Below are 57,671 nucleotides of genomic sequence, written 5' to 3'. Positions count from 1 at the left end.
GCCGCCGCTGTCGCCGATTCAGTCTTACGCCGACGCGGGCGGACTGCCCAAAAGCGAAGGCGTGCTTCCCGCCATCGAAAGCCTGCGTATTCCGGTGCAATACCTCGCCAATATGTTGAGTGCGGGCGATACCGGCCCTGTACTGCGGGCACTGAAACGGATGATGGCAATGCGCCACTATATGCGTTCGCAAACCGTAGAAGGCGTAACTGATACCCGCGCAATCGCCGAAGTCGGGCTGAGCGTCGCCCAGGTGGAAGATATGTATCGCTATCTCGCTATCGCCAACTATGAAGATCGGTTTGTCATTCCGACCAGTCATCGGGAAATGGCGGGCGACGCCTTCGGTGAACGCAACGGCTGCGGCTTTACTTTTGGCGACGGTTGCCACGGCTCTGATACTAAATTCAACCTGTTCAACAGTAGCCGGATCGATGCTATCGACATTACCGAAGTACGCAATAAAGCGGAGGGGGAATAATGCAAATCCTCAAAGTGATCGGCTTGTTGATGGAGTACCCGGACGAGCTGTTATGGGAGAACAAAGACGACGCGCTGGCGCTGATTCGCCACGACGCGCCGATGCTCACCGATTTCACCTGCGATCTGCTTAATGCGCCGCTGCTGGATAAACAGGCTGAATGGTGTGAAGTGTTTGACCGTGGACGTACCACCTCGCTGCTGCTATTTGAACATGTTCATGCCGAGTCACGCGATCGCGGTCAGGCAATGGTGGATCTGCTGGCGGAGTATGAAAAAGTCGGCCTGCAACTAAATTGTCGCGAGCTACCTGATTATCTGCCTTTGTATCTGGAGTATTTAAGTGTGCTACCCGACAACCAGGCTAAAGAAGGTTTGCTCAACGTTGCGCCAATCCTCGCCCTGCTTGGCGGGCGCTTAAAACAACGCGAGGCGCCGTGGTATCCGTTGTTTGACGCCCTGCTGCATCTGGCGGGAAGTACACTCTCAAGTGACAGTGTCACAAAACAGATACGCAGCGAGGAGCGCGACGACACCCGTCAGGCACTGGATGCGGTGTGGGAAGAGGAACAGGTGAAGTTTATTGAAGATAACGCCACGGCGTGTGACAGCTCGCCGCTTAATCAATATCAGCGACGCTTTAGTCAGGATGTCGCACCGCAGTATGTGGACATCAGTGCGGGAGGTGAGAAATGATTCAGTATCTGAACGTCTTTTTTTACGATATCTACCCGTACTTGTGTGGCACGGTTTTTATCCTTGGAAGCTGGCTGCGCTACGATTACGGGCAGTACACCTGGCGTGCCTCCTCCAGCCAGATGCTGGATAAACGCGGGATGGTGCTGTGGTCGAACTTGTTCCATATCGGCATTCTGGGGATCTTCTTCGGTCATCTGTTCGGCATGTTAACGCCGCACTGGATGTATGCGTGGTTTTTGCCGGTAGCGGTAAAACAGCAGATGGCGATGGTTCTCGGCGGTATTTGCGGTGTATTAACGTTGATTGGCGGTGCGGGGTTGCTGGTGCGCCGTTTAACGAATCCGCGTATCAGGGCGACGTCTTCTGGTGCGGATATCCTGATCCTCGCTATTTTGTTAATTCAGTGCATTCTTGGGTTAACCACCATTCCCTTTTCAGCACAACATCCGGACGGCAGTGAAATGATGAAGCTGGTGGGATGGGCGCAAAGCATCGTCACTTTCCAGGGCGGCGCATCGACGCATCTTGATGGCGTAGCTTACATCTTCCGCGTTCATCTGGTGTTGGGAATGACCATCTTCCTGCTCTTCCCGTTCACCCGACTGGTGCATGTATGGAGCGCACCATTTGAGTACTTTACCCGCAGGTATCAGATTGTACGTTCGCGGCGATAATTCTCATGCTGGCCGGATAGCCTTTCGCTCTCCGGCCGATTGCAGGCTATGATAGTTCTCCAGCCACAGGAGAACGTTAATGAAACCGCAGATTTACCACGTCGATGCTTTTACCTCTCAACCGTTTCGCGGCAATTCTGCCGGTGTTGTTTTCCCTGCCGATAATCTTAGCGAAGCGCAAATGCAACTTATCGCCCGCGAGTTAGGCCATTCGGAAACGGCTTTTCTGCTGCACAGTGACGACAGCGATGTACGTATTCGCTACTTTACGCCAACGGTTGAAGTGCCGATTTGCGGTCACGCGACGGTAGCAGCGCACTATGTACGTTCAAAGGTATTGGGTTTGGGAAATTGCACCGTCTGGCAAACATCGCTGGCGGGAAAGCACCGTGTCACTATCGAAAAACAAAACGGGGATTATCGTATTTCTCTGGAGCAAGGCACGCCGGGCTTTGAACCGCCGCTGGAAGGTGAAGCTCGCGCGGCAATTATCAACGCGCTTCATCTCACTGAAGACGATATTTTGCCAGGCTTGCCAATTCAGGTGGCAACCACAGGACACTCAAAAGTGATGATTCCGCTGAAACCGGAAGTGGATATCGACGCCCTTTCGCCTGACCTTGCTGCGCTGACCGCTATCAGTAAACAGATTGGCTGCAATGGTTTCTTCCCCTTCCAGATCCGCCCAGGCAAAAATGAAACCGATGGTCGCATGTTCTCGCCTGCGATTGGTATTGTGGAAGATCCGGTGACCGGCAATGCCAATGGCCCGATGGGCGCATGGTTGGTACATCACAACGTATTGCCTCACGATGGCAACGAGTTGCGTGTTAAAGGCCATCAGGGGCGCGCAATAGGTCGTGATGGCGTGATTGATGTGACGGTGACAATTCGCGATAACCAGCCGGAGAAAGTCACCATTTCTGGCACAGCGGTGATTTTGTTTCATGCCGAATGGGCCATTGATCTCTGAAACCGTTGCCGGTCCCAATTGCCTGATGCGCTTCGCTTATCAGGCCTACAAGGCGTATCGTAATTTATTGAATGTGTTGGCTAATTTAGGCCGGATAAGGCGTTTGCGCCGCATCCGGCACAAACTATTTCCCTGCCTCCGGATGCGTATCAAACGCCGCCATCACCAGTGCCAGTTCATCCACGGTAAACCCATGTTTCGCATCATCCACGCCCAGCCCAAATTGTTCCTGCATCACGGCATATAACGACGCCACATCTGGCAGATTCCGCTGATCCACCGCGTGCCCATTTTCATAATGGGTGAAATGGAAATTGGTCAGCGTCAGTTTGCCACCGTCCGGCAAATGGCGGCACATCAACAGATGATGGCGAAAATGCGACTGCGGCCAGTGCGCCGACCAGAAATTGCCCATCACATAATCACTTTGTTGCTGCTCGCAGAGATCAAAACGGTACATCGACTGCCAGTGCTGATGATGATTAACTGCAAAACCCAGTTATCACCCTCCTGCAACAACCGATACTCTCCGTGTGGCGTGGTTTGCGCGATATCCGGCACTAAACGGATTGGCGCGGTCAGCGTCTGACCACCAAAACCGACGTCGGCAATCCATTGTTCACCTTCCAGTTCTACTAACAACAGACGGTGCGTGCGCGGCGGTAACGATGCGGGGTTAGATAACACTACGCGACCTAACAAACTGCGAACGTTAAATCCCAGCTCGCGTAACACCCGCTCAAACACACCATTCTGCTCAAAACAGTAACCTCCGCGTCGCGCAGTCACCAGTTTCTCTTCCAGCGATTGATCATCAAGCTGGATTTCTCTCGGCAGCAAAACGTCGAGATTTTCAAATGGAATAGTGCAATTGTGTTTCAGGTGTAATGCTCTTAGCGTATCGATATTGACCGCAGCAGCACCCGTCCAGCGAATACGGGCAAAATAGTGATTCAGAATGGGCGTCATCAGGCGTTTCCCTTAGTGGTTTTCTCAACTTATAACCTGGAATAGATGCCACACTGGCTATTTTGTGCGATCGCGGACAAGCATCACGTTCGCAAATCGCTAATCCCGTTAATTTCGTTACTTATTGCGTTACGAGCTACGCTTTTAAAACAACCTTCTTAGCGAGGCGATACCGTGAGCCAATTTATTCCCGTTGAGTTGCATCATGCCAGCCGTCTGTTAAACCACGGACCTACCGTCTTGATCACCAGTTTCGATGAGCAATCCCAGCGACGTAACATTATGGCTGCGGCCTGGTCGATGCCCGTAGAGTTCGAACCACCACGCGTGGCCATTGTGGTTGATAAATCGACATGGTCACGGGAGTTGATTGAACGTAGTGGCATGTTTGGCATTGTGATCCCAGGAGTCGCAGCAACTAACTGGACGTGGGCAGTGGGCAGCATTTCTGGGCGTGATGAAGATAAGTTTAACTGTTATGGCATTCCGGTTGTGAAAGGTCCGGTGCTTAGCTTGCCGGTGGTCGAAGAGAAATGTCTGGCATGGATGGAGTGCCGCTTGCTTCCCGCGACTTCTGCGCAAGAAAAATACGACACGTTGTTTGGCGAAGTGATATCAGCAGCGGCAGACGCTCGTGTTTTTGTCGAAGGCCGCTGGCAATTTGATGACGATAAACTCAATACGCTACATCATTTAGGCGCTGGCACCTTTGTTACCAGCGGCAAGCGTGTTACGGCAGGTTAAGCATTACATGCTGTAACCGGGTTTCTTTATCAACGTCTCCATTTGAGGCGCGATTTCGGCGTCCCAGACCGCTTGCCATGATTCCGGTTGTATCTGTTGTAGTGCAATGCTTATCGAACTCTCTTTACTGTTCAGATGGCGAATAATGACGTCGGTAATCTCCGCCGCCAGTGCTGTTTTTTGTTGTTCATCCAGTTCACGGGGAAAACATTTAATGTCTATGTGTGGCATTGTTGTGCTCCTTTTGAAAGATGTCAGCAAAATTAGCACAAGCCGAAAACGTCATGTGTTATTTGATGCGAAATGATGTGCGATATATACGCCGTCACTTTAATAACGTACATATACTATTAGCTTCCGCGCCAATACGCACCCGTCCTGTAACATACAGAATCTATTCTTTATTTCTTATCATATTAAGAAAATTCACGACATCCAGCTTGCTGATTTATTAATGCCAATTATAGTTATTCTTGCCCTCAATCATAATTTTCACTCGTAATATCCTTTCTTTTATAAAGTCCTTCTGGAGACACTTGCGATGCAGCTTAACCATATTGCTAAAAGTCTGCTAGTCATGGGATTATTCACAACAAGTTCACTTCCTCTCATCGCAGCAGAAGCGCCCAAAGAGGCCTCCGCTGCCACCCAACAAGCGAATAACGCACTTTATAGTCAATTGCCGTTTTCCGATAACAGCGATTTTGCTGATGCTCATAAAGGTTTTATTGCTCCTTTACCTCAGGAAGTGATTAAGGGTGAACAAGGGAATGTTATCTGGAACCCACAGCAATATTCTTTTATCAAAGAAGGCGATAAAGCACCTGATACTGTCAATCCAAGTTTATGGCGTCAGGCGCAACTGATAAATATCAGCGGCTTATTTGAAGTGACTGAAGGCGTCTATCAGATTCGCAATCTCGATTTATCAAATATGACCATCATTGAAGGTAAAGAAGGTATTACCGTTGTTGATCCACTGGTTTCAGCAGAAACAGCTAAAGTTGGCATGGATCTTTATTATAAAAATCGCGGTCAAAAACCAGTGGTGGCGGTTATCTACACGCACAGTCATGTCGATCACTACGGCGGCGTTCGCGGTGTGGTTGATGAAGCTGACGTTAAATCAGGAAAAACAAAAATTTATGCGCCAGCCGGATTTTTAGAAGAGGCTGTTTCAGAAAATATTATGGCTGGCAATGTAATGAGCCGACGAGCCAGTTATATGTACGGTAACTTGTTGAAACCTGATGCTAAAGGTCAGGTCGGCGCTGGGCTGGGAACAACTACCTCAGCCGGAACGGTTACATTGGTTGCCCCCACCAACTACATCACCAAAACCGGACAAAAAGAGACTATCGACGGGCTGACCTATGATTTTCTGATGGCGCCCGGTTCCGAAGCACCTTCCGAAATGCTGTGGTTTATTGAAGAAAAGAAACTGATCGAAACCGCAGAAGATGTCACGCACACCCTCCACAACACCTATTCGCTGCGTGGTGCCAAAATTCGTCAACCTCTTCCGTGGTCTAAATACATCAACGAAGCACTCAATCTGTGGGGCGATAAAGCGGAGATTATTCTCGCCCAGCATCACTGGCCAACCTGGGGTAACGATAACGTTGTCAAACTGCTAAAAAGCCAACGCGATTTGTACCGTTATATCAACGATCAAACGCTACGCATGGCGAATCAGGGGCTGACTCGTGATGAAATTGCCGCAAACTTCAAATTGCCCTCTTCGCTTGCTAACACCTGGGCGAATCGCGGTTATTACGGTTCAGTGAGCCATGATGTGAAAGCAACTTATGTGCTTTATCTCGGCTGGTTTGATGGTAATCCTGCGACTCTCGATGAACTGCCACCAGAAGACGCCGCTAAAAAATTCGTGGAATATATGGGCGGTGCTGATGCCATTTTACAAAAAGCCAAACAGGATTATGACCAGGGAAATTTCCGCTGGGTTGCCCAGGTTGTCAGTAAGGTGGTGTTTGCCGATCCAAACAACCAGGCAGCAAGGAATCTGGAAGCCGATGCGCTTGAACAGTTAGGCTACCAGGCCGAATCCGGGCCGTGGCGTAATTTTTATCTCACTGGCGCACAGGAATTACGCAATGGTGTGCAAAAACTGCCTACGCCAAATACAGCCAGTCCTGACACCGTTCGTGCCATGACGCCGGAAATGTTCTTTGATTATCTTGCTGTGCATATAAATGGCGAGAAAGCGGCAGACGCTAAAGCAGTATTGAATTTTGATTTCGGTGAAGATGGCGGCACTTATAAAGTGGAACTGGAAAACGGTGTGCTCAATCACACGGCTGATACGCAAGCCTCTGACGCCGATGCGACTATCACCCTCTCCCGCGATGTCTTGAATAAAATCATCCTGAAGGAAGAGACATTAAAAGAAGCCACGGATAAAGGCGAAGTAAAAATCACTGGAAATGAGGAAAAACTCAACGAACTGTTAGGTTATATGGACAACTTTGAATTCTGGTTCAATATTGTAACGCCATAATTTTCGTGTAAGTCGGGCAGGTTCCCTGCCCTTTTTGGGTTATAAACAAACATGTATTCTGACAAAAGAAAACACCCTCATTATTCATGGAAAAACCGCCAGGATATGGTTATTCGCGGTATGGCGATTAGCCTGCCGTGGTTTGCGTTGATTAACATCAGTTTTTCATCGTTGGTTTTGCTTCGAGGGGTATTGTTTAATGAAGGCACGACTCCATGGTTTAATGAGAAAAATCTTGTACATACGATTGATATTTCATCATTAGGCATTTTGCTAATCAGTGGTCTTTTATTAGTTAGCCCACGCAACAAAGTACAGTATATTCAGCAGTTATTGGTTATTCTAAGCCTACTATGGTCATGGTGTTGTTTTTATTTTATTGCACACTGGACGCTGCCTTTTGCATATCCACTGTGCGTATTACTAATGCTTAGTGCCGTTGTTGCGCTATATTTCCACACCCCATCACTCCTCGCATTTGTCATTCCATTATGGTTTACCATCCCGTTAGCCAGTCTTGTGCTCAATCAGTATGTGAATATTCATTTCGCTGTTATCTGGAGCATTTTTTCACTGGCTCTCTATGGCGGACGTTTTATTTTGTTGCGTTGGTTTGAAGAAGCATGGCAACAAAATAAGTACAACAACCAGTTGATTCATCGCCTCGATGCATTAGCTCATCGCGATCCCTTAACTGGAGTGGCAAACCAACGAGCGTTGGATAGTATTTTACGCGATGCCGTCGAACAAAAGACGTCGTTCGTTTTAATTATGCTGGATGTCGATTTTTTTAAACGCTACAACGACACTTATGGGCACCCTGCTGGCGATCGTTGTCTAATACAAGTTGCCAACGCACTGCAACGTGCAATTCGCCAGCCCGAAGATGTAGTTACGCGCTATGGCGGTGAAGAGTTTGCCATTATTCTTTTCAATGCGGGCTTGCAGGAAGCCGAAGCGATAGCAGCCAGAGTTAAGCAAGAACTTAAACTGGCGGCTATCCCGCATCAGGCATCTGCTGTTAGTGCATTTGTTACGGTTAGTCAGGGGATTGCCTGTTCTGCTCCTGCAAAAACGGCTGAACAAATAGTTGCTGATGCCGATGCCGCGTTATATCGGGCGAAAGAAAATGGGCGAAATCGGTGGGCTAAATAACTCTATTCCGCTGACATCAACAAACTTATAGGGAATATCAGCCAAAGTCAGCATCAGTTCACTCATGGTGGAACCCCATCCTGGTACGCCATAAACCTTAATCATATCTCCTCCGCACAGCGTTAGAGCTTAAGTGTAGGTCAGTAAACAGGGCAACCCGGACTAAGATTTGTCATTTTTTCAGCAATCCTTTTAATCCCCACTCAACTTGTAAGGGGATATTTTGCATCGTTTATCGATAACAGGTAGGATGCTGCGCCGATAGTTTTATACCCATAAAGAATAATGGTGATAACTGTCATCGCCAGGATGAATAAACATTGTTCATGGCGACTTATAAGACTTTTTCAACGAAGCAATCAGGGAGAGCAATGAGTAAACACGACACCGACACTTCAGATCAACACGCCGCGAAACGCCGCTGGCTTAATGCCCACGAAGAGGGTTATCACAAAGCGATGGGCAATCGTCAGGTGCAGATGATCGCCATTGGCGGCGCGATTGGGACTGGTTTGTTTTTAGGCGCAGGTGCCCGACTGCAAATGGCCGGCCCGGCACTGGCACTGGTCTATTTAATCTGCGGCCTGTTTTCGTTTTTTATTTTGCGTGCGTTGGGTGAGTTGGTATTACATCGCCCTTCCAGTGGTAGTTTTGTCTCTTATGCCCGTGAGTTTTTGGGTGAGAAAGCCGCTTATGTTGCCGGCTGGATGTACTTCATCAACTGGGCGATGACGGGGATTGTCGATATCACCGCCGTCGCACTGTATATGCATTACTGGGGCGCGTTTGGCGGCGTGCCGCAATGGGTATTTGCGCTCGCTGCGCTGACCATCGTTGGCACCATGAATATGATTGGTGTGAAATGGTTCGCAGAGATGGAGTTCTGGTTTGCGCTGATTAAAGTGCTCGCCATTGTGACCTTTTTGGTCGTGGGTACAGTGTTCCTCGGTAGCGGTCAGCCGCTGGATGGCAACACCACTGGCTTTCATTTAATTACCGATAATGGTGGCTTTTTCCCGCACGGTTTGCTGCCTGCGCTGGTGTTAATTCAGGGCGTGGTATTTGCTTTTGCCTCCATCGAAATGGTCGGAACCGCCGCCGGAGAATGTAAAGATCCGCAGACTATGGTGCCAAAAGCAATTAACAGCGTGATTTGGCGTATTGGCCTGTTTTATGTCGGTTCTGTCGTGTTGCTGGTCATGTTACTGCCGTGGAGCGCCTATCAGGCCGGTCAAAGTCCTTTTGTGACCTTCTTCTCTAAACTCGGTGTGCCGTACATTGGCAGCATCATGAACATTGTGGTGCTGACCGCCGCGCTCTCCAGTCTGAACTCTGGCCTGTACTGCACCGGGCGTATTCTGCGTTCGATGGCGATGGGCGGATCTGCGCCGGGTTTTATGGCGAAGATGAGTCGCCAGCATGTGCCGTACGCCGGGATTCTGGCGACGCTGGTTGTGTATGTCGTTGGCGTATTCCTCAATTATCTGGTGCCGTCGCGCGTATTTGAGATTGTCCTGAACTTCGCGTCATTGGGAATTATCGCCTCCTGGGCGTTTATCATTGTTTGTCAGATGCGCCTGCGTAAAGCCATCAAAGAAGGTAAAGCAGCGGATGTCAGTTTTAAACTGCCTGGTGCGCCCTTCACGTCCTGGCTGACATTACTGTTTTTACTGAGTGTGCTGGTGCTGATGGCATTCGATTACCCGAACGGGACTTACACCATCGCGGCGCTGCCGATTATCGGTATTCTGCTGGTTGTGGGTTGGTTTGGTGTACGCAAACGCGTTGCCGAAATTCACAGCACTGCGCCGGTAGTCGAAGAAGAAAAACAGGAAATTGTGTTTAAACCTGAGACGGCGGGTTAATTGCAAAATGTGCCCGGCTACGAGCCGGGCATATTCATATTGCTGACGAGGTGCTCCGCTTGCCGAATGCAGCGCTTGCGCCGCATCCGGCCTACGAAAGACAAACTCCTCCATGTCTGTGTCTGTTACAGCGCAATACGAATCACATCGTCCGGCTGAGTGGCTTCTTGCTGTTTAGTCGATTTTTGCTTCACGCTGACATACAGCGTTTTGCCATCGGCAGAAAGCGCCAGGCTGTTAGGATGGGTCGGCGTGTCGAACGTTTTCACCACTTTATAGCTTTTCGCGTCAATCACACTGACTTTACCCGCCTGCCGATGCGTCACATAGGCTTCATTACGCGCCGGGTTAAACAATACAGCCAGTGATTCCGGTGCCGCTACCTTTGCCAGAATATTGCCGTTACGGGTATCGACCACTAACACTTCTGCCGCTTTGGAGTCAGTGATAAACGCTCGCTGGTTGGCAGTATCGAGACTGATGTTGATAAAGAAATGCTCTTTGCCATCATCCAGCAGCTTTTTACGGCTCAGGATTTTATTGTCGGCGGTGTCGATGGTAATCAATTCGCCGTCAGCGTTAGTGGTGTAAAGACGTTTGCCTTTGCTATCCAGCGCCAGACCGGTACTCATTTTACCGGTGTTCTGGATGGCAGTTTTCAGTTTGATATTCTCGCCATCAACCACCCAAATAACACTCTCTTTCCCAATACCGCTGATGTAAACAGTGTTCGTAGCATCATCAGCAACCAGCTCACGCGGCTGTAGCGGACGCACTTCTTCTGTACGTTTGCGATCGTCCAGTACCAGACGCCCTTTCACTTCGCCCGTTTTGGCATCAATTGCCGTGACCGCACTGTTTACTGTGTTACCAAACCACAACGTTTGAGTAGCGTTGTTGATAGTGGCGCCAAACGGCTTGAGATCGTTATGAATAGCCTGAGTGACTTCCAGAGTCACCGGATCGAGACGATAAACCACACCGCCTTTGTCCAGTTTGCGGCTTTGCGATGTGGCGAGCCACAGCGCGTTTTCCTGCTGGCTATAAGCCATTTCGTAGGCACCTTTACCTACCGCTTTACGCAGCATTTCTTCCGCTGCCTGCGTACTGAATGATGAAGCAACGAGCAATGAACCTAACAGTAGCGAACCACGCAGGCGCGATGAAAACAGATGACGTAAATGCATGACGACTCCCTTTGATGAACCGATTTATAGCTGCTTCACAATGCTTCGTTGAGCATAATCTTCGTTACGCCCTTGTTATAAATGGGAATGGTAATCATTATTTTCTCAAATGTGGAGCATTTCTTGTCGCTACGACTACAATTTTCCCAATTGATTAACGTATTGTGCCGTTTTGTTTTCTATAAATTTACAAATTCATTACCATGACGGTGTTTTCCCATTCTTAACCTGGCTTTTTTCATGAAGATCTTTTCCGTCCGACAGACCGTTTTGCCCGCACTGATTCTCCTTTCTCCTTCAACTTTTGCCGCTAATGAACAAACCATGATTGTTAGTGCCGCGCCGCAGGTAGTTTCTGAACTGGACACACCCGCTGCGGTAAGCGTGGTCGATGGCGAGGAGATGCGTCTGGCAACGCCGCGCATTAATTTGTCTGAATCACTGACCAGTGTGCCTGGTTTGCAGGTACAAAACCGGCAGAACTATGCGCAGGATCTCCAACTGTCTATTCGCGGATTTGGTTCCCGTTCCACTTACGGTATTCGCGGTATTCGCCTGTATGTTGATGGCATTCCCGCCACTATGCCTGACGGACAAGGGCAAACGTCTAATATCGATTTAAGCAGTGTGCAAAACGTGGAAGTGCTACGAGGCCCCTTCTCTGCCCTGTATGGCAATGCGTCTGGCGGCGTAATGAACGTCACCACACAAACCGGCGAACAGCCACCAACTATTGAAGCCAGCAGTTACTATGGCAGTTATGGTAGCTGGCGCTATGGGCTGAAAGCGACGGGCGCAATGGGCGACGGCACCCAACCTGGCGATGTTGATTACACCGTTTCGACCACGCGTTTTACAACTCACGGCTATCGTGACCATAGCGGCGCACAGAAAAATTTAGCCAATGCCAGACTGGGCGTACGCATTGATGACGCCAGTAAGTTAAACCTGATTTTCAACAGTGTGGACATCAAAGCCGATGACCCTGGTGGGTTGACCGAAGCAGAATGGAAAGCGAATCCGCAACAAGCTCCGCGTGCTGAACAGTACGACACGCGTAAAACCATCAAACAAACTCAGGCTGGATTACGCTACGAGCGCAGCCTTAGCGCGCAGGATGTGATGAGCGTGATGATGTACGCAGGCGAACGGGAAACGACCCAGTATCAGTCGATCCCGATGACCCCGCAGCTTAACCCGTCACACGCAGGCGGTGTAATTACCCTGCAACGTCATTACCAGGGTATAGACAGTCGCTGGACACATCGTGGCGAACTGGGTGTTCCGGTCACTTTCACTACTGGCCTGAACTATGAAAACATGAGTGAAAACCGAAAGGGTTACAATAACTTCCGCCTTAATAACGGCGTGCCGGAGTACGGGCAAAAAGGTGATTTGCGTCGCGACGAACGCAATCTGATGTGGAACGTCGATCCCTATTTACAAACCCAGTGGCAACTAACCGACAAACTGTCGCTGGATGCTGGCGTGCGCTACAGCTCCGTGTGGTTTGATTCTAACGATCATTACGTTACCCCCGGCAATGGTGATGACAGCGGTGATGCCAGTTATCACAAATGGCTTCCTGCGGGATCGTTGAAATACGCCATGACCGATGCCTGGAACGTCTATCTGGCAGCCGGGCGCGGTTTTGAAACACCAACCATTAACGAGCTTTCTTACCGTGCTGATGGGCAAGGCGGTATGAACTTTGGTTTAAAACCGTCCACCAACGACACAATCGAAATCGGCAGTAAAACGCGTATCGGCGATGGCTTGTTTACCGCTGCGTTATTCCAGACCGATACCGATGATGAAATCGTTGTTGATAGCAGTAGCGGCGGGCGTACCACTTATAAAAATGCCGGGAAGACGCGTCGTCAGGGGGCCGAGCTGGCGTGGGATCAGCGTTTTGCCGGAGATTTCCGTGTGAAAGCGTCGTGGACGTGGCTTGACGCAACTTATCGCAGCAATGTTTGTAACGCTCAGGACTGTAATGGTAACCGAATGCCCGGGATCGCCCGCAATATGGGCTTTGCGTCGTTAGGTTATGTGCCAGAAGAAGGCTGGTATGCAGGCACAGAAGCACGTTATATGGGCGATATCATGGCGGATGACGAAAATACAGCAAAAGCGCCCTCTTATACTCTTGTCGGTTTGTTCACCGGTTACAAATATAATTACCGTAATATGACAATAGATTTATTTGGTCGTGTCGATAATTTATTCGATAAAGAATATGTCGGCTCGGTGATTGTTAATGAATCCAATGGTCGATATTACGAGCCTGCGCCTGGGCGGAATTATGGTGTAGGCGTAAATCTCGCATGGCGATTTGAATAATATTCATTAGTGGCGGCAAGAATGCCGCCACCTGAAATGTTAATCATCATCCGCAACACGGATCACGACTTTGCCGAAGTTTTTACCATTCAGCAGACCGATGAATGTCTGCGGGGCGTTCTCTAAACCATCGGTAATTTGTTCACGATAGTGAATTTTCCCCTCCTTCACCCATTGCCCCATCTCTTGCTGGAACTCATGGATGCGATGACCATAATCCTGACTAATAATAAACCCTTGCAGGCGAATACGTTTTTTCAGCACCGTAGCCATAAGTAGCGGTAAACGATCCGGCCCGGAAGGCAGTTCGGTGGAGTTATAACCGCTCACTAAACCGCAAACGGGAATACGCGCGGATGTATTGAGTAAAGGCAGCACCGCATCAAACACCTTACCACCAACGTTTTCATAATAGATGTCCACGCCTTTCGGACACGCTTTCGCCAGTTGTTCGGCAAAATCATCTGCGTGATGATCAAGACAAACATCAAAACCCAGAACGTCTATGGCATGACGACATTTTTCCGCGCCACCGGCAACACCCACCACGAGGCAACCTTTTAGTTTGCCGATTTGCCCCACTGTCGCACCGACCGGCCCCGTTGCTGCAGCAACTACCAGCGTTTCTCCCTTTTTGGGTTGACCGATATCCAGCAGCCCCATATAAGCCGTAAAGCCAGGCATTCCCAGCACACCCAGTGACCACGAAGGATTTTCCGGATGATCGCCAAGTTTCACCAGATCATCGCCACTGGATATGTCGTAATCCTGCCAACCGCTGTAACCCAGCACCCAGTCGCCAGGCTGGTAATCCGGATGATTAGATTCCACCACCCGACTCACCGTGCCGCCGACCATCACGCCACCAATATCAACCGGTGGTGAATAAGATGGCTCATCGCTCATGCGCCCGCGCATATACGGATCCAACGACAGGTAGACCGTGCGTAATAACACCTGTCCTTCACCCGGTGTGGCGACATCATCTTCTTCAAGACGGAAATTCTCCGGAACCGGCGCGCCGTATGGACGCGACGCCAGAACCCAACGGCGATTACGCTGCTTTTGTTGCCCCATAATGCTCTCCTGTGCTTTTGGCATGAATCCATCAATAGTAGCAGGCTCACTGGATTGGTTTTGTTTTCAGCCGTCACATCCCCTCTGCAACACGCAATAATTTCATCGAGGAATCCGTTGCTTCGGGCTGTTTTCGATAGTATTGATAACGTCATCATCATTATTTTATCGAGGCTTAAGATGTCCATCCGTTCTGCCCGCAAAGCCGATTGTGCTGCAATTGCGGAAATTTATAACCATGCTGTACTGCATACGGCAGCTATCTGGAACGACCAGACTGTGGATACAGATAACCGCATTGCCTGGTTTGAAGCACGGACTTTATCAGGTTATCCGGTGCTGGTGAGCGAAGAAGATGGCGTAGTTACAGGATATGCCTCGTTTGGTGACTGGCGTAGTTTCGACGGTTTTCGCCATACCGTGGAACATTCGGTTTATGTCCATCCGGAGCATCAGGGTAAAGGTCTTGGGCGAAAATTGTTACGCGCGTTGATTGATGAAGCGCGGAACTGCGGTAAGCATGTGATGGTTGCCGGCATAGAATCACAAAATCAGGCGTCGTTGCATCTGCACCAGACGCTGGGATTTGTCGTCACAGCGCAAATGCCACAGGTAGGCACTAAATTTGGTCGCTGGTTGGATCTCACCTTTATGCAATTACAACTCGACGATCGTAGCGAACCGGATTCACTCGAATGAATCAGTCGCTTACCCTTGCCTTTTTGATCGCTGCCGGGATTGGTCTTGTGGTGCAAAACACATTGATGGTACGCATCACCCAGACATCCTCTACCATTCTCATCGCCATGCTGCTGAATTCACTGGTGGGGATTGTGCTGTTCGTGTCTATTTTGTGGTTTAGGCAAGGAACAGCAGGCTTTGGCGAACTGGTTTCCAGCGTGCGCTGGTGGACTCTAATCCCTGGTTTGTTGGGATCGTTTTTTGTTTTCGCCAGTATCAGCGGATATCAGAATGTTGGCGCGGCAACGACCATTGCTGTACTGGTCGCCAGTCAACTTATTGGTGGTCTGGTGCTGGATATTTTCCGCAGTCATGGCGTGCCACTTCGGGCGCTGATTAGCCCAATTTGCGGGGCAGTTTTATTGGTAGTTGGCGCCTGGCTGGTGGCCAGACGCACGTTTTAATCAGAGGATGGTGCCGCCTTTGGTTAACTGTTCGTGGCGCGCTTCCATATCTTCTTTATGCCTGCGACCGTGATGAGCAATTGCGGTGCGCAAACGCTGCTGCTGGGTGTAACGATCTTCCCGGCTTAACTCTGCGTCATCGCTCAGGGCGATTAACAACTCGTTCATATGGGCAATGACGCTCTCCTCAATCGCGGCATCCACGCGCGCGATGACTTCATCCAGATGCGACATACTTTCTCCTCAGCCACTTGTGAAATTTATCGATTCACCCAAATGATATAAGTCTGCGTTGTGCCGTCAAGCCGGCGAGTGAGATTTAAAATAGAGAAAACAGTAGCGCCACCGGAAAACTCATCGGCCATGTAATCCCCACCAGAAAGGCGCTCAGAAAGCGAATGCTCTTCTTATCGTGGGAAAGAAACCAGGTAATGAGAAAGGCGATTGCTGCCATGACAGCATAAAAAACAAGCCAACATTGAAAAAGAGACATGTACGGGCATCCAGCCAGATGAATAAAACGCGCGCAAATATGCGTCATTTCTTGATGTATATCAAGTTTTCAGTCCATTTGAGATAAATTCAATAACCTACGGCATGTTCTTGTCCATCTTCAGAATAAGTATGATTGCGGTTTTTCTTAACCCGTACTATACACATAAGGGCTATGACAAAAGGTGGCAAAAATGAACGTTTCCAGTAGAACTGTAGTGCTGATAAATCTCTTTGCTGCTGTTGGGTTGTTTACTCTTATCTCTATGAGATTTGGATGGTTTATCTGATGTAGCAAAATTGCACGCAGTACGCACTGTCAGAGAAAAATCAACTCTCTGACAGTGCGTTAGATCTTCTCACACTCTCCAGATTTACAACATTATCCTTAATGTTTAACCATTACGTGGCGTACTACGGTGTAATCTTCCAGCCCATAAAGTGACATATCTTTGCCATAGCCTGAGAGTTTCTGCCCGCCGTGCGGCATTTCACTTACCAGCATGAAATGGGTATTAACCCAGGTGCAGCCATATTGCAGACGCGCGCTGACGCGATGCGCCCGACCAACATCTTTCGTCCATACCGAAGAGGCCAACCCGTACTGGCTGTCATTCGCCCAGTTAACCACTTGTTCTTCGTTATCGAAGGCCGTCACGCTCACTACCGGCCCAAATACCTCTCTTTGGACGATGGCATCTTCTTGTAACGCACCCGCCAGCAGTGTCGGCGCATAATAATAACCATTACCCTGCCGTTTTTCACCGCCGGTGATCACCTTAATGTGTCCCGTCGCCTTCGCCTCTTCCACCGCCCGGCTGACGCGTTCGAGATGTGCCTGCGAACTTAAAGGACCAAGCTCTGTGGATTCATCATCCGGCGCGCCTGATTTTAACGTTGCCACTGCGGCACCAAGTTTTTCTACCAGCACGTCGTAAATGCCTTTTTGCGCGTAGATACGACAGGCAGCAGTACAATCTTGCCCGGCATTGTAATAGCCAAATGTACGCACACCTTCGACAACCGCTTCAATGTCAGCATCATTAAAGACAATCACTGGCGCTTTACCGCCAAGTTCCATATGAGTGCGCTTAATGGACGGTGCGGTATGACTGATGATGTGCTCCCCAGTGGCGATAGACCCCGTCAGCGACACCATCCGCACTTTGGGATGACCGGTCAGCGGATCGCCCACTGTTTTGCCTCTGCCAAACAGTACGTTGATCACGCCTGCCGGGAAGATATCTTTCGCCAGTTCTGCCAGCTTCAACGCTGTCAGCGGGGTAATTTCTGATGGTTTAAGCACTACGCAGTTCCCTGCCGCCAGCGCCGGAGCCAGTTTCCACGCAGCCATCATCAGCGGATAATTCCACGGTGCAATAGAGGCTACAACCCCCAACGGATCGCGGCGGATCATCGAGGTATGACCTTCAAGATATTCGCCTGCCGCCAGACCGTTCAGGCAGCGCGCCGCTCCGGCGAAAAAGCGAAAGACATCGACAATCGCCGGAATTTCATCATTGAACGCACTATGCAGCGGTTTGCCACAGTTACGGGACTCCAGTTCGGCAAAAAACTGACCGTTTTCTTCGATAACATCCGCCAGTTTCAGCAGGCATTCTGCACGCGCTTTCGGCGTGGTTTGCCCCCATTCAGCAAATGCTGCATCTGCCGCGCGAACAGCAGCATCCACCTGTTCTGCGGATGCCTCGGCAATCTCCAGTAATACTTCCCCCGTTGCCGGATTATAGACAGGCTGTTTTTCCCCTTCGCCGCTAACCAGTTCTCCGTTAATCAGTAACTTATGTTGCATAGCATATTCCTGTATCAGTGGTTATTGACCATTGTCGCCTTCGCGGGTTAGCCACCAGGCTCCCAGGATCGGCAAGGTTGTTACCAACATAACCAGCAGTGCCACCACGTTGGTTACCGGTACATCACGCGGTCGCCCAAGCTGATTGAGTAACCACAGTGGTAACGTTCGTTCATGACCTGCCGTAAAAGTCGTAACGATGATTTCATCGAACGACAAGGCAAACGCCAGCATTCCTCCTGCCAGTAGCGCCGAACTGAGATTCGGCAACACCACGTAGCGGAAGGTTTGCCAGCCATTGGCCCCAAGATCCATTGACGCCTCTACCTGACTCCACGAGGTACGGCGAAAACGGGCGATGACATTGTTAAACACCACCACTACGCAAAAAGTCGCATGACCGACTACGATGGTGAAAAATCCCGGCTCCAGATTGATAGTTTTAAACGCGGTTAATAACGCCAGGCCTGTGACAATGCCCGGCAACGCAATAGGCAGCAGCAGTAACAGCGAAATGGCGTTTTTGCCGAAAAAGTCTCGTCGCCAGAGCGCGGCGGCTGCCAGCGTTCCTAACACCAGCGCGATCAATGTCGCCAGCGTCGCCACTTTAAGTGACAGTGTCACGGCATCAAGAATATCACTGCGCTGTGCCGCCACGCTAAACCAGTGCAGCGTCAAACCTTGCGGTGGAAAACTAAACGCCGCATCTTCAGTGTTAAAAGCATAGGCCGCGATAATCAGGATGGGAAAATGGAGGAAAACCACGCCGCCCCAGGCCGCCAGTTTGAGGAAAAACGGTGCGCGTTCAGAGTGCATCGAACGCTCCCAGACGTTTCACGAACGCCAGGTACAGTGCGATCAAAACAATCGGCACCAGGGTGAACGCTGCTGCCATCGGCATATTGCCAATCGCGCCTTGCTGCGAGTAAACCATGTTGCCAATAAAATACCCTGGCGGACCAACCAGTTGCGGGACAATAAAATCACCCAGCGTTAGCGAGAAGGTAAAAATAGACCCGGCTGCAATGCCAGGGATCGCCAGCGGCAACACCACATAGCGAAAGGTTTGCCGTGGACGTGCGCCTAAATCCGCTGAGGCTTGCAAAAGTGACGAGGGCAAACGCTCCAGCGCCGCCTGTACTGGCAGGATCATGAACGGTAGCCAGATGTAGAGAAACACCAGAAAGCGCCCAAGCCCGGAAGTTGACAGCGTATTACCACCCACCGCCGGTAGCGTGAGGAACGCAGTTAATAACGGTTCCAACCCCAAATGCTGTAAAAACCACTGCGCCACACCATCTTTCGCCAGCAATAGCGTCCAGGCATAGGCTTTGACAATGTAGCTCGCCCACATCGGCAACATTACTGCGATGTAAAAAAACGCTTTCATCTTACCGCTGGTGTAGCGCGCCATATACCACGCCATTGGAAACGCCAGAAAAGCACTGGCGATGGTCACAGCAACTGCCATGGTTAACGTGCGCAGAATGATGTCATAATTGGCCGGATTAAACAGCGCGCGGATATTCGCCAGTGTCAGTTCCGGTGTTACCGACATGGTGAAATCATCAAAGGTATAAAAGCCCTGCCATAACAGCGTCAGCAGCGAACCGAAATAGACGATGCCAAACCACATCAACGGGCCAAGCAGCAGCAAAAACAGCCCCAGCCCCGGATTCCGCCAGAAGAAACCGGACACCTTGCCCAGACCTGGACGTGAAGGTGATTGCAATACGTTCATCGCCATTCACCTCTCCTCAACCAGCGGCACCATCACATCGCGCGCCCAGGAAACCATCACCTGTTGTCCTGGAGTAAGCGTAGCGGGGAGCTCTTCCCCCGTCATATTGGCCTGACTAACCAGCAGTTTTTCACCGCCGCTCAGTGTCAGTTCAAAACGGGTCGCCGCGCCCTGATACTGCACCGCCTGGATCGTGCCATTAGCCTGCACTTCGCCAGGTGTATTGAGGCGAATATGTTCCGGGCGCAATGCGAAGCTACCCATCATTCCGCAAAGTTTCTCTGCCATCAGCGCATCAAAAACATTTGATGTCCCAACGAATCCGGCAACAAACGGCGTGCGCGGGCGCATATAGAGATCACGTGGTGAATCGACCTGCTCAATGCGACCGTTGTTGAATACCGCAACACGATCGGACATTGATAATGCCTCGCCCTGATCGTGGGTAACGAAGATAAACGTAATGCCGAGAGACTGTTGCAGCTTTTTCAGCTCAAGTTGCATCTGCTCACGCAACTTGAGATCCAGCGCGCCGAGTGGTTCATCCAGCAATAATACGCGCGGTTCATTCACTAACGCTCTGGCGATAGCAACCCGCTGGCGCTGGCCTCCAGAAAGTTGTGATGGCTTACGTTGTTGAACAAAACCCAGCGCCACTTTTTCCAGCGCCTCTTGCGCCATGATGTAACGCTGTTTTTTCTCCACACCTTTGACCATCAGCCCGTAGGCCACATTATCGAGAATCGACATATGGGGAAACAGCGCATAGTCCTGGAAAACGGTATTAACATCCCGCTCCCACGGTGGCAGATTGCTGGCGGGTTTACCAAAGATAGCGATCGCCCCACCGGAAAGTTGTTCAAATCCGGCAATCAGGCGCAGGCAGGTCGTTTTGCCGGAGCCGGACGGCCCCAGCATTGAAAAGAACTCACCATCTTTTATCGCAATACTGACGCCATCTACCGCGCGCACGTCACCGTACAACCGCGAGACGTTGTCAAACTCCACTGCGTACGTCATAAAACACCTCAGCGAAGTTAGCGACCGCCCATAATGGCAATGTAATCCTGCGTCCAGCGACTGTAGGGAACAAACTTGCCCCCTTCTGCTATAGGCGTTTTCCAGAAGGCGATTTTATCGAAATAGTTAAAACCGTTGGTCTCACAGCCTTTTTCGCCTAATAACGGACTGGCTTTACATCCTTCCGGCACTACCGGCAACGAGCCAAACCAGGCCGCCACATCGCCCTGCACTTTTGGCGTTAATGACCAGTTCATCCATTTGTAGGCGCAAACCGGATGTTTCGCTTCGCTATGCAGCATGGTGGTATCAGCCCAACCGGTAACGCCCTCCTTCGGGAATACGGTAGCGATCGGTTGGCCTTCGGCTTTCAACGCGTTGGCCTGATAGGGCCAGGCACTGGAAGCCACGACACCCTCGTTTTTGAAATCGCTCATTTGTACGGTGGTGTCATGCCAGTAGCGATGGATTAACCCATGCTGATCGCGCAGCACTTTCAGCACCGCCTGATATTGTTCTTCGGTAAGTTGGTATGGATCGCTGATGCTCAACTGCGGCTGCGTGGCTTTGACAAACAACGCGGCATCAGCAATATAGATGGGGCCATCATAGGCTTGTACCCGGCCTTTGTTGCTCTTGCCGTCCGGCAGATTCTGCTCAACAAAAACCACTTGCCAGCTATCCGGTGGTGTCGGGAATGTTTTGGTGTTGTACATCAACAGGTTAGGCCCCCACTGATACGGCGTACCATAAACTTTACCGCCGACGTTAAACCAGTCGCCTTTTACTACACGAGGATCGAGTGTTTTCCAGTTAGGGATGAGCGCGGTATTAATCGGCTGCACGCGTTTACCCATAATCAAACGCAGCGAGGCATCGCCGGACGCCGTAACCAGATCGTAACCCCCTTTGGTCATCAGGCTGACCATTTCATCGGAAGTCGCGGCGGTTTTCACATTCACCGCGCAACCTGTCTCTTTTTCGAATTGCGTTACCCAGTCGTATTGTTTATCGGTTTGTCCGCGTTCGATATATCCCGGCCAGGCGATTATATCCAGGCGCCCTTCCGGTTTATCTAAATTGGCGGGAGGCTCGGCGGCGTGGGCAGTCATTATTGTCATGGTGAGCGCACACAGGCTGCTGCGGGCAAATGTCTTGCTCATAAGGTCTTACTCCTGTCGTAATTAATTGTTCAGCCGCCGTGCCGTAAAAATATCTCCTTGTTTAACCATAGACGGCGGCTTGCAGGCACACCTTCGCCCCTGAGAAAATTTAATCAGGTTGTGAGCTAACGCGCATTATGCCGTCCGTGAAGCTATCTTCTGGAGTATAGACAAGGGGTTACGAAATATGGCTTCTATTCGAAATTCATATTACCCAACCTGAGAGGAATTAAATTGAAAGCTACTTCAGATGTTCTTGAATAAGTTTGCCTAATTCTTTTACTGCCTGTTCTTCACGCTCTCCCCATTGCCACGCGGTATTAAAACGGAAAAAACGCGACCAGCGTTCGCCAGTAGAAAACATTTTACCCGGCGCAATACTGATGTGATGCGCCAGTGCCGCCAGGCTTAATTCACCCGCATCTAACGGTTCGGGAAGTTCCAGCCAGAGAAAATAACCACTGTCGTTATGGTGTATTTTCACTTCCGCAGGCAGGTAACGCAGCAGCGCCTGCCAGGCGCGTTGTTTGCGTTCCGCAAGCTGACGACGTAGACGACGCAGATGGGCGTCGTAACGGCGTGTAGAAAGGTAATCCACCAGGGCAAGCTGCATCGGTGAACTGGTGGAAAGTGTACTCATCAACTGCAAACGTTGGATTTTACGCGCATGTTTTCCTGCGGCGACCCAACCGATGCGAAAACCTGGCACCAGGCATTTGGAGAATGATGAACAATGCAGCACGCCATCGTGGCGATCCCACGCTTTTGCGGGCAGCGGTTTTTCCCGTCCGAAGTAAAGTTCGCTGTAGACGTCATCTTCAATCAGCATCACGTTGTACTGACTAAGGAGTTCTACCAGCTGTGCTTTTTTCTGTGGCGTTAAGGTAAAACCGAGCGGGTTCTGGCTGTTGGTCATTAACCAGCACGCTTTCACTGGATACTCTTGTAACGCCAGTTCAAGCGCCTGAAGGTCGATCCCTTCGTTAACATCCGTCGCCACCGATAACGCCTTCAGCCTTAGCCGCTCCAGCGCCTGTAACGCACCGTAGAAACAAGGATTCTCGACAATCACCCAGTCACCCGGTTCGGTTACCGCTTGTAAACTGAGATTTAGTGCTTCCAGCGCCCCGGCGGTGATGACGATCTCATCAGGCGAAATTGTGATGCCCTGTAGAGCATAGCGACGAGCAATAGCCTGCCGCAGTTCTGCGTTTCCTGGCGGTAAGTTTTCAATCACGCTCATCGCCGTTGCGGTTTTGCTTACCTGGGCCAGGGAGCGATTAAGTTGTTGAAGCGGAAACAAGCGCGGATCGGGAAAAGCGGATGCAAACGGCACCACTGAAGGATCGCGACTGGCCTGCAACATGTCAAAAATATAGGTATTGATATCGACCGTTTCATCACGTGTGACCGGAATGACTGGCGCTTTCGGCAGTTTTAATGCCTGTGGCGCAACGTAATAACCCGACTGCGGTCGCGCGATAATATGTCCCTGACTTTCGAGCAACTGATAGGCATGGCTGACGGTCATAAAACTCATGCCAGAAAGCGCCACCTGTTCACGCAACGAAGGCAAACGATCGCCGGGTTGCCAGATGCCCGACACAATTTGCTCGCGTAATTGTTCTGCCAGTTGCTGGTATTTTTTCATTATCGGATCGTTTTTATGTGCAGATGATCCGGCAGTCTATATCAGTTGTTAAAAATGACAACTTTTCGTTAACTGTAATTAAACCATCACCAGCGATAACTCTTTGCCCAGAGCTTTAGCCGCAAGCTGGACGGCGTCGATTTTTGTCGCGTGGTGCAAATCAAACAAGCGGGTGATCTCCTGCTTAGGTTTACCAATTCGCTTCGCCAGCTCTTGCTGGGTGATTTCTGACTGCAAAAAAGCATTTAGCAGCAATACCTTAGAGGCGACGCTTAAAGGTACTTCAATAAAGTGATCGTTATTATTTAATGGCGAAGGTAACGGGATAAGCTCGTTGTCTTCAAAATAAAAATCAAATGCGGTGATTAAGGCATATTTTGCTGCCTCCATCGCTTCAGCGACTGTTTCTCCCTGAGTCAACGCTTCAGGAATATCCACAAAAGAAACCACATAACCGCCTTCCGGCGCGGGTGTAAGAGTGACGGGATAACGCATAATTTCGACTGTCTCTCGCATGTCATTAACCTTTTAACTGGCGATTAACTCAAACCGAGTTGTTTCAGAATGGCGTTACGCAATGGTTCTTTGATCTCATCGCTTGGGTGACGCGGCATGACACTGCGCCTCCCGCGAAACCGGAGTTTCAAATGGTTGCTGCCATTCGCCACATCGACGCCCTGAGATTCGAGCCAACGTCTGAACTCGTTTTGTTTCACATCGCCTCCCTGCCGCTGAGTATATCAACAAAGTAAACATTATTGTTTACCTCCGTGTGTAATTTGCTCGAAAATAGCACTTAATCGCCGCAACGGCAGAATGCGATGCAAAATCAGGAAGGCTGATTCCAGAATTTCTTTGCGCTAATTTGCAAAACTGAATAATAACCTCAAGAAACTATCGGCATCATAGCGGCAAAAGGTAAGAAAAAGGTGTCGGGATGTTTACGAAGGCGTTATCGGTTGTCTTATTAACGTGTGCGCTGTTCTCTGGGCAGTTGATGGCAGGACACAAAGGACATGAATTTTTGTGGGTAAAAAATGTGGATCATCAACTGCGTCATGAAGCGGACAGTGATGAATTGCGCGCCGTTGCGGAAGAATCGGCAGAAGGTTTGCGCGAGCATTTTTACTGGCAAAAGTCACGCAAACCAGAAGCGGGACAGCGTTGAGTCGTTTGTTGCCGGATACGGTATGAACGCCTTACTCGGCCTGTAATATCTGTAAATTCAATAAGTTGTGAACAGGTCTGAAAACTTGCGTTGTTACCCTTTTCGCTTCGGCAATGTTTTCATCAGTTCATCCGGGCTTACGGAGGCGACAACACTCCCCGGTAACGGCATTTTCAGAATGTGATTTTTGATTTTGCCGATGACGTGCATCTCACACGGGCGGCAATCAAACTTCAGCGTTAACACTTCATCACCATTAACCAGCTGCATTGGCGTTGCTTTCCAGCTTTTAATATTACCTTTCGCCTGCTTCGGACACAGATTGAAGGCAAAGCGCAGACAGTGCTTGGTGATCATTACCGGCACTTCGCCCTTCTCTTCATGCGCTTCATAGGCAGCATCAATCAGTTGCACACCATAGCGATGATAAAATTCACGCGCTTTCTGGTTGTAAACGTTCGCGAGGAAACTCAAATGTGTTTGCGGATAAACTGGCGCAGGGTCAGCAACCGGTTTACGACTACCGCGCTGATAACTGGCAAGACGCGCAGCATCCAGCATTTCAGCAGCCTCACGGCGGAACTGATTTAACAGACTGTTTGGCACAAACAGCGCACCCGGCAAGTTAATTTGTACATTACGAGCGTAATAGATAGTCTGCCCCAGCTTCGACAATCCTTCGGTCAGATTGTTGAGTGCTTTTTCGGCATTATTCGCCTCGTCGAACTGCCCGTCCAGGGTATGCGTGATACTGACGCCCTCTTCGCTGGTCAGAGTCAGAATCAATTGTTCCTGCCAGCCGCCCAGTTCAATGTCTACCGCCACCCGACGTTCGCTGGAGGTTTTGGTCAGCGCCTGCTGCCAGTTATGGTCCAGGTTGCGATTAAGCGGATGGTGTGGGCGAATTTTGTGCAGCTCCGCTGGCATCTCATTTGGCCAGACGCGGTACTGATTTTCCCCGGTTTTTTCTACCGTATTGGCGCGAAAACCGACGACTTCACGTTTAATCATCACGTTCAGGCCATCACCGTTAGCCAGTGGTTCGGTCACCTCAACATCAAGATGATCTTTCGCTACTTTCACGACTTCACCCACCGGCAGGCCGATAAATTTCGGTGAATCGAACGCGCCAATATCGCCTTTACGCGCGTTAACAAAGTAGTCTGTGCTGCCACGATGGAAGGTTTTTTCCGTCGACGGTACGAAGAAGTGCTCAGTACGACCGGATGAAGCTCGCGCCAGATCGCCACGTTCTTCAATAATGGCATCCAGCATCTGGCGATAATGGGCGGTGATATTCTTCACGTAGCTCATATCTTTGTAACGCCCTTCAATCTTGAAGGAGCGTACGCCAGCATCAATCAGCGCGCCGAGGTTGGCAGTCTGATCGTTATCTTTCATCGACAGCAGATGTTTTTCATAGGAAACCACCCGCCCCTGATCGTCTTTCAATGTGTATGGCAAACGGCACGCCTGCGAGCAATCGCCACGGTTGGCGCTACGCCCTGTTTGCGCATGAGAAATGTAGCACTGACCCGAATAGGCCACGCACAGTGCGCCATGAATAAAGAATTCAATGGTCGCGTCCGTGGCCTGATGAATCGCGCGGATCTGCTCCAGATTAAGCTCACGCGCCAGCACAATCTGCGTAAAACCGACGTCCGAAAGAAACTTCGCTTTCTCTACAGTGCGAATATCACACTGCGTACTGGCGTGTAGTTCAATCGGCGGAATATCAAGTTCCAGAATCCCCATATCCTGAACGATCAGTGCATCAACGCCGGTCTGGTAAAGGTCGGTAATCAGTCGCTGCGCCGGTTCCAGTTCATCGTCATGCAAAATGGTGTTAAGCGTGACGAAAATTTTTGCACCATAACGATGGGCAAATGGCACCAGCCCGGCAATATCTTTCAGGCTATTACTGGCATTATGACGGGCACCAAAACCAGGGCCGCCGATATAAACAGCATCGGCACCGTGCAAAATAGCTTCGCGGGCAATGGCGGCATCGCGTGCCGGACTTAACAGTTCAAGGCGATGAGAAGATACGGTCACATTCTTATCCAGTAGCTGAAAAATGGCGGCTATTTTAGCCACAAGCGCGACGTTGCGAAATAGTTTTCCCGCTTAACTGCGTGGGTAATGAATAAGGGAATGAAAATGTACGGCTTGCTTGCCGCCATTACGATAGATATGCATGACGTCGGCAGCAAAACGAGCACCTTCTCCGCAATTAAGGCTACGCCATTCACCATCAACGCACAGATCTAGCTGCCCATCAATGACGACAACATGCTCAATTACCCCCTTTTCGTGCGGCGTCGATTCGCTTATTGCACCGGGTGCCATCTGAATCGAGAAGTGTTCAAAGCAGAGCTGCGGATCATAAGGAAACAGCGAAGTGATCACCATTGCCTGCTGTTGTGGATCATAAACTGATGGCGTGACGGTCTGTGGCGGCGAAATAAATGTCGAAAATGGCACGTTCATCCCGGTGGCAATTTTCCATAATGTCGCGACCGTCGGGCTGGATTCATTGCGCTCGATCTGCCCTAACATCGCTTTAGAAACGCCCGTGGCTTCTGCCAGTCGCGAAAGACTCCAGCCGCGCTGCTGACGAAGATGTTTTAGCGTGGCGGATAAATAGTGAGCGAGATTTTCCATGCGAGTCCTCCTGCAAAACAGGAGTTTATCACTTGTGCGTTATAACGGACAAATGATACGGTGCCTGTACGCTATAACGCACGAGGTGACTATGCGTCTGTTTTCTATTCCCCCACCCACGCTACTGGCGGGGTTTCTGGCGGTATTGATTGGCTACGCCAGTTCAGCAGCAATAATCTGGCAAGCGGCGATCGTCGCCGGAGCAACCACTACACAAATCTCCGGCTGGATGACGGCGCTGGGACTGGCAATGGGCGTCAGTACGCTGGCTCTGACATTATGGTATCGCGTGCCTGTTCTCACCGCCTGGTCAACGCCTGGCGCGGCGTTGTTAGTCACCGGTTTACAGGGATTAACGCTCGGCGAAGCCATCGGCGTTTTTATAGTCACTAATGCATTAATTGTCCTCTGCGGCATAACGGGACTCTTTGCTCGTCTGATGCGCATTATTCCGCACTCGCTTGCAGCAGCAATGCTTGCCGGGATTTTATTACGCTTTGGTTTACAAGCGTTTGCCAGTCTGGATGGTCAGTTTACGTTGTGTGGCAGTATGTTGCTGGTGTGGCTGGCGACGAAAGCCTTTGCGCCACGCTATGCGGTGATCGCCGCGATGATTGTTGGGATCGTGATAGTTATCGCAAAAGGTGACGTTGTCACAACTGACGTTATCTTTAAACCCGTTCTCCCTGCTTATATCGCCCCTGATTTTTCGTTTGCTCATAGCCTTAGCGTTGCCTTGCCTCTGTTTCTGGTGACGATGGCGTCGCAAAACGCACCGGGTATTGCGGCAATGAAAGCGGCCGGGTATTCGGCTCCAGTTTCGCCACTGATTGTATTCACTGGGTTGCTGGCGCTGGTTTTTTCCCCTTTTGGGGTTTATTCCGTCGGTATTGCGGCAATTACTGCCGCTATTTGCCAAAGCCCGGAAGCGCATCCGGACAAAGATCAGCGTTGGTTGGCTGCCGCCGTTGCGGGCGTCTTTTATTTGCTTGCGGGTCTGTTTGGTAGCGCCATTACCGGAATGATGGCAGCCCTACCGGTTAGCTGGATCCAGATGCTGGCTGGTCTGGCGCTGTTAAGCACCATTGGCGGTAGTTTGTATCAGGCGCTACATAATGAGCGTGAGCGCGACGCTGCTGTGGTGGCATTTCTGGTAACAGCGAGCGGGCTGACATTGGTTGGGATTGGTTCGGCGTTTTGGGGATTAATTGCCGGCGGCGTCTGTTACGTGGTGTTGAATTTAATTGCTGACAGAAACCGATAATAAGAAGCGCCATCTTACGATGGCGCGGCTGGCATTACTTTTTGTTAACGTCAAACATGGTGGCATCGGTCGCCATGTCATCAATAACTTGCTTAATGTTTTCAAAAGCCATTGGCGTACTTTCGTTATTCAGATCTTTACCTTCGCCCTGACGAACGACTTTGATAACAGGTTTATTGGTAGCCGCATCAATCAGTTCACCTTCAAAGTACAGGCGGGTATCCATGGTACGGTGACCGGTTGCCATTTGTGTTCCCGCTACCACTAATGCAACAGGAACCACTTCATAGAATTGCAGCCCTTCTTTGCTTGTATCAACACCGGTAATGGCACCACGGAAAATCAGACTACGCGGGCCAGCGGTAGTCACCAGTGGTTTACGCTGCGCAATCGCTTCTTTCATTTCGGTATTGGTATAACTCAAAATTCTATCCAGCACTTTCTGCCCTACCTGAGTAGAAGGTTTTGGCACCGGATAATAAGTGATTGGATTCCAGACAATACTGTCATATTTACTTTGGTCGAAATCAGGGGAAACCCAGCGTAAAACGGGTTTACCTGTTGCCGATGTTGTTTCTTGAAGATCAGAGTAATTCTTTAAAAAGCCAGAGTATTTATCCGGCTGGGTGATTTTAGAGGCACAGCCGGACAGAGCCAACAAGCCGCATAAAGCTGCAACTTTCGCAATTGATGTGGTACGCATGAATAGTTTCCTGAGATGATTATATTACTTTTTAAGTTATAGCAAAAAGCACCGCTTCGTGTTGTGGCAAAAAAAGTGTTGGCAGAAATAAATTTATCGGCCCCTTTTTCGACAATATAGTCAATGCTGAAAAAGGAGCTGAGTCAATCATCATTGATTTATTTTCAGAGACTTGAGGCGATAAAAAAGCACATCCGCTGTGACTTATTTCACATCATCCTGCTAAAAAATATGCTTACCGAATAGATCAACAGGCAAACTTCTTACGTTGATCCTTCTCAGGTCATTTTTTACGTGCCAGCATAGTCGCGAAACGCAGTTTAATACGATTACCGTTGGCATCGGTGCGGTGTAATTCACCGACATCTTCATTGTATTTCAAGAAATCCCAGCCTTCATAATAACGATGTAGCTCTCCTTCTTTGAAGGCAAACGGAAAGCCGACGGTACATGGAAAATCAGCGGTATCCATCGCCGCCACAATCAGATTGTAACCGCCAGGTTTAGTGCAACGTTGCATATTGCCAATCAGCCCTGGGATGGTTTTCGCCTCCAGGAACATCAGCACCACAGTAGAAAGAATAAAATCGTACTGTCCATCAAACGTGAGGCTATTCAGATCGACAACCTGAGTACGTAAATTTTCCAGATTTTCAATGGCTTTAATGCGCTCAACGTTGGCAATACTCATGGCATTTTTATCCCATGCGTCCACATCATAACCATTGGCTGCAAGGTAAAGACTGTTACGTCCATTGCCACAGCCCAAGTCCAGCGTTTTCCCCGGTTTAACGATTTTCACAGCTTCCAGAACTTCGGAGTGTGTGCGGGTGAGTTCGTATTTGTTAGTAAAGTAGTTTTCGTCACGAATGATCATTCTCTGTCCTCGGATTTCATTAAAACGGCGCGCTCAGTTCTGATTAACAATTTTCCCTGCATCAGAAGCGCGAAAGTACGGATGAGCAATAATGCAATAATAAAATTGGTAAAGATAAACAGCGGCACCGCCAGTGTATGGAAAAAGCCATTATCGCTGCCGCTTCCCAGATGCAAACCGGTGGTTGCCAGCGCAGAAACACCGAACGAAAAACTCCAGAATGAGGCATTAAACGGCTGTGAGAGATACCACGGCATCAGGCGCAGCATAAACAGCAATTGCAGCAGCCCATAGCCAAAGAGCATTTTCGCCAGCGTGTCACCCTCGCCGCCATTGACGCTCAACCAGGCGCTACAAGCCACCAGCGCAGGGGCAAGCTGAATGCCGAGCGATGTCCGCAGCGCCGTGGGTAATTCTCCCGAACTGCGCAGTCGTTGAAGGATCACCGGTTCAAGGCTTAACCAGGAGAAGACGCCAGCCCCTAAAAATACCAGTCCGGCATCGGTATAACCCAGCGCACCGCAGGCCATCGCGCTGATAAAGTTATTGGCAACCGTCGGCAAATAAAGCCCCGGTGTCGTCGCTTCTTCAGGGTGAGAACCGCGCCATAATCCGGCAGTTTGCCAGGCGGCGTAAACCAGTTGAATCACTACCCCAACGCTGAACAGACACACCGCCAGCGGGCGATACCACGGCACAAAACCAATTGCCACCAGCATCGTCGTCGCCGGAAACAAACTAACAAAACTGCTCATCACCGGATGGCGCACTTCCGCCAGCACGCTGTGCGGAAAGCGTATCAGTCGGGTAATGAATGCGGTGGTCAACAATCCCCAAATGATCATCGCCAGAATCACCAGCCCATCCCCCAACCAGTGACTGACCTGCCAAACCTGGCTGGCATAGCGCCAGGCAAATCCCATCCCTATCGTCCCCAACACAATGCCAAAATAACCTGCCGGCAAATTGAGCACTTTATCGCTCTGCATCTTCTTACTCATTTTGTTTAATTTATAAAGTATATTTGAAATGCATTTTATGGAAATTTCTCAAGCATAGCCAGAGTCGCAGAATTTGCTACGGTTATAGTAAGTCACCTGCGGGAAAACGCTATGCACAAATATCGTCTAAGTGAAGAGCAACGAGCCTTTAGTTATCAAGAAGATGGCCTCAAAAAAAGTGTGCTATTACGGCAGATTATTGCCATAGCCGATTTTAACGATGTGATAGCAGGAACGGCTGGTGGTTGGATCGATAGCGAAACTGTGCTGGCGCAGGAAGGAAATTGCTGGATTTACGACCAGAATGCCCTCGCGTTCGACGGAACGGTTGTTTCCGGTAATACGCGCATCACCGGGACCAGCGTGCTATGGGGAGAGGTTTGCGCGACGGATAACACCTGGATCGATAATAGTGAAATCAGCCAGGGCGTCCATATAAGTGACAGTGTCACCATTCGTGATTCATTAGTTTGCGGTCAGTGTAGGATTTTTGGTCAGGCCTGTATCGTTCAGCATTCAATGATCGTCGCCGCACAAGGGTTAACGCCCGACCACCATCTTCTGCTGCAAATTTATGACCGAGCCAGCGTCAGCGCCTCGCGCGTTGTCCATCAGGCGCAAATTTATGGCGATGCCGTCGTCCGCCATGCTTTTATTGAGCATCGTGCCGAAGTTTTTGATTTTGCGCGTATTGAAGGTAATGAAGAAAACAACGTCTGGCTGTGCGACTGTGCGAAAGTCTACGGTCACGCACGTGTGATTGCCGGAACTGAAGAAGATGCCATTCCGACAATTCATTACAGTTCTCAGGTGGCGGAATATGCCATTGTAGAAGGCAATTGCGTGTTAAAACATCATGTTCTGATTGGCGGAAATGCCGTTGTGCGTGGCGGCCCGGTTCTGCTCGACGAGCACGTTATAATACAAGGTGAGAGCCGTATTGCAGGTGCGGTAATGATTGAAAACCATGTCGAGTTAACCGACCACGCCGTCGTTGAAGCCTTTGATGGCGACACGATTCATGTCCGTGGTCCAAAAGTCATTAACGGTGAGGAACGTATTACGCGAACGCCTCTGGCAGGGTTATTATGATTCGATGATGCGCGCGTATAAGTTCACATCATCATAAGCATCATTCAGGAACTCAGCCTGTTTCAGGCAACCTTCGAGGATAAAACCATTGCGCAAGGCAACCTGATTGCTTTGCGGATTGTCCACCCGACATTTGATCACGAAGCGTCTAAGTTCACCAGACTGGGCGTAATGGTGAATCAATGCCTGTAGCGCCTGAGAAATGATCCCCCGCCCCTGATGGGATTCGTCCAGCCAGTAGCCGATTTCAGCGGTTTTATTCAGCGGTTCAATTCGATTAAACGATATAACGCCGACAAGTTCATTTTCTTTAAAAATCATAAACATTTTGGCATAGCCGCGTTGATGCAGCATCACATTCCCCTGCACCGTTTTTCGCGTGTCCTCTTCGCTGAGAACAAACTGCGGCCAGTTTAGCGACTGCTGTAACCAGTTTTTATTTTTACAGGTTAACTGATAAAGAGGTGTGATATGACTTTCTGCAACGGCATGTAATTCAAGTGAGTCGCTTACTTTTATCGTTTCAGTCATCTTATCTCCAGTCACTCTTTGCAGTCGTTAAAAAAGCCGCCTGGCAGGCGGCTCAGCAAAGTTTACACCTCTTTGACGCTCTCCTGTTGCAGGATTTTAAGCATCTCATCCTTCATTTGTAATTTCTGTTTTTTCATGCGGGCGACTTCCGCATTGTATCCTCGACCGTCAGAGCCTTCCTTTCTGGCAATTTCATGATCAAGTTTATTGTGTTTATCGAACAAGGACATAAAGCGAGGATTTTCGTTTTTCAGACGGGATATTAAATCTCGATATTCTGGAAACATACGCACTCCCTGTTAGTGGCTGACAACATGTATATGAAATATACAACATCAGATTACCCATTTAACTTGAGGAAAAATGCGAGCGGGATCGTGTTTAACCAGACGGCACCCTCCCGAAAGAAGGTGCCGAAAAAATGACGCTTAGTTCATCACGCGATCGTCAACATACTGGCGCTTATCCGGTGCTGGAGGAAAATACTGATACAACCATGTTTCACTGATAGCATCGCCCTGGCAGCGCAAATACATACGCATATCGACCGGATCAGTTGAATCCGAAGTCGGATACCAGTCAAACTGAATACGGTAACCATCAATCGGCTCAATGTAGAGAATTTCTATTTGTTTCGCTTCACCACTGGAAAGTGTGATAACAGGCTCAATCCCTTTCGGCGCAGCAGCTTTCAGATCACCACCGACAAAATCGACGGCAAAACGACGAGCCCATTTTTCCGGATAATGTTCACCTGGCGCCCAGCCTTCAGGGAATCCCCCCATGCCAGTACGCGTCGCCAGGACTCGTGCTAATGGACAATGAACGGGAGGTTGCGCACTCCAGTAAAGACGATACTGAAACGCCAGTTCGTCGCCCGCTTTGACTGCTTTTTCTGGTTGCCAGAAACAAACAATATTATCCAGCGTTTCGCCGGTCGTCGGGATCTCCATCAAACCGATAGTGCCCTTACCCCACTTGTTACGCGGTTCCACCCACAGACTTGGGCGTTTGTTATACCAGCCCATAATGTCCTGATAATGGGAGAAATCACGATCCAGCTGCAACAAGCCAAACCCTTTTGGATTGTTATCGGTATAGGCATTGAACTGCAATTTCTGCGGATTATTCAGCGGACGGCAGATCCACTCGCCATTGCCCCGCCACATGGAAAGACGGTCGGAATCATGGATTTGCGGATGAATAGTGTCGCACATACGACGTTCGTTAGTCCCGCAACTGAACATACTGGTCATCGGCGCGATGCCCAGTTGTTTAATGTCTTTACGCGCATACAGATGATTTTCGACATCCATAATCACCTGGTTCTTCTCACAGCGGATGGTGAACTTGTAAGCACCGGTAATGCTGGCGCTATCAAGCAACGCATAAACGGTAAAAGTGTTCGCGCCAGGTTTTACCGTATCGAACCAGAAGGCGGTAAAGTCGGGAAACTCTTCTTTGCTGTCGGTGTAAGTGTCGATCGCCAGACCACGCGCCGATAAACCGTATTGATAAGTGTCATCAACGGCACGGAAATAGCTGGCACCGAGGAAAGAAACCACGTCGCGGCGCGCCAGTTCCGGGGCTTTAAACACACGGAACCCCGCAAACCCGAGATCGCTTTGCCCTTCTAATTGTTTGGTATCAACACCCGCATCGTTGTATTTGAACAACTCCGGACGGAAGTGTATTTCGCGCGCCAGATGTGTTGCTGGATCAACAGAGAACATGCGAACACGGCGACGGAATCCCATCCCCATATGGAAGAACTGAGCGTCCAGCTGGCGATTCTCAACGTTATGCCAGAGTGATTTTTCGGCGTCATACTGAATGCTGTTATAAGCCTGCGGCGTCATCGTCGCCAACGTATCGGGTAACGGACGCGGCGCACCACGCCACGCCGTTTGCGCTAAGTCGTGCGCCATCGACTGTAAAACAGAGAAGTCAAAACGCTGGGTTTGCCCGTCGGCAATATCAGATTCTGCTGCGAACGCAGCCTGAGAAAAAAGAGAAGCAATGCCGCTAGTCCCGCACACGGCGGCCATAGCCATTGAACCTTTAATAAATCGTCTACGATCCATACCTGAAAGTGAGTCCTTCTGGTGTAGTGAATGGTCCCGCGCTGGTCGTATTCAGCGGCAAGAAAATGCTTATTAATGACCGCTCACTCTAGACAATATTTATTAATAATCCAATTGTTGAACTCAGAGAATATGCATAAATCGGCAATTTTTTTCTGTCGATGGGATGAGCCTGATTCGTTTGTAAAATCAGGCAAATTTTTGCAAAGTCGGATGGCCAGAATTTAAAGCAAACCACAGCGGCGTTTACTGCGTTCTTCCGCTTCCTGGTACAACTGAAATTCATCAAATACCGGACACCCCAGCGCCAGTTCAAAAGCCTCCCGGCTGGCATTACCGTGGCTGCGCATTTGCGTTTCATTACCCAGATTCGACTGGAAGATCCCCGCAGCACTAACCGGCAGGAAATCCTCATAGGTAATAGGTTGCGCCACTACCCAACCACGTTCGATCAAAGGTTGTGGATCGTCTCCGGGATGGATCGCCTGACGATGCGCCTCACCCGATGGCGTCAGGCGATAACGAAACCATGCCAATCCCTGCTGGCGCATCAGAAATTCACTGTCCGGGAAGGCGCTGAAAGTTTCCTGTAAATGCAGTTGGTGAGTGAGATTATCCTGTCCGATTCCGGCGTTACGCAGAAGATCATCATACAGTTGTCGTCCTTTCGGCGTTAACGCCACACCACGTTGCTCTATCTCACCAAAGCGTGCGGTATGCGTTCCCTGCTTTTGCCCAGCAAACAACACGGTCTCTTCCAGCGCCTTAAAACTGGTCTGGCGCAGTAAAATCGGCACCTCGCGGCGCGGCGGCCCTTCGATCAGAATTTTGGGTTCAATACCGCATTCGGGCATCATCGACTGCACCCGGTCAATGTCGAGCGTGCGTGGCGTCAGGTGGTTAATATGACAGCCAGGAAAACAGACCACATCAGCAATCAGTCGATGTTCGTTGTGCAACGCGCGATAGGTTTCTTCATCTACTGTTGCTGACTGATGCCAGCGAAACGTCTCCAGGGCTTCCTGCACAAACTCCCGCGCCTGAGCTTTGCTAAAGCCGCCCTCCTGATCATATACATCTAACAGTTGTCGACAACGCGGGGTAAAGATATCGCGCTGATGTAAAATCTCCGCCGCCTTCTGGCGCAAGGTTTCGTTTTCGATGAGTTCAAGGCGAAGCAATGAGGTAAAAACCCGGAAAGGATTACGCGCCAGCGAGGCATCATCGATTGGACGAAATGCTGTGGAATGTACCGGCACGCCAGCCTGCGAGAGATCGTAATAACTGACCGGATACATCCCCATAATGGCAAATATCCGCCGTAGAGTGGCAAGCTCTTGCGCGGTGCCGACGCGAATCGCCCCATGACGTTCAACGTTAAGTCGCGCCAGTTCGTCCGCATTTACCATTTTTTCATGCAATTGGGGATTGTTTTCCAGCACAGACAGATTGACGTCAGCCACCAGTTCCAGCAGCGTACCGTACTGTGGAACTTCTTGCTGATACATGGCTGACATAGCCTGCGAAAACTGTTCCCGAATCTCATCCGCCGTGATGCTGTTCGCCATAATCTCTGCCTCCAGTGGTCAGTAATCTGGAGTGTAGGTAACCACATTTACTCTGGTGGGAAGAATTTACAAACTGTGATCTCCCCACGAAATCAGTAAAACCATGCCTGTAAACGTAACAAAACTGCTTTATATGTTAATAATATTTTGCAATCAAGTTATCATAATCAAACAACTTCACTTGTCAGCGGCACCGCTTCGTTTTTAACATCGCTTATGGAAAAAAATAGTCTGTTTAGTCAGCGCATCCGTTTGCGCCACCTTCATACTTTCGTAGCTGTCGCACAACAAGGAACTTTGGGGCGCGCGGCTGAAACCCTTAATTTGAGTCAACCTGCGCTCTCTAAAACATTGAATGAACTTGAACAATTGACAGGCACCCGCTTATTTGACCGTGGGCGTCAGGGCGCACAGCTTACCTTACCTGGCGAGCAATTTTTAACCCATGCAGTCAGAGTGCTTGACGCCATCAACACCGCAGGTCAGGCGCTTAATCGTAAAGAAGGGCTTAACAATGATGTTGTAAGGGTTGGTGCATTACCCACTGCTGCACTGGGGATCTTGCCTTCCGTTATTGGTCAGTTTCATCAGCAACAAAAAGAGACCACTCTGCAAGTTGCCACTATGAGTAACACCATGATTCTGGCAGGCTTAAAAACGGGGGAAATTGATATCGGTGTTGGTCGGATGTCAGATCCTGAACTGATGACCGGGCTTAATTACGAATTGCTGTTTCTCGAATCGCTGAAACTGGTTGTCCGGCCTAACCACCCGCTTCTTCAGGAAAACGTGACGTTAAGTCGGGTACTGGAATGGCCGGTTGTCGTATCGCCAGAAGGCACTGCGCCCCGCCAACATTCAGATGCTTTAGTGCAAAGCCAGGGCTGCAAAATTCCTTCGGGTTGTATTGAAACACTTTCAGCATCGCTTTCGCGTCAGCTTACGGTTGAATATGACTATGTGTGGTTTGTCCCTTCTGGCGCTGTAAAAGACGACCTTCGTCATGCCACGCTGGTGGCGCTACCTGTTCCGGGACATGGCGCAGGCGAACCTATTGGAATACTGACCCGCGTAGATGCAACGCTCTCTTCCGGCTGTCAGCTAATGATTAACGCAATTCGGAAATCAATGCCGTTCTGAAAAGTGAAGGGATCTTGCGATCCCTTCTTTGACATTATCACGCCGTTGCCAAACTAACCGAGCGCCCTGCCCCTCGTTGATTCGCAGGTAACGATTGTTTCTTCAGGCGGAATACATCCACAGCCTCAGTTAATCGTGCCGCCTGCTCTTCAAGAGACACTGCCGCTGCAGACGCCTCTTCCACCAGAGAGGCATTCTGTTGCGTTACTTTATCCATTTCAGAAATCGCCTGGCTGACCTGCGTTATTCCCCTGCTTTGCTCATCCGAGGCAGCGGCAATTTCCTGCATGATATGTGTGACGCTCGCCACGGCATCCACAATGGCACTCATCGTTTTCCCGGCGGTTGTAACCTCATCTGACCCTTGCCCAATTAATCTGACTGATTCGCTAATCAAGCTTTCAATTTCTTTCGCCGCCTGGGCGCTGCGACTGGCAAGTGTACGCACTTCGCTGGCGACAACCGCAAATCCGCGACCTTGCTCACCAGCTCGCGCAGCTTCAACGGCGGCATTGAGCGCCAGAATATTTGTCTGGAAAGCAATACTGTTGATCACGGCGGTAATTTCGGAAATTTTTTTCGAGCTACTGGAGATATCGCCCATCGTTTTCACCACGCCGGAGACTGTCTTCCCGCCATCGCTGGCTTTAACGGAAGCCTCTTGTGCCAGACGGCTCGCGTGGTGTGCATTGTCCGCATTCTGTTTCACCGTCGCGGTGAGTTGCTCCATGCTGGCAGCGGTTTGTTCAATCGCCGCCGCCTGTTCTTCCGTGCGCGAAGAAAGGTCAGCATTGCCAGCGGAGATTTCGCTGGTGCCGCGATAAATCTCCTCCGCCCCCTGGCGTACCGTCCCGACGGTCATCACCAGAGAATGCTGCATTTTCTGTAGATGACGACTTAATCGTCCTATTTCGCTGCGCCCCGTCGGTTCGTCGTTCATTGTCAGATCGCCACCGGCGATTTGTTCAATACGTTGCGCGGCATGTTGCAGAGGTCGAATCACAATCCGACGCAAAACGATGAAGGTCATCAGCGTCATGACCAGGGCAAGGATAAACGCACCAATCATAAACATCACACCCAGTCGAGTGCGCTGATGCGCCTGCTCCGCCAGGTGGTTCGCTCTGGCGCTACGTATTTCAACGGCTTTGTTTAATATATGGGTATAACTATTATCCAGCGTTCGGATTTGCTCACTTTCATGATTAATAATCGCTTCAAACATGCCGTTTTTGGCATATTTCAGCATAGGCAGGAGGCCAGTTATATAAGCCTGAAAACGTTGATTTAATTCAGCATCCAGAGCTTCATCTGCAGCCGTTTTCACCTGGCGATTCTGGTAAGTACGATAACCTTGCTGCGATTGTTTAATCTGCAATTCCGCTTGTGCAATATTTCGCTTCATCTCTTCCATTTCTGCGATACGGCTCGCCGCCCCGGCCTGAATCATATTGATGCGGGCTGAACGCAGATAATCAGAGCTATTTGCCAAACCGGTGCGAGTCTGGATCTCCGCAGTAGCGTCACGCTGATCGCGGTCAGCCTGCCAGAGAAAAAACCCAGCCAGAGCTGAACTCAGGGCAAATAGAAGTAATATGCCGCCCAGAATACAGGCAAATAGCGGAACCAGCCTGATGTGATATAAAAAACCTAAGCGGTGTGAGGGTGTTGTATGCATGGCCGTTGTCTCTCTTCCAGATTTACTCCCGAGAGAGAATCATCGGCAATCGGTGGTAATTGCTTACTGCCAAAAACGTTTTCACTTCACATTTTTACAACATTTTATGCGTTAACAGATCATCGGGCGCCGCAATGAATAGGCTGGCGAATAAGGATGCTTTGTGAGGTGTATTGCGTGAAATTCTGGAAAGCGTTACGCACTTTCGTAAAGTGATTATTTTCCTGCTAAGAGAAACTGCATAGGATGATCGCGGGTGCCTGAGACTTTCTGTTTTCAGGCTAACCGGGAATCAGAAAGACGAAGGCCCCGACCGATATTTCTATCAACCGAGGCCGACGAATGAACCCAACAATTCAGATGTTAGCCTCTTACCCGCCATCCGGCAAGGAGAAAGGCTATGAAGCGCAACCCTCTGGTGGTGTGTCTGCTCATTATTTGTTTCACAATACTGGCATTCACACTTCTGACCCGACAAACGCTCTACGAACTGCGGTTCCGGGACGGTAATAAGGAGGTGGCGGCTCTCATGGCCTGTAAGTCCAGGTAAGGGCCAGCGCGGGGAGTTTTCCCCGCGCATCTGGATGGCGGGTTCATTTTCTCATGACACCCCTTTTCATACTGCAACTGCAACCGGAACCTGGCTCGCATTTAATCCTGTCGTTTATGTTATCTGTTTAAAATTTGCCGGAAGCCGTCACGCAATTTCGCAAAGTGATTATTTCCCTGCTAAGAGAAGCTACATAGGATGATCGCGGGAGCCTGAGACTTTCTGTTTTCAGGCTAACCGGGAATCAGAAAGACGAAGACCCCGACCGATATTTCTATCAATCGAGGCCAACGAATGAACCACACAATTCAGATGTTAGTCTCTTACCTGCCATCCGGCAAGGAGAAAGGCTATGAAGCGCAACCCCCTGGTGGTGTGTCTGCTCATTATTTGTTTCACAATACTGGCATTCACACTTCTGACCCGACAAACGCTCTACGAACTGCGGTTCCGGGACGGTAATAAGGAGGTGGCGGCTCTCATGGCCTGTAAGTCCAGGTAAGGGTCTGCGCGGGGAGTTTTCCCCGCGCATCTGGCGGCAGGTTCATTTTCTCATGGCACCCCTTTTTTCCTTTCAGTTAGTACATGTCTTTTTCGATGCGCTGATAGATCCATCGTTACAAACAAATTTGCCACCAGCAGTACAGTGGGATATTCCACCTTTTGCACCAGAACACGGCTTGCGCCCGGCATCGGCATAAAACGAAACAAGCATTCCCATAAACAAGATAAGTGCAAATTTTTTCATATAACCTCCATTGTTTACCAAATCTTATGTTCGGTATAAAAGTTATACGCTGGGTGGACTTGATTTCACTTAGCGAGATCAAAGATTGAGGAAAATGGATTTCAATCTTAACTGAAAGATAAATTGGTTAAATATGAACCAGATAAACACATAAAGGCTAATTATGGTTTTATTTGTCATACAAATAAATATAATAGATGCTTCCGATGTAGACCCGTATTCTTCGCCTGTACCACGGGTCTGGTTTAGTACAGGCGCTTTCTTTTATTGTCGTCAGGAACGCTTACGCGGCATCATGCGCAGAAGCGTGTTGTCCTTCCAGAAATAGTGGTGTGCCAATGCAGCAGCAGCATGTAGCCCGATAACGAAATATCCCAAATTTGCCAGCGTTTCATGCCATGACTTTAAAATATCCACCAGATCGAAATTTGGCTCTGACGTGTAAGGCATCGTCACACCGAACGCAAACCAGGGATTGCCACGGTTATACATCATCACGATACCAATCAGCGGCAGCGCGATAAACAGCAGGTAAATGACCAGATGCCCGAGATGCGCGAGCCCCGTTATCATCGGTTTCGGTTTAGGCACAATTGGCGGGGTTGGGTATTTCAGCCTTAGCACAAGACGAAGTACCATTAGTACGAGAATTGAAATGCCGCAGGAAACATGGATCATGTTGATGAGCGGCCGATCGCTACGTGGGAAAAAGCCACGAAACTCCATTGCACAATAGGCTGCAATAACCAGCAAAAAGACCAGCCAGTGAATGCCAATTTGTAACCTTGTGTATTTATTTTCCATAACATTTCCTGCTTTAAAACAATTTTCCGTTAACATAACCAGCTTTTCTTAAAATTTCATTAAATATTGTTCGCCCTTTTTCAGTACGTTACGTTTCGCTGTACGAATGTAGATTGCTCATCCCGCCATCCTGGTCTAAGCCTGGAAAGGATCAATTTTCACCCAAGAGTTCCTTACAGGAGAAAACCATGAGTAAAGTTGGCATTAACGGTTTTGGTCGTATCGGTCGACTGGTGTTGCGTCGATTACTTGAGGTCAAAAGCAACATAGACGTTGTCGCTATTAATGATCTCACATCCCCGAAAATTCTCGCCTATCTGCTGAAACATGATTCAAACTACGGCCCGTTCCCCTGGAGCGTTGATTTCACTGAAGATTCACTTATCGTCGATGGGAAAAGCATTGCGGTTTACGCCGAAAAAGAGGCGAAAAATATTCCGTGGAAAGCGAAAGGTGCAGAAATCATTGTCGAATGTACAGGCTTTTATACCTCTGCTGAAAAATCGCAGGCGCATCTGGATGCTGGCGCCAGGAAAGTACTGATTTCCGCTCCTGCCGGTGAGATGAAAACTATCGTTTATAACGTCAATGACGACACTCTGGATGGTAACGACACTATTGTTTCTGTAGCGTCATGTACCACAAACTGTCTTGCGCCGATGGCCAAAGCCTTGCACGACAGTTTTGGAATAGAAGTCGGCACGATGACGACCATTCATGCCTATACCGGCACCCAGTCACTGGTGGATGGTCCGCGTGGTAAAGATCTACGCGCTTCACGTGCGGCGGCAGAAAATATCATTCCCCACACCACTGGCGCGGCAAAAGCCATTGGCCTGGTGATCCCGGAACTGAGCGGCAAACTGAAAGGCCATGCGCAACGCGTACCCGTGAAAACAGGTTCGGTCACCGAACTGGTGTCTATTCTCGGGAAAAAAGTCACTGCCGAAGAGGTGAACAACGCGCTTAAAAAAGCGACAAACAATAACGAGTCATTTGGTTATACCGATGAAGAAATAGTCTCTTCCGATATCATTGGCAGCCATTTCGGTTCGGTGTTTGATGCCACGCAAACGGAAATTACCGCCGTGGGCGATTTACAACTGGTGAAAACAGTCGCCTGGTACGATAACGAATATGGGTTTGTTACCCAGCTTATTCGCACTCTCGAAAAATTCGCCAAACTCTGACAGATACAGGCGGAGAAAAATGCCTCCGCCTGTTTTACACATTATGACTGTAAATAGACTACCTGGGTTTGAAGGTACTCATGCAAGCCATGTTTACCGTCCGCACCACCAATACCCGACTTACGCCATCCGGCATGGAAGCCTTGCATAGCTTCGAAGTTTTCACGGTTGATGTAAGTTTCACCAAACTTCAGCCCTTTAATGGCTTTCATCGCAACGTTCAGATTTTGGGTATAAATTGATGAGGTCAGGCCATAATCGCTGTCATTAGCCATTGAGATAGCGTCTTCCAGTGTGTCGAAAGCGACAACCGGCAGCACCGGACCAAAGGTTTCCTCGTGCATAATCGACATTTCCTGGCGAACATCCAGCAGCAATGTCGGCGGATAATAATACCCTTTCCCCGCTACCGCTTTGCCACCAAGCGCCACTCTCGCCCCCTCTTCTACGGCACGTGCAACTTTTTGTTCAACCCTTGCCAGAGCCGCCGCATTTATCAACGGTCCCATCGTAATATAGTTGCGTTCAGCAGGATTACCAAACTGCACTGCCTGCATCGCTTCACCCAGTCGGTTAACGAACTGATCATAAATGCCTTTCTGTACATAAACACGTTCAGCACAGTTACACACTTGCCCGCTATTGATGACGCGTGAATCAACGATAGCTTTCACGGCCAGTTCAAGATCGGCGTCATCCATCACAATAGCAGGCGCTTTACCGCCCAGCTCCAGACAAACTTTGGTAATGTTTTTCGCTGCGGTCGCCATGATCTTCTCACCCGCAGAGACGCTGCCCGTCATACTGACCATTGCGACCTTCGGGTTCCCCGCTAGTTCCTGACCGACTGTTTCTCCACGCCCCAATACAAGGTTAAACACGCCGCGCGGCAGGCCAATTTCATCAACAATTTTGGCAAACGCGATTGCATTGTTTGGCGTAAATTCACTGGGTTTAATAACAATAGTATTGCCGGTCACAAGTGCAGGCGCCATTTTGCGGGCAATAAGGAAGAACGGGAAGTTCCACGGCAGAATACCGGTGGTCACGCCAAGAGCACGCTTAAACAGAAGAATATTTTCCCCAGGGCGATCGCTTTGAATAATCTCGCCCTCATAACGCCGCGCCCACTCCGCCATGTAATCGATATAGTCCGCCGTGAAAGCCACTTCGACTTCAGCCAGCTGCTGGATCTTGCCCCCTTCCTCGACAATCAGCGCACTGATTTCACTGGCGCGTTCGCGGATTCCGGCGGAGATTTTGCGTAGCCAACTGGCGCGTTCAATGGCAGGCAACGCTTCCCATTCTGGTTGCGCTCGTTCTGCAGCATCTATTGCCTTACGGGCATCCTCGGCCTGTCCATCAGGAATGCGGGATATTACCGTTTCTGTGGCGGGGTTTACGACATCAATCCATGTGTCTCCACGCCAAGTAACAAACTGTCCATCGATGTACATAGGATGTTGAATGGGTACTGACATGGGTGGCTCCTGTGATTGATATGTTTGATTTTGGTGAATTCATTGTTAATTAACATCAATCATTGCGGAAACGGCATCGTGGAAAGACGATTCTGTGAAGGGCTTCATAAAAACAAATGTGAAAGGAATAAAAGGCAGAAGTAAAAGTAAAAGTAAAGAATCATGCCCGTTTGCCAACGGTATTTCACAAACGGGCAATTTTTAACGTAGTGAACGACTTTCCATCGCTTCAATAAGCACAGCGTCGTCTTTCAGCGTCTGCCAGGCCTGGGTGACTTCAGCGGGAAAGTCAACATGAACGATAAAATCGCGCCCGCGTGGCCCATAGCCATCGCTATCATCACGCAAACGAGGTAGCTCGCCAGTAAGAAGCGATAAATAACGCTCAATTGACCATAATCCTTCCAGTGAATTAGCAAATGCGACACTGTCTGTGTTATTCACTAATTGTGGTACAAATCCTGGATAACTTAACCAACGAGGCGCATCGGGATTATCACCTGTAATACGGTGGAATGTCGCCATCGTGCGCCGCTGCATGGTGGGGTCCTGCACAACGATAACCGTGTGAACCCGTTCTTTGGCCTGATTCAGTAACGCGATACTGAAGCGGGCATTTTCTCCGCAGTTTGTTGACTGGTCTTCAATCAAGATTTTTTCATGTGGAATATGCCAGAACTGATGGGCAATATCTGCGAGGATGGTAGCTTCTGACCTGCCTGTTGTACGAATGGTGTTGTAATGCGGATGCTGGGCGATGGCACTGTATAAAAATGTTGTCGAGTGACCGATACCACCGCTAATCAGTAACGGAATTTGCTGATCTCGGGCAATCTTGCAAGCGCGGTCGATAGTAGGGATAACCGCATTACCTGCAAGGATCACGCAATCAGCCTGATACGGAGCTGCACCGGAGAAATCATCCTGCGCCAGCCATCGACCGATAACGTTTATGGCATCGATGGTTGCCGCCGAAAGCGTCGGAAACGGGGTAATATTCATGGTTCCTCCTTCTCGTTCCCTTAAGAATACTGCGTGAGATAATAATGAGAAGCGGAGCACTCTGAAAGGAGGAGGTCGTATTTCGTTAATCGCCTCTCCGCAAACCTGGCATATGTTTTACAGAAAAGCTGTAGATAAACATTATTCATCTTGCAGCAGAGAATTGTATTCTCCTGAATCCCTGAACTTTTGCCCTTATCGTTTTCAGATTTAATAAAAAACCCGGCAGCATATGCTTACCGGGTTTTAGATTTATCAGGCAAATAGCAGCGTTATCCGCTAATTTGCTCCATCGCTTGCAGAATACGCTTATCTGAAATCGGATACGGCGTACCGAGTTGTTGGGCGAAGTAACTGACGCGCAGCTCTTCAATCATCCAGCGAATCTCTTTTACGTCTTCATCTTCACGACGTGCTGGCGGCAATTTGTTGATCCACTGCTGCCACGCCTGCTGGACGTTTTCGACTTTCAGCATCTGGGCGCGGTCGCGGTGTGGATCAACCGCCAGTTTCTCCAGGCGTTTTTCAATCGCCTGCAAATAACGCAGCGTATCACCCAGACGTTTGAAGCCGTTACCGGTGACAAAACCGCGATATACCAGCCCGCCCATCTGCGCTTTGATATCTGAAAGTCCCAGCGCCATCGTCATATCAACGCGCCCTTTCAGGCGTTTATTGATATTGAACACCGCTGTGAGGATTTGTTCGACCTGCTTCGCAATATCCACCACCGTGTCGTTCAGTTCGGCGCGCACTTTTTCATGCAGCGCAACAAAGCCTTCTTCCGCCCAGACTGGGCCACCGTTGGCATCGATCAATTTATCCACACCGCAGGAGATACAGTCGTCGATCAGCTCCAGTACTTTGCCATATGGGTTAAAGTACAGCCCTAACTTGGCTTTGTTTGGCAACTTCTCATGTAAATATTTGATCGGCGATGGAATATTCAGCAGCAGCAAACGGCGAAGACCGTTCCACATCGCTTGCTTTTGTTCCAGCGGATTATCAAACAGTTTGATCGCTACGCTGTCGCGTTCATCCACCAGCGCCGGCCACGCTTTCACTTTGTAGTTGCCACGTTTCTGTTCATAGCTTTCCGGCAGTTGACCAAAACTCCAGATATGTAAGCCGCTCTGCTCAATACCGTCATCCGCCACTGCAGATAGCGTTTCCTGCACTTTGCCTTTCAGCGCGTCTTTCAAATCTTGTAATGAGCGCCCTTCTTTTAGCTTCTTGTTTTTGTCATCCACCACGCGGAAGGTGATTTTCAGGTGATCGGGCACCTGATCCCAGTGCCAGTCCTCGCGGTCAACGGTAACGCCGGTCATCCGCCGCAGCTCGCGCTCAAGGCTGTCGAGCAACGGCAGCTCCAGTGGCGTGACGCGGCCTAAGAACGCTTCGGCGTAGTTTGGCGCGGGTACAAAATTACGCCGTACCGGTTTCGGCAACGATTTAATCAGAGCAATCACCAGTTCGCGGCGCAGACCGGGGATCTGCCACTCAAACCCGCTCTCTTCCACCTGGTTAAGTAACGGCAGCGGGATATGTACCGTCACGCCGTCCGCATCCGCCCCTGGCTCAAACTGATAACTTAAACGCAGCTTGAGATTGCCCTGATGCCAGAAGTTCGGGTAATCCAGCTTGCTGATTTTTTCCGCACCTTCTTTGATCAACATGCTCTTTTCAAAGTTGAGCAAATCAGGCGTTTCGCGGCTGACCTTTTTCCACCAGCTGTCGAAGTGGCGCGAGGAGATGACATCGTGACTGATGCGCTGGTCGTAAAACTCAAACAGCGTTTCGTCATCCACCAGAATATCGCGGCGACGTGATTTGTGTTCCAGCTCTTCCACTTCCGCCCGCAGTTTCAGGTTCTCGCGAAAGAATGCGTGGCGCGTCTGCCAGTCACCTTCCACCAGCGCATGACGGATAAAGAGTTCTCGACATAACGCTGGATCGATCTGGCTGTAGTTGACCTTACGCGCGGCAACAATAGGCAGGCCATATACGGTAACTTTTTCCGTCGCCATCACCGCGCCCTGCGCTCGTTCCCAGTGCGGTTCGCTGTAGGTGCGTTTAATCAAATGCTGAGCAACGGGTTCAACCCATTCCGGATCGATGCGCGCCGCAATACGCCCCCACAGGCGGCTGGTTTCTACCAGTTCCGCCACCATTACCCATTTCGGTGGCTTTTTGAATAAACCAGAACCGGGGAAGATGGAAAAACGCGCGTTACGTGCGCCGGTATATTCCTGTTTATCGGCATCTTTCATGCCGATATGCGAAAGCAAACCGGTCAGTAAGGCGATGTGAATTTCGCGATACTCCGCCGGTTCGCTGTTCACCGGAATGCCGAGTTCTTTCACTACCTGGCGCAACTGGGTGTAGATGTCCTGCCATTCGCGCACGCGCAGATAGTTGAGGTAATCGGTGCGGCACAGGCGACGGAAGGCGTTTGAAGAAAGTGCCTTTTGCTGTTCGCCGAGATAATTCCACAGATTAACAAATGCCAGGAAGTCAGACTCTTTATCGTGGAAACGACGATGTTTCTCGTCCGATGCCTGCTGTTTGTCCATTGGACGCTCACGCGGATCCTGAATGGAGAGCGCGGAAGTGATAATCATCGCTTCACGCACGCAGCCATGTTTTTGCGCTTCCAGCACCATTCGCGCCAGACGAGGATCGACAGGCAGTTGCGAGAGTTGGCGACCGAGCGGCGTCAGTTTATAGGCGCTGGCCTGTTCATCAGTGGTGATCGCGCCCAGCTCTTCGAGCAGACGCACGCCATCCTGGATATTGCGTTTATCCGGCGCTTCGACAAACGGGAACGCGGCAATATCGCCCAGCCCCAGCGCAGTCATCTGCAAAATAACCGAGGCCAGGTTGGTACGCAGAATCTCCGGGTCGGTAAACTCCGGGCGCGAGAGGAAATCGTCTTCGGAATAGAGACGAATACAGATCCCTTCTGACACACGACCACAGCGGCCTTTACGCTGATTAGCAGAAGCCTGCGAAATCGGCTCAATCGGCAAACGCTGTACTTTAGTGCGATAGCTGTAGCGGCTGATACGCGCCGTACCGGGGTCGATCACGTATTTAATACCCGGTACGGTCAGCGACGTTTCCGCGACGTTGGTCGCCAGCACAATGCGCCGCCCGCTGTGCGACTGGAACACCCTATTTTGTTCGCTGTTCGACAGTCGTGCGTAAAGCGGCAATATTTCGGTATGACGTAAGTTCAGCTTGTTCAGCGCATCGGCGGTATCGCGAATTTCCCGCTCGCCGCTCATAAAGATCAGGATATCACCAGGAGTTTCCTGGCTTAGCTCTTCTACGGCATCGAAAATGGCCTGCAACTGGTCGCGTTCGGTGTCATCCGCTTCTTCAACAATCGGGCGATAGCGCACTTCCACCGGATAAGTGCGACCGGAGACTTCGATAATCGGCGCATTATTAAAGTGACGTGAGAAACGTTCAGGATCGATGGTCGCCGAGGTGATGATCACTTTCAGATCTGGACGACGCGGCAGCAACTCTTTCAGATAACCGAGCAGAAAATCAATGTTCAGGCTACGCTCGTGCGCTTCATCGATGATGATGGTGTCGTACTGCATCAGCAGGCGGTCTTGCTGGATCTCCGCCAGCAAGATACCGTCAGTCATCAGTTTGACCATCGTGTTATCACTAACGTGATCGCTAAAACGAACCTTATAACCGATGCAACCACCCGGCTCGGTCTGCAACTCTTCGGCAATACGATTCGCGACGGTTCTTGCTGCCAGACGGCGCGGTTGGGTATGACCGATCAGCCCTTTAATTCCGCGCCCCAGTTCCATACAGATTTTCGGTAACTGAGTGGTTTTACCTGACCCCGTTTCCCCGGCAACGATGACGACCTGGTGGTCACGAATCGCTTCGAGAATGTCCTGTTTTTTCTGACTAACCGGCAAATTGTCCGGATAAGTAATCTCCGGACGCGCCGCTTCACGCAGCAGGACTTTCCCTGCCGCCTGGTCAATCTCTTTTGCCATTTCCTGGAAAATGGCCTGTTGTGCATCAGGATTTTTAACCTTTTTCACACCATGCAGACGGCGGGAAAAGCGCAGCCTGTCACGCAGCATTAGCGAATCCAGCCGCTGTTGCAAGACATTAAAGGTCAATTTTTGTTGTTCTGTCATAACGTTAGAGGGCAGTAGTCTGCCTGATTAATTTTCTTTTAAATGATAGATATAGAGTACCACATCGCGGCTTTCTATGCGTTGTTCAATAAATTCGAACATAGGCTTCGATTTATTGCGCTATCTCTGTGGCAGGATTGTGAATAAAGTGTCAACAAGCAACGGGGCATCGCCCATTCAAACATCTATAAGGAAACACCATGAGCAAGGTATTAGTTCTTAAATCCAGCATCCTGGCAGGGTACTCTCAGTCTAATTTGTTGTCCGATTATTTTGTTGAACAATGGCGCGAAAAGCACACTGCTGATGAAATCACCGTTCGTGACCTGGCAGCAAATCCGATTCCGGTGCTGGATGGCGAACTGGTTGGCGCTCTGCGTCCGAGCGATGCGCCGCTGACCCCACGTCAACAGGAAGCTCTGGCGCTTTCCGATGAGCTGATTGCCGAGCTGAAAGCCCATGACGTTATCGTGATTGCGGCACCAATGTATAACTTCAACATCTCGACTCAGCTGAAAAACTATTTTGACCTGGTTGCGCGTGCAGGCGTTACTTTCCGCTACACCGAAAACGGTCCGGAAGGTCTGGTAACAGGTAAAAAAGCCATCGTGATTACCAGCCGTGGCGGTATCCATAAAGATGGGCCGACGGATCTGGTGACGCCGTATCTGTCCACGTTCCTGGGCTTTATCGGCATTACCAATGTGAAATTCGTCTTTGCGGAAGGTATTGCCTACGGTCCGGAAATGGCTGCGAAAGCGCAGGCAGACGCCAAAGCAGCAATTGACGCAGTTGTTGCAGCATAAGTTTTAAGAGGCCTCCTGCAAGTGCGGGAGGCTTTTTACTTAACCCGCCTTTTTCGCAATGCTGTCCAGTGTTGCCAACACATCATCAGATAACACTAATTTCCCTGCAGCCATATTCTCCCGCAAGTGCGCAATGGAAGATGTCCCGGGGATCAGCAAAATATTCGCTGAACGTTGCAACAGCCACGCCAGCGCCACCTGCATTGGTGTCACGCCCAGGCTTGCAGCAACATCCGAAAGTGTGGAGGATTGCAGCGGCGTAAAACCGCCGAGCGGGAAGAACGGCACGTACGCAATACCATCGCGAGCCAAAGTATCAATTAATGCGTCATCGGCACGGTGTGCAATGTTGTATTCGTTTTGCACACAAACGATTTCAGCGATTTTGCACGCTTCAGCGACTTGTGTCGGCGTGACATTGCTCAAACCGATATGTTTTACCAGTCCCTGCTGCTGCATCTCTGCCAGCACGGTCAAGCTGGCTTCAATCGATCCTTCCGTCGGACCGTGACCATCCCCCAGCATTACGCGCAGGTTAACCACATCCAGCACATCAAGCCCCAGATTTCGCAGGTTGTCATGCACCGCCTTTTTCAGTTCTGCGGGAGAGAATGCGGGCAGCCAGGAGGCATCCTCACCACGGCGAGCGCCAATTTTGGTGACAATCGTCAGGTCGTCAGAATAGGGATGCAGTGCTTCACGGATGATCTGGTTGGTGATGTGCGGGCCATAAAAGTCGCTGGTATCAATGTGATTAACGCCCAAAGCAAGTGCCTCACGCAGCACGGTAATAGCAACATGGCGATCTTTCGGCGGACCGAAAACACCAGGACCTGCCAGCTGCATCGCACCATAACCAAGACGGTTAACGGATTTTGTCCCGAGAGTAAATGTGTCGCTGCTCATAACATCCTGCCCTTTAATAAAACGGATAAAGAAAAATCAGTATAGAAATGAAAAGAGATAAATGATGTGAAGGCATAAATAAGATTACCGGATGCGCAGCACTTATTTGACCTGAAAGACAGCCAAAACTCAGACTCTATAAGATCGTATTCGGCAATAAAAAACCGCAACCAGTATCAGCGTTGCGGTTTTTGTGTCACATGCGAAAAATTAGAACGTTTTCTTAAAGTTCAGCATCACGCCTTTGTCGCTGATGCCGTCCTCTTTCCAGTGGTAAGCATCCAGATGCAGCGAACTTTCTTTGCTACTGTACTTCACGCCGACGCTTGCCAGGCTGTTAATACCGCCGCCCTTCTGCCCGTCGTCAACGTTAAACTGCTGACCACCTGTCCCGGCAAGGCTCGCCGTGCGCTGGCTCTTCGCATAACTCAGGTTCGGCCCGCCCTCCAGCGTGGCGTTCGCGCTCCAGCCGTCTTTCCCTGCGTAGTTCAGTTTCAGCCCGACGATGCTGTCCACCGCCGTTTCGCTGCCACTGTTCATATTCAGGTTAAAGTCACCGGCATTACGTTCCTGATAACCGCCTTCCAGCGTGTGGCGCAGTTTCACTCCGGCATACGGCGTGATTTTCAGCCCTTCGCGCGGTTCAAAGGTTTTCGCCCCTTCGCTGCGGAATTCCAGGTACTGCTGCTTCACGTCGGTATCGGCGGTTTTACTTACGTCGCCGTAAGCTACGGCACGGCTGCTGTCGAGGTTATGAACGTCATAACGCAGGGCGTTATTCCAGTTCACGCCATTCTCAAAGGTCATCTGATGTTGCAGGCCAAAGAACTGGCTGTAACCACCGGTCACGCCGTTGTCCCCGGCCTTGTCAGAACCGTTGCCATCCAGACGGGCGATGCCGTACTCCAGGCTCAGGCTCTGGCTGTCACTCAGGTCAAGCGTTTTACGCAGCGCCAGCATGTCGTATTGCGTGTCGTTGCCCAGTTCCGCGCGCGGATCGCCTTTTGCCACCACGTTGAACGCCAGACCATTGCCCACCTTCGGCGCGGCATCCGCCAGCATACTGAAGCGGTTGCTTAACACGCGGGCTTCGCGGAACACGGTGGTCGCCTGGCTGCCGCTGATTTGCTTCAGCGCGCTGTTCAGTTCCGCCGTGGTACCTACGTTCAGACTGGTGTACAGCTCGTTGTTGGTGTAGCCCGCGTCCAGCGCCTTCGCCACATCATTCACACTGCCATCTGTCGCGACATCGGTGTAGGTGTTTTTGGTCATTGTCACGTCTACGTTACCGCTCGCATCCGTACTTCCTTGCGCATTCCACATCACAGTAGTGGACGTGATGGCGTTCGCGTCAGTGAGGTTGCTGCCCTGTACTACGTTATCAAAGTTAACGGTGGTCTCTGCTGTACCCGCAGCGAAGCCAGTGTTGATCTCCACGCCGTTCATGCTGGCGTTATTGACCATCAATCGACCCGCGCTGCCGTCGGCGTTAGTGCCCACAACATAGCCGTTGAGATTATTGGTAGCGCCAGCGTCGCCACTTGAGTTATCAGCAAAAGATGTCACCGTGGTGTTCGGCACGTCCGGCAATGTGTAATCACCGTAATGGACTTCGGTAGTATTACCGTTGTTACCATTAATCCCTTCCACGTTCACACTGTCGCCCTGTTTAACCAGGCCAGACCCGGTTACGCCTTCGGCGATCACTACCGTACCGTTGTTAACAACGTGGCCCTGTGCGCCCAGCATACTGAAAGCAAAAGAGTTATTGGCATAGATATTAATAGTACCGTTGTTCTCAATGACCGCGTCCGCCGTTGCATTGGCATCCAGTTGCATTGCAATCAGGCCAGTATCGGTCGTGCCTTCCGTTCCCAGGTTAATGATGCCTTCGTTGACCAGTTGCGCATTATTATTCCCTTCCATCGCCACGGCATTGTTGCCGCTGATGTTCATGGTGCCGTCATTCTGCGCGACATAGTTGTTATGGGTGAATTTCACCGCGCTGGCGTTATCACGGTCGAAATTAATCTCACCTTCGCTCATGTTCCAGAAGAACGCGTCGGTCGCCGCCGCGTTACTGGCGCTGACAACAACAGATTTGGCGGTTGAATCCACTTTACCGTTGTTGATAAAGCGCCCGTTATTCCCCCAAATATTCACGGCTCCATTATTTGAGGAATCGATCAACGACATATGCCCGGTGTTGTACAGCGTACCAGACTGATTCAGGTGAATAGCATTTTTAGCATTATTAAGAATAAACTCACCGCTGTTATTAAATACGGCGTTATTGTTTATTTCTAACATGCCGGCATTGGTGCCACCACTGCTCTCGCCAAGAATCCATTCACCTTCGTTATTCACCACGGCTTTATTGGTTAACATAGCACCGTTTTTAACCGTGCCGCCCTGCTGGTTGTTGAAGGTGCCGTTTTGTTGAGTGATACGGCCGGTAATTACACCGCTGTTATTAACAGTACCGTCTTTCTGTACCAGTTTATTGATGGTCCCTGTATTGCTCACCAATGCATTACTGGCGCCAGCATATATCGTTACCTGGCCTGACACCGTACCGTCGTTATTCAGCGTGCCACCGTTAACATCAATGTTGTTAATTTTACCTGCGTTATCAACTACGCCGCCGTCATTCAGTTTAATCATGTTACTGATATTTCCGGTTGCGGTATTATCCAGTTCACCGCTCAGAACTGTCAGCATCTGACTGGTAACAGTTCCGGCGTTGGTAACGCTACCCGGCGTGGTATTGGTTATTACAACGGATTGAGTAAAGTTGGTTGACTGCCCTTCGGCGGTGATCGTATCTCCCCCGGTGTAGACAAGGCTAACTGCCGGATCGGTTGGGTTATATACACCGGCGGTTTGGCAATTGCCAAACGTACAGATAGTGCCGTAATTGATAATGGTGCCCAAACCGTCAGTATAAAAAGCCTGGCCGACATCGGTATCAATATTGATCACACCGGTTTTGTCATTAATCGCCACGCCGGTGCCAACAGCGCCCATGGCGAACAGTTGGTTATTCTGTTGCTTCGTGACATTTTCATCCGTCGTCAGATTGATAGTGCCCTGGTTTACCGCTGTACCGCCGTTCAGCGCCAGCATACCAAAACCTTCATTGTTGACGTTGATTGTGCCTGTATTCAACCCGGTGGCATCTGCCCAGCCAGTCTCGGTCGATCCCACCAACATACCACCGCCCATTAGATACGGAGTATTCGTCTGCCAATAGGCTTCGCTGGTGATATTGCCATTATCATCCAGCGTCGGGATAAAACTATCGACGTTAATTTCTCCGGCATTAATGGCAGTACCTTTTGCTGAAGAAACGCCATAGGTTCCTGCGCCATGCAGATTAATCAGCGCATTAGCTTCGTTAGTGGCTTGCCCATAATTATCCGCCATTAAGGCGAAGAACACTCTGTTATACCAGGGAAGGGGGTAAGCCGCTTCGCCATCACCTCCTTGTGGCGTGGTGGCGGAAACTACGTTAATTGTACCGCCAGTCGCATTTGTCGCATTTGATCCCTCTCCGCTGGCGTGAACCATCGCAACCTTTGAGTCACTGGCCTGATTTTCTCCCGGCAACGCCGTTATGGTGCCGAAATTAGTGACGGTTCCGCCTGCGCGAGCCACCATCAACTCCTGTGAGGTGGCTGCATTAATGGTTCCATAGTTATCAATATGCGTTCCGGAGTCATTTGCCATAAGAACGGCGTAAGGATAAATATATTGGGTATTGATTAAATTGCCGGTAATGTCAATAACGGAGTCTCTGTTGAGAGTGACCGTTGCACCATCCGAAGCTGCAACAAGCGTCACCTGGCCCCGCAGCGTGCTGGCATCCACGCTGGAGTGACCACTGACGTTAACCGTATTCACGCCAGAAACGTTAACACCGGTTACAACCTCCTCAGCGCCTGTTCCTGAAACGTTAATACCGCCCTGCAGATTAACGGTATTACCTTTACCAGTAACGTTGATCCCCCGCATATTGGCTTCCACCGTAGCCATCCCCTCATTGAATGAGAAGTTTATGCTGCCGTTTAAATCAATGGTGTTATTATCACCGCTAATATTTATCCCATCCAGCGGTGACGGTACGCGGGTACTTTCGGCCCCCATACTCGATATCAGGTTGATATTTCCGTCCAGGGTGATATCGCTACCATTACCCGTCATATTGATGCCCGTTGCACCCTGGAACAATCCGCTATCGTCTTTTTCCTGGATAACGTTGATATCTCCCCGCAACTCGACCTGCTCGCGATCGCCCGTAATAGCGACACCCGTACCATTTTTTGAGATGTCGATTTCGCCAACATTGGTAAACTGTACGTCATCGCCGTCGATCATGACGCCGTTCGAATTCTTATCCACAACGGTAATTTTGCCCGTGTTGCCGATGGTCGCGCGATCGCCGCTGACATCAATGCCGTGCGCTGCACCGCTAACAAACAGGTCGCCATTCTGGAGGACACGGGTATCATCGCCAGTTAACCGTGTACCCACCGCGTTCACCCCATCAACGGTCATATCCCCTGAAATTTCGAGGTTGTTTCCGTTGCCAGATAAACTTACGCCCGTTGCATTTTCACCTTCAATACTCAGCTCATAAGTTGTCAGCGTGATGCTGTTGCCGCTGCCGCTTACCTCCAGCCCGGTTGTGGCGTCGTTGACGGACATCTTGCCTGAAAGTGAAATACTGCCCTCATCACCGGCAACGTTAACGCCCGTACCACTATTTTTGGTGGTGATATCCCCCACGTTGACGAAGGTGGCGTTGTCGCCGTCGATCAGCACACCGAATGGATTGCCATCGTGCCCTGTCTCGCCAACCGTAATATCACCGATATTCATAAACGTGACATCACTGCCATCCAGCAATACGCCAATGGATTTATCATCCACTACGGTAATATTGCCTTTGTTACTGACAATGGTGCCGTTACCCTCGACGTCAATACCGTGTGCAGCGCCGCTGACGTAAAGATCGCCTTCCTGCTTAATAAGCGCGTCATCACCGATAATTTTGGTCGCCGCCGAGTTTTCACCATCGACGGTCATATTCCCTTTATTATCAATAACAGCATCGTCACCGTTAATCAGGCTACCTGTACCGCCGTTAGTAAATGTGGCGTCACCCTGGGTATTAATCGTCGCGTTGTCACCGTTGACAATAACGGCCGTACCGCCATCCACTTCGGTTTCACCATTGTTATTGATGGTGATGTTATCGCCCGTCAGGATACCGACAATGGAACCTTCGCCAATCGCAGTGGTTTTACCGTCATTGTTCAGAACAATATTATCGCCTTCCACGGTCATTACCGTACCGCCATTCAGCGCGGTGTTGCCGCCCTGGTCGGTAATAATGGCGTCACTGACTTTGATATCGTTGCCCGTGGTTCCATCAACTACCACACCAGCTTCTTTGGTGATGTGGATTTTGCCCTCGTCGTCGTAGCTCCAGGTGATTCCACCCGCTTTGTTAACACCTTCGAAGACTGCCGTGTTGCTGTCTTCATTTACCTTCCACTGTTTGACAATTGTCTGGCGACCGTCTTTTGCCGTCAGGGTATAGCTGCCATCCGCATTCTCAGTGTAGGTAAACGTTGCGTTACGGATTTGCAGCGTTTTTTCAGCTTGATCCCAGGTCACGTTGTTGTTGTATTTGATCGGGTCCGGTTTATCATCCGGTGGTATTGGCGTGTCTCCGCCATCGTCCGGCGGTACTGGCGTGTCACCACCATCATCCGGCGGTACTGGCGTGTCTCCGCCATCGTCCGGCGGTACTGGTGTATCACCGCCATCATCCGGTGGTACTGGCGTATCACCGCCATCGTCCGGCGGTACTGGTGTGTCACCACCATCATCTGGCGGTACTGGTGTATCACCGCCATCATCCGGTGGTACTGGCGTGTCTCCGCCATCGTCCGGCGGTACTGGTGTATCACCGCCATCATCTGGCGGTACTGGTGTATCACCGCCATCGTCCGGCGGTACTGGCGTATTACCGCCATCATCCGGCGGTACTGGCGTATTACCGCCATCATCCGGCACCGGAGACCGATCGTCGTGATGGTGATTATTATCATCGTGTAGGGCATAGACCGCGACACCTGTTACTACCGCCGCCAGACCAGCGGCAGCCCAGGGTAAAACGGCACTGTCTTTAAGATCTCTACATTCTGCCGGTAAATTCTCAAGCTGTTCTTTATTTAATATATGAATATTTGCCGGACAGGATATTTTGCTGGATTTTCGTGTTTCGTCGGCTGACTCGGTTGTAGTGGTATCCGCAGCCCATGTCTGGCTACTTAACGCCATCGCAACACAGACAGACAACAATTTTTTCCTTTGCATATATAACTCCTTAAAAATAGTTCTTGCATAACAAACTACACAAGACTTAAAGACAGAAAGCACTAAATGCTTGCAACGAAGCATTTAATAAACAAAATTTATTTTATTCATGCGGCGAATACTAAGGTAGATCAGTTCAGAAA

General features: G+C 50.1%; 50 protein-coding genes and 2 pseudogenes (1 of these 52 running past the window's edge). 20 read left to right on the top strand and 32 right to left on the bottom strand.

Going from position 1 to position 57,671, the window contains the following annotated elements; genetic code table 11:
- From narH to C3D30_RS09465, 4 genes are all read left to right on the top strand, one after another.
- Positions 1–481: the end of a nitrate reductase subunit beta gene (gene narH, locus C3D30_RS09480; RefSeq protein ID WP_105286801.1), read on the top strand. The gene continues 1,064 nt to the left of window position 1, outside the view; the window shows 481 of its 1,545 coding nt (coding positions 1,065–1,545); its start codon lies off the left edge, out of view; the stop codon is at positions 479–481.
- Entirely contained in the window at positions 481–1,176 is a 696-nt protein-coding gene (gene narW / locus C3D30_RS09475; RefSeq protein ID WP_001166379.1) for a nitrate reductase molybdenum cofactor assembly chaperone, read from the top strand. The genes narH and narW overlap by 1 nt, the downstream gene beginning before the upstream one ends.
- Complete coding sequence (gene narI / locus C3D30_RS09470) at positions 1,173–1,853, top strand: respiratory nitrate reductase subunit gamma (protein WP_000617142.1); 681 nt, start codon at positions 1,173–1,175, stop codon at positions 1,851–1,853. The genes narW and narI overlap by 4 nt, the downstream gene beginning before the upstream one ends.
- A 79-nt stretch (positions 1,854–1,932) precedes the next feature.
- Positions 1,933–2,826, top strand: coding sequence for a PhzF family isomerase (locus C3D30_RS09465; protein WP_000804305.1), 894 nt, complete (start codon positions 1,933–1,935; stop codon positions 2,824–2,826).
- Positions 2,827–2,950: 124 nt separating this feature from the next.
- Here the strand turns inward: C3D30_RS09465 and nhoA are convergent.
- Positions 2,951–3,795: pseudogene (gene nhoA, locus C3D30_RS09460) on the bottom strand (N-hydroxyarylamine O-acetyltransferase).
- 174 nt (positions 3,796–3,969) lie between these two features.
- On the opposite strand from nhoA, the gene C3D30_RS09455 reads away from it, so the two are divergent.
- On the top strand, positions 3,970–4,539 hold the full coding sequence (locus C3D30_RS09455; protein WP_000077278.1) for a flavin reductase family protein: 570 nt from the start codon (positions 3,970–3,972) through the stop codon (positions 4,537–4,539).
- 3 nt (positions 4,540–4,542) lie between these two features.
- Here C3D30_RS09455 and pptA read toward each other — a convergent pair whose 3' ends face one another.
- Positions 4,543–4,770, bottom strand: coding sequence for a tautomerase PptA (gene pptA / locus C3D30_RS09450; protein WP_001120153.1), 228 nt, complete (start codon positions 4,768–4,770; stop codon positions 4,543–4,545).
- Positions 4,771–5,080: 310 nt separating this feature from the next.
- On the opposite strand from pptA, the gene C3D30_RS09445 reads away from it, so the two are divergent.
- Together C3D30_RS09445 and C3D30_RS09440 are read left to right on the top strand one after the other, a co-directional pair.
- Positions 5,081–7,057, top strand: coding sequence for an alkyl/aryl-sulfatase (locus C3D30_RS09445; RefSeq protein ID WP_105286800.1), 1,977 nt, complete (start codon positions 5,081–5,083; stop codon positions 7,055–7,057).
- 105 nt (positions 7,058–7,162) lie between these two features.
- Positions 7,163–8,212: a GGDEF domain-containing protein gene (locus tag C3D30_RS09440; RefSeq protein WP_105286799.1), complete on the top strand. Its 1,050-nt coding sequence runs from the start codon at positions 7,163–7,165 to the stop codon at positions 8,210–8,212.
- On the opposite strand, the pseudogene C3D30_RS20335 reads toward C3D30_RS09440, so the two are convergent.
- Positions 8,213–8,317, bottom strand: a pseudogene (locus C3D30_RS20335) (thioredoxin domain-containing protein); the annotation flags it as partial.
- A gap of 266 nt (positions 8,318–8,583) precedes the next feature.
- Between C3D30_RS20335 and ansP the strand changes: the two are divergent.
- The gene (gene ansP / locus C3D30_RS09435) at positions 8,584–10,077 is read left to right on the top strand and encodes an L-asparagine permease (protein WP_000033724.1); all 1,494 of its coding nucleotides are present in this window, start codon (positions 8,584–8,586) and stop codon (positions 10,075–10,077) included.
- 125 nt (positions 10,078–10,202) lie between these two features.
- On the opposite strand, the gene yncE is transcribed toward ansP, so the two are convergent.
- Positions 10,203–11,264 carry a 7-bladed beta-propeller protein YncE gene (yncE, locus tag C3D30_RS09430; RefSeq protein ID WP_000550659.1) on the bottom strand — a complete coding sequence of 354 codons (1,062 nt, stop codon included), beginning with the start codon at positions 11,262–11,264 and terminating at the stop codon, positions 10,203–10,205.
- A gap of 240 nt (positions 11,265–11,504) precedes the next feature.
- Here yncE and pqqU point away from each other — a divergent pair, with 240 nt between their 5' ends.
- A complete protein-coding gene (pqqU, locus tag C3D30_RS09420) occupies positions 11,505–13,607 on the top strand; it encodes a TonB-dependent receptor PqqU (RefSeq protein WP_016231706.1) in 2,103 nt (700 codons plus the stop codon).
- A gap of 39 nt (positions 13,608–13,646) precedes the next feature.
- Here pqqU and curA read toward each other — a convergent pair whose 3' ends face one another.
- Positions 13,647–14,684: an NADPH-dependent curcumin/dihydrocurcumin reductase gene (gene curA, locus C3D30_RS09415; RefSeq protein WP_000531465.1), complete on the bottom strand. Its 1,038-nt coding sequence runs from the start codon at positions 14,682–14,684 to the stop codon at positions 13,647–13,649.
- A 180-nt stretch (positions 14,685–14,864) separates the two neighbouring features.
- On the opposite strand from curA, the gene C3D30_RS09405 reads away from it, so the two are divergent.
- Positions 14,865–15,383 (top strand): GNAT family N-acetyltransferase, encoded by a 519-nt coding sequence (locus C3D30_RS09405; RefSeq protein ID WP_000027831.1) that lies wholly within the window; start codon positions 14,865–14,867, stop codon positions 15,381–15,383.
- On the top strand, positions 15,380–15,829 hold the full coding sequence (locus C3D30_RS09400; protein WP_001076555.1) for a DMT family transporter: 450 nt from the start codon (positions 15,380–15,382) through the stop codon (positions 15,827–15,829). Before C3D30_RS09405 ends, C3D30_RS09400 begins: the two co-directional genes overlap by 4 nt.
- Here C3D30_RS09400 and ydcY read toward each other — a convergent pair whose 3' ends face one another.
- The gene (gene ydcY / locus C3D30_RS09395; RefSeq protein ID WP_000018636.1) at positions 15,830–16,063 is read right to left on the bottom strand and encodes a DUF2526 family protein YdcY; all 234 of its coding nucleotides are present in this window, start codon (positions 16,061–16,063) and stop codon (positions 15,830–15,832) included.
- A gap of 85 nt (positions 16,064–16,148) precedes the next feature.
- The gene (locus tag C3D30_RS09390; protein ID WP_123058521.1) at positions 16,149–16,322 is read right to left on the bottom strand and encodes a GhoT/OrtT family toxin; all 174 of its coding nucleotides are present in this window, start codon (positions 16,320–16,322) and stop codon (positions 16,149–16,151) included.
- A 193-nt stretch (positions 16,323–16,515) separates the two neighbouring features.
- Between C3D30_RS09390 and yncL the strand changes: the two genes are divergently transcribed.
- Positions 16,516–16,611 (top strand): stress response membrane protein YncL, encoded by a 96-nt coding sequence (gene yncL, locus C3D30_RS09385; RefSeq protein ID WP_071598995.1) that lies wholly within the window; start codon positions 16,516–16,518, stop codon positions 16,609–16,611.
- A gap of 98 nt (positions 16,612–16,709) precedes the next feature.
- On the opposite strand, the gene patD is transcribed toward yncL, so the two are convergent.
- The 8 genes from patD to C3D30_RS09345 all read right to left on the bottom strand — a co-directional run bounded on the left by patD (position 16,710) and on the right by C3D30_RS09345 (position 24,425).
- On the bottom strand, positions 16,710–18,134 hold the full coding sequence (gene patD / locus C3D30_RS09380) for an aminobutyraldehyde dehydrogenase (protein WP_105286797.1): 1,425 nt from the start codon (positions 18,132–18,134) through the stop codon (positions 16,710–16,712).
- 21 nt (positions 18,135–18,155) lie between these two features.
- Positions 18,156–18,950: an ABC transporter permease gene (locus tag C3D30_RS09375; RefSeq protein ID WP_016158294.1), complete on the bottom strand. Its 795-nt coding sequence runs from the start codon at positions 18,948–18,950 to the stop codon at positions 18,156–18,158.
- On the bottom strand, positions 18,940–19,881 hold the full coding sequence (locus C3D30_RS09370) for an ABC transporter permease (RefSeq protein WP_001251309.1): 942 nt from the start codon (positions 19,879–19,881) through the stop codon (positions 18,940–18,942). Before C3D30_RS09370 ends, C3D30_RS09375 begins: the two co-directional genes overlap by 11 nt.
- Entirely contained in the window at positions 19,882–20,895 is a 1,014-nt protein-coding gene (locus C3D30_RS09365) for an ABC transporter ATP-binding protein (protein WP_000220386.1), read from the bottom strand.
- A gap of 17 nt (positions 20,896–20,912) precedes the next feature.
- Positions 20,913–22,058, bottom strand: a complete 1,146-nt coding sequence (gene ydcS / locus C3D30_RS09360; RefSeq protein WP_000047446.1) for a putative ABC transporter substrate-binding protein YdcS — start codon at positions 22,056–22,058, stop codon at positions 20,913–20,915.
- Positions 22,059–22,299: 241 nt separating this feature from the next.
- Complete coding sequence (locus tag C3D30_RS09355) at positions 22,300–23,709, bottom strand: aminotransferase-like domain-containing protein (protein ID WP_000760664.1); 1,410 nt, start codon at positions 23,707–23,709, stop codon at positions 22,300–22,302.
- A 78-nt stretch (positions 23,710–23,787) separates the two neighbouring features.
- Positions 23,788–24,204, bottom strand: coding sequence for a type II toxin-antitoxin system antitoxin HicB (hicB, locus tag C3D30_RS09350; protein ID WP_077629270.1), 417 nt, complete (start codon positions 24,202–24,204; stop codon positions 23,788–23,790).
- Positions 24,205–24,248: 44 nt separating this feature from the next.
- A complete protein-coding gene (locus C3D30_RS09345) occupies positions 24,249–24,425 on the bottom strand; it encodes a type II toxin-antitoxin system HicA family toxin (RefSeq protein WP_105286796.1) in 177 nt (58 codons plus the stop codon).
- A 221-nt stretch (positions 24,426–24,646) separates the two neighbouring features.
- Between C3D30_RS09345 and C3D30_RS09340 the strand changes: the two genes are divergently transcribed.
- Complete coding sequence (locus tag C3D30_RS09340) at positions 24,647–24,877, top strand: YncJ family protein (protein ID WP_000494239.1); 231 nt, start codon at positions 24,647–24,649, stop codon at positions 24,875–24,877.
- Positions 24,878–24,970: 93 nt separating this feature from the next.
- Here C3D30_RS09340 and rlhA read toward each other — a convergent pair whose 3' ends face one another.
- Positions 24,971–26,932: a 23S rRNA 5-hydroxycytidine C2501 synthase gene (gene rlhA, locus C3D30_RS09335; protein WP_010351406.1), complete on the bottom strand. Its 1,962-nt coding sequence runs from the start codon at positions 26,930–26,932 to the stop codon at positions 24,971–24,973.
- 72 nt (positions 26,933–27,004) lie between these two features.
- Entirely contained in the window at positions 27,005–27,541 is a 537-nt protein-coding gene (locus C3D30_RS09330) for a helix-turn-helix domain-containing protein (RefSeq protein WP_000429072.1), read from the bottom strand.
- A gap of 52 nt (positions 27,542–27,593) precedes the next feature.
- Between C3D30_RS09330 and ydcO the strand changes: the two genes are divergently transcribed.
- Positions 27,594–28,805 carry a BenE family transporter YdcO gene (gene ydcO / locus C3D30_RS09325; RefSeq protein WP_071987579.1) on the top strand — a complete coding sequence of 404 codons (1,212 nt, stop codon included), beginning with the start codon at positions 27,594–27,596 and terminating at the stop codon, positions 28,803–28,805.
- A gap of 34 nt (positions 28,806–28,839) precedes the next feature.
- Here ydcO and C3D30_RS09320 read toward each other — a convergent pair whose 3' ends face one another.
- The 3 genes from C3D30_RS09320 to tehA form a co-directional block, all read right to left on the bottom strand.
- Positions 28,840–29,508, bottom strand: coding sequence for a DUF3313 domain-containing protein (locus C3D30_RS09320; protein ID WP_001261028.1), 669 nt, complete (start codon positions 29,506–29,508; stop codon positions 28,840–28,842).
- A gap of 283 nt (positions 29,509–29,791) precedes the next feature.
- Entirely contained in the window at positions 29,792–30,385 is a 594-nt protein-coding gene (gene tehB / locus C3D30_RS09315; RefSeq protein ID WP_000586747.1) for a tellurite resistance methyltransferase TehB, read from the bottom strand.
- On the bottom strand, positions 30,382–31,374 hold the full coding sequence (tehA, locus tag C3D30_RS09310; RefSeq protein WP_001190279.1) for a dicarboxylate transporter/tellurite-resistance protein TehA: 993 nt from the start codon (positions 31,372–31,374) through the stop codon (positions 30,382–30,384). Before tehA ends, tehB begins: the two co-directional genes overlap by 4 nt.
- A 123-nt stretch (positions 31,375–31,497) precedes the next feature.
- Between tehA and ydcK the strand changes: the two genes are divergently transcribed.
- On the top strand, positions 31,498–32,478 hold the full coding sequence (gene ydcK, locus C3D30_RS09305) for a YdcK family protein (protein ID WP_000549800.1): 981 nt from the start codon (positions 31,498–31,500) through the stop codon (positions 32,476–32,478).
- Here ydcK and rimL read toward each other — a convergent pair.
- The 4 genes from rimL to hglS all read right to left on the bottom strand — a co-directional run bounded on the left by rimL (position 32,473) and on the right by hglS (position 36,661).
- The gene (rimL, locus tag C3D30_RS09300; RefSeq protein WP_000140869.1) at positions 32,473–33,009 is read right to left on the bottom strand and encodes a 50S ribosomal protein L7/L12-serine acetyltransferase; all 537 of its coding nucleotides are present in this window, start codon (positions 33,007–33,009) and stop codon (positions 32,473–32,475) included. The genes ydcK and rimL overlap by 6 nt on opposite strands.
- A gap of 62 nt (positions 33,010–33,071) precedes the next feature.
- Positions 33,072–33,296, bottom strand: coding sequence for an HP1242/YdcH family protein (locus C3D30_RS09295; RefSeq protein ID WP_010351400.1), 225 nt, complete (start codon positions 33,294–33,296; stop codon positions 33,072–33,074).
- A 141-nt stretch (positions 33,297–33,437) separates the two neighbouring features.
- Positions 33,438–35,093, bottom strand: coding sequence for a glucan biosynthesis protein OpgD (gene opgD / locus C3D30_RS09290; RefSeq protein ID WP_105286795.1), 1,656 nt, complete (start codon positions 35,091–35,093; stop codon positions 33,438–33,440).
- Positions 35,094–35,317: 224 nt separating this feature from the next.
- Positions 35,318–36,661 carry a 2-oxoadipate dioxygenase/decarboxylase HglS gene (gene hglS, locus C3D30_RS09280; RefSeq protein WP_000013825.1) on the bottom strand — a complete coding sequence of 448 codons (1,344 nt, stop codon included), beginning with the start codon at positions 36,659–36,661 and terminating at the stop codon, positions 35,318–35,320.
- A gap of 216 nt (positions 36,662–36,877) precedes the next feature.
- Here hglS and C3D30_RS09275 point away from each other — a divergent pair, with 216 nt between their 5' ends.
- A complete protein-coding gene (locus C3D30_RS09275; protein WP_000414571.1) occupies positions 36,878–37,801 on the top strand; it encodes a LysR substrate-binding domain-containing protein in 924 nt (307 codons plus the stop codon).
- Positions 37,802–37,838: 37 nt separating this feature from the next.
- On the opposite strand, the gene C3D30_RS09270 is transcribed toward C3D30_RS09275, so the two are convergent.
- Entirely contained in the window at positions 37,839–39,479 is a 1,641-nt protein-coding gene (locus C3D30_RS09270; RefSeq protein WP_105286794.1) for a methyl-accepting chemotaxis protein, read from the bottom strand.
- A gap of 400 nt (positions 39,480–39,879) precedes the next feature.
- Here C3D30_RS09270 and C3D30_RS09265 point away from each other — a divergent pair, with 400 nt between their 5' ends.
- Both C3D30_RS09265 and C3D30_RS09260 read left to right on the top strand, forming a co-directional pair.
- Complete coding sequence (locus tag C3D30_RS09265) at positions 39,880–40,029, top strand: type I toxin-antitoxin system Hok/Gef family toxin (protein ID WP_024165206.1); 150 nt, start codon at positions 39,880–39,882, stop codon at positions 40,027–40,029.
- 352 nt (positions 40,030–40,381) lie between these two features.
- Positions 40,382–40,531 (top strand): type I toxin-antitoxin system Hok/Gef family toxin, encoded by a 150-nt coding sequence (locus tag C3D30_RS09260; protein WP_024165206.1) that lies wholly within the window; start codon positions 40,382–40,384, stop codon positions 40,529–40,531.
- 72 nt (positions 40,532–40,603) lie between these two features.
- On the opposite strand, the gene C3D30_RS09255 is transcribed toward C3D30_RS09260, so the two are convergent.
- Positions 40,604–40,777 carry a YdcA family protein gene (locus tag C3D30_RS09255; protein ID WP_000712683.1) on the bottom strand — a complete coding sequence of 58 codons (174 nt, stop codon included), beginning with the start codon at positions 40,775–40,777 and terminating at the stop codon, positions 40,604–40,606.
- 273 nt (positions 40,778–41,050) lie between these two features.
- Positions 41,051–41,581 carry a cytochrome b561 gene (gene cybB, locus C3D30_RS09250; protein ID WP_021550828.1) on the bottom strand — a complete coding sequence of 177 codons (531 nt, stop codon included), beginning with the start codon at positions 41,579–41,581 and terminating at the stop codon, positions 41,051–41,053.
- Between the two features lie 188 nt (positions 41,582–41,769).
- On the opposite strand from cybB, the gene gap reads away from it, so the two are divergent.
- Complete coding sequence (gap, locus tag C3D30_RS09245) at positions 41,770–42,771, top strand: type I glyceraldehyde-3-phosphate dehydrogenase (RefSeq protein ID WP_000048677.1); 1,002 nt, start codon at positions 41,770–41,772, stop codon at positions 42,769–42,771.
- Positions 42,772–42,812: 41 nt separating this feature from the next.
- Here the strand turns inward: gap and aldA are convergent, their stop codons facing one another.
- From aldA to hrpA, 3 genes are all read right to left on the bottom strand, one after another.
- Positions 42,813–44,252 (bottom strand): aldehyde dehydrogenase, encoded by a 1,440-nt coding sequence (aldA, locus tag C3D30_RS09240; protein ID WP_105286793.1) that lies wholly within the window; start codon positions 44,250–44,252, stop codon positions 42,813–42,815.
- A 201-nt stretch (positions 44,253–44,453) separates the two neighbouring features.
- Positions 44,454–45,254, bottom strand: a complete 801-nt coding sequence (ydcF, locus tag C3D30_RS09235; protein WP_105286792.1) for a DUF218 domain-containing protein YdcF — start codon at positions 45,252–45,254, stop codon at positions 44,454–44,456.
- 272 nt (positions 45,255–45,526) lie between these two features.
- A complete protein-coding gene (gene hrpA / locus C3D30_RS09230; RefSeq protein ID WP_105286791.1) occupies positions 45,527–49,429 on the bottom strand; it encodes an ATP-dependent RNA helicase HrpA in 3,903 nt (1,300 codons plus the stop codon).
- A gap of 200 nt (positions 49,430–49,629) precedes the next feature.
- On the opposite strand from hrpA, the gene azoR reads away from it, so the two are divergent.
- Positions 49,630–50,235 carry an FMN-dependent NADH-azoreductase gene (azoR, locus tag C3D30_RS09225; protein WP_000048935.1) on the top strand — a complete coding sequence of 202 codons (606 nt, stop codon included), beginning with the start codon at positions 49,630–49,632 and terminating at the stop codon, positions 50,233–50,235.
- Between the two features lie 39 nt (positions 50,236–50,274).
- On the opposite strand, the gene C3D30_RS09220 is transcribed toward azoR, so the two are convergent.
- Positions 50,275–51,141 (bottom strand): aldo/keto reductase family oxidoreductase, encoded by an 867-nt coding sequence (locus C3D30_RS09220; protein ID WP_105285712.1) that lies wholly within the window; start codon positions 51,139–51,141, stop codon positions 50,275–50,277.
- Positions 51,142–51,351: 210 nt separating this feature from the next.
- Positions 51,352–57,528 (bottom strand): pectate lyase-fold domain-containing protein, encoded by a 6,177-nt coding sequence (locus C3D30_RS20525; protein ID WP_202861595.1) that lies wholly within the window; start codon positions 57,526–57,528, stop codon positions 51,352–51,354.
- Positions 57,529–57,671 lie beyond the last annotated feature (143 nt).

The sequence above is a fragment of the Escherichia sp. MOD1-EC5433 genome (assembly GCF_002966005.1).
GTDB classification, from domain to species: Bacteria; Pseudomonadota; Gammaproteobacteria; order Enterobacterales; family Enterobacteriaceae; genus Escherichia; species Escherichia ruysiae.
The sequence above is the reverse complement of the archived record's forward strand: the minus strand, read 5'-3'. Positions and strand labels throughout refer to the sequence as shown.

Coding starts and splice junctions, on each gene's coding strand:
- C3D30_RS09375 (WP_016158294.1), bottom strand. CDS start 18,950: ATGCACTCTGAACGCGCACCGTTTTTCCTCAAACTGGCGGCCTGGGGC.
- patD (WP_105286797.1), bottom strand. CDS start 18,134: ATGCAACATAAGTTACTGATTAACGGAGAACTGGTTAGCGGCGAAGGG.
- hicB (WP_077629270.1), bottom strand. CDS start 24,204: ATGCGTTATCCCGTCACTCTTACACCCGCGCCGGAAGGCGGTTATGTG.
- gap (WP_000048677.1), top strand. CDS start 41,770: ATGAGTAAAGTTGGCATTAACGGTTTTGGTCGTATCGGTCGACTGGTG.
- C3D30_RS09340 (WP_000494239.1), top strand. CDS start 24,647: ATGTTTACGAAGGCGTTATCGGTTGTCTTATTAACGTGTGCGCTGTTC.
- yncL (WP_071598995.1), top strand. CDS start 16,516: ATGAACGTTTCCAGTAGAACTGTAGTGCTGATAAATCTCTTTGCTGCT.
- C3D30_RS09260 (WP_024165206.1), top strand. CDS start 40,382: ATGAAGCGCAACCCCCTGGTGGTGTGTCTGCTCATTATTTGTTTCACA.
- C3D30_RS09400 (WP_001076555.1), top strand. CDS start 15,380: ATGAATCAGTCGCTTACCCTTGCCTTTTTGATCGCTGCCGGGATTGGT.
- C3D30_RS09365 (WP_000220386.1), bottom strand. CDS start 20,895: ATGACGTACGCAGTGGAGTTTGACAACGTCTCGCGGTTGTACGGTGAC.
- ydcY (WP_000018636.1), bottom strand. CDS start 16,063: ATGTCGCATCTGGATGAAGTCATCGCGCGCGTGGATGCCGCGATTGAG.
- C3D30_RS09390 (WP_123058521.1), bottom strand. CDS start 16,322: ATGTCTCTTTTTCAATGTTGGCTTGTTTTTTATGCTGTCATGGCAGCA.
- aldA (WP_105286793.1), bottom strand. CDS start 44,252: ATGTCAGTACCCATTCAACATCCTATGTACATCGATGGACAGTTTGTT.
- narI (WP_000617142.1), top strand. CDS start 1,173: ATGATTCAGTATCTGAACGTCTTTTTTTACGATATCTACCCGTACTTG.
- C3D30_RS09265 (WP_024165206.1), top strand. CDS start 39,880: ATGAAGCGCAACCCTCTGGTGGTGTGTCTGCTCATTATTTGTTTCACA.
- ydcF (WP_105286792.1), bottom strand. CDS start 45,254: ATGAATATTACCCCGTTTCCGACGCTTTCGGCGGCAACCATCGATGCC.
- C3D30_RS09295 (WP_010351400.1), bottom strand. CDS start 33,296: ATGTTTCCAGAATATCGAGATTTAATATCCCGTCTGAAAAACGAAAAT.
- C3D30_RS09355 (WP_000760664.1), bottom strand. CDS start 23,709: ATGAAAAAATACCAGCAACTGGCAGAACAATTACGCGAGCAAATTGTG.
- C3D30_RS09440 (WP_105286799.1), top strand. CDS start 7,163: ATGGTTATTCGCGGTATGGCGATTAGCCTGCCGTGGTTTGCGTTGATT.
- ydcK (WP_000549800.1), top strand. CDS start 31,498: ATGCACAAATATCGTCTAAGTGAAGAGCAACGAGCCTTTAGTTATCAA.
- C3D30_RS09255 (WP_000712683.1), bottom strand. CDS start 40,777: ATGAAAAAATTTGCACTTATCTTGTTTATGGGAATGCTTGTTTCGTTT.
- C3D30_RS20525 (WP_202861595.1), bottom strand. CDS start 57,528: ATGCAAAGGAAAAAATTGTTGTCTGTCTGTGTTGCGATGGCGTTAAGT.
- cybB (WP_021550828.1), bottom strand. CDS start 41,581: ATGGAAAATAAATACACAAGGTTACAAATTGGCATTCACTGGCTGGTC.
- opgD (WP_105286795.1), bottom strand. CDS start 35,093: ATGGATCGTAGACGATTTATTAAAGGTTCAATGGCTATGGCCGCCGTG.
- azoR (WP_000048935.1), top strand. CDS start 49,630: ATGAGCAAGGTATTAGTTCTTAAATCCAGCATCCTGGCAGGGTACTCT.
- curA (WP_000531465.1), bottom strand. CDS start 14,684: ATGGGGCAACAAAAGCAGCGTAATCGCCGTTGGGTTCTGGCGTCGCGT.
- C3D30_RS09270 (WP_105286794.1), bottom strand. CDS start 39,479: ATGCATACAACACCCTCACACCGCTTAGGTTTTTTATATCACATCAGG.
- hrpA (WP_105286791.1), bottom strand. CDS start 49,429: ATGACAGAACAACAAAAATTGACCTTTAATGTCTTGCAACAGCGGCTG.
- yncE (WP_000550659.1), bottom strand. CDS start 11,264: ATGCATTTACGTCATCTGTTTTCATCGCGCCTGCGTGGTTCGCTACTG.
- C3D30_RS09275 (WP_000414571.1), top strand. CDS start 36,878: ATGGAAAAAAATAGTCTGTTTAGTCAGCGCATCCGTTTGCGCCACCTT.
- C3D30_RS09320 (WP_001261028.1), bottom strand. CDS start 29,508: ATGCGTACCACATCAATTGCGAAAGTTGCAGCTTTATGCGGCTTGTTG.
- tehB (WP_000586747.1), bottom strand. CDS start 30,385: ATGATCATTCGTGACGAAAACTACTTTACTAACAAATACGAACTCACC.
- C3D30_RS09405 (WP_000027831.1), top strand. CDS start 14,865: ATGTCCATCCGTTCTGCCCGCAAAGCCGATTGTGCTGCAATTGCGGAA.
- narW (WP_001166379.1), top strand. CDS start 481: ATGCAAATCCTCAAAGTGATCGGCTTGTTGATGGAGTACCCGGACGAG.
- hglS (WP_000013825.1), bottom strand. CDS start 36,661: ATGGCGAACAGCATCACGGCGGATGAGATTCGGGAACAGTTTTCGCAG.
- ydcS (WP_000047446.1), bottom strand. CDS start 22,058: ATGAGCAAGACATTTGCCCGCAGCAGCCTGTGTGCGCTCACCATGACA.
- tehA (WP_001190279.1), bottom strand. CDS start 31,374: ATGCAGAGCGATAAAGTGCTCAATTTGCCGGCAGGTTATTTTGGCATT.
- C3D30_RS09445 (WP_105286800.1), top strand. CDS start 5,081: ATGCAGCTTAACCATATTGCTAAAAGTCTGCTAGTCATGGGATTATTC.
- C3D30_RS09330 (WP_000429072.1), bottom strand. CDS start 27,541: ATGGAAAATCTCGCTCACTATTTATCCGCCACGCTAAAACATCTTCGT.
- ansP (WP_000033724.1), top strand. CDS start 8,584: ATGAGTAAACACGACACCGACACTTCAGATCAACACGCCGCGAAACGC.
- rimL (WP_000140869.1), bottom strand. CDS start 33,009: ATGACTGAAACGATAAAAGTAAGCGACTCACTTGAATTACATGCCGTT.
- C3D30_RS09465 (WP_000804305.1), top strand. CDS start 1,933: ATGAAACCGCAGATTTACCACGTCGATGCTTTTACCTCTCAACCGTTT.
- pptA (WP_001120153.1), bottom strand. CDS start 4,770: ATGCCACACATAGACATTAAATGTTTTCCCCGTGAACTGGATGAACAA.
- pqqU (WP_016231706.1), top strand. CDS start 11,505: ATGAAGATCTTTTCCGTCCGACAGACCGTTTTGCCCGCACTGATTCTC.
- ydcO (WP_071987579.1), top strand. CDS start 27,594: ATGATACGGTGCCTGTACGCTATAACGCACGAGGTGACTATGCGTCTG.
- C3D30_RS09370 (WP_001251309.1), bottom strand. CDS start 19,881: ATGGCGATGAACGTATTGCAATCACCTTCACGTCCAGGTCTGGGCAAG.
- C3D30_RS09220 (WP_105285712.1), bottom strand. CDS start 51,141: ATGAGCAGCGACACATTTACTCTCGGGACAAAATCCGTTAACCGTCTT.